This window comes from Pseudonocardia sp. D17 (assembly GCF_036984265.1).
GTDB classification, from domain to species: Bacteria; Actinomycetota; Actinomycetes; order Mycobacteriales; family Pseudonocardiaceae; genus Pseudonocardia; species Pseudonocardia benzenivorans.
Genome location: NZ_BPRG01000217.1, coordinates 376064 through 432863, shown reverse-complemented (window position 1 = coordinate 432863; position 56800 = coordinate 376064). Strand labels below are relative to the sequence as shown.

Annotated in this window: 51 protein-coding genes and 2 tRNA genes (1 of these 53 only partly in view); 35 read left to right on the top strand and 18 right to left on the bottom strand. The window is 73.3% G+C overall.

Going from position 1 to position 56800, the window contains the following annotated elements:
- From PSD17_RS31535 to PSD17_RS31525, 3 genes are all read right to left on the bottom strand, one after another.
- Positions 1 to 507, bottom strand: partial view of an NAD(P)/FAD-dependent oxidoreductase gene (locus PSD17_RS31535; RefSeq protein WP_339125992.1) — the 5' portion only. It extends 438 nt beyond the left edge of the window; only the first 507 of its 945 coding nucleotides appear in the window; its start codon is at positions 505 to 507; the stop codon falls past the left edge of the window.
- A gap of 243 nt (positions 508 to 750) precedes the next feature.
- On the bottom strand, positions 751 to 1698 hold the full coding sequence (locus PSD17_RS31530) for an o-succinylbenzoate synthase (protein WP_267895062.1): 948 nt from the start codon (positions 1696 to 1698) through the stop codon (positions 751 to 753).
- Between the two features lie 23 nt (positions 1699 to 1721).
- Complete coding sequence (locus PSD17_RS31525; RefSeq protein ID WP_339125991.1) at positions 1722 to 3203, bottom strand: flavin-containing monooxygenase; 1482 nt, start codon at positions 3201 to 3203, stop codon at positions 1722 to 1724.
- A gap of 68 nt (positions 3204 to 3271) precedes the next feature.
- Here PSD17_RS31525 and PSD17_RS31520 point away from each other — a divergent pair, with 68 nt between their 5' ends.
- The 4 genes from PSD17_RS31520 (at position 3272) to PSD17_RS31505 (ending at position 6992) form a co-directional block, all read left to right on the top strand.
- Entirely contained in the window at positions 3272 to 3883 is a 612-nt protein-coding gene (locus PSD17_RS31520; protein WP_013677070.1) for a TetR/AcrR family transcriptional regulator, read from the top strand.
- A gap of 23 nt (positions 3884 to 3906) precedes the next feature.
- Entirely contained in the window at positions 3907 to 4653 is a 747-nt protein-coding gene (locus PSD17_RS31515) for a siderophore-interacting protein (RefSeq protein WP_339125990.1), read from the top strand.
- 78 nt (positions 4654 to 4731) lie between these two features.
- Positions 4732 to 5475 carry a response regulator transcription factor gene (locus PSD17_RS31510; protein ID WP_339125989.1) on the top strand — a complete coding sequence of 248 codons (744 nt, stop codon included), beginning with the start codon at positions 4732 to 4734 and terminating at the stop codon, positions 5473 to 5475.
- Entirely contained in the window at positions 5472 to 6992 is a 1521-nt protein-coding gene (locus PSD17_RS31505) for a sensor histidine kinase (protein WP_339125988.1), read from the top strand. The genes PSD17_RS31510 and PSD17_RS31505 overlap by 4 nt, the downstream gene beginning before the upstream one ends.
- Here the strand turns inward: PSD17_RS31505 and PSD17_RS31500 are convergent.
- On the bottom strand, positions 6968 to 7981 hold the full coding sequence (locus tag PSD17_RS31500) for an undecaprenyl-diphosphate phosphatase (RefSeq protein ID WP_339125987.1): 1014 nt from the start codon (positions 7979 to 7981) through the stop codon (positions 6968 to 6970). The genes PSD17_RS31505 and PSD17_RS31500 overlap by 25 nt on opposite strands.
- 47 nt (positions 7982 to 8028) lie before the next feature.
- Positions 8029 to 9453, bottom strand: a complete 1425-nt coding sequence (locus PSD17_RS31495) for an LCP family protein (protein ID WP_233899152.1) — start codon at positions 9451 to 9453, stop codon at positions 8029 to 8031.
- Positions 9454 to 9856: 403 nt separating this feature from the next.
- Here PSD17_RS31495 and PSD17_RS31490 point away from each other — a divergent pair, with 403 nt between their 5' ends.
- From PSD17_RS31490 to PSD17_RS31480, 3 genes are all read left to right on the top strand, one after another.
- Positions 9857 to 10816, top strand: a complete 960-nt coding sequence (locus tag PSD17_RS31490; RefSeq protein ID WP_339125986.1) for a cytochrome c oxidase assembly protein — start codon at positions 9857 to 9859, stop codon at positions 10814 to 10816.
- Positions 10817 to 10990: 174 nt separating this feature from the next.
- On the top strand, positions 10991 to 12253 hold the full coding sequence (locus PSD17_RS31485; RefSeq protein WP_339125985.1) for a bifunctional glycosyltransferase family 2/GtrA family protein: 1263 nt from the start codon (positions 10991 to 10993) through the stop codon (positions 12251 to 12253).
- Entirely contained in the window at positions 12250 to 14373 is a 2124-nt protein-coding gene (locus PSD17_RS31480) for an ArnT family glycosyltransferase (RefSeq protein WP_339125984.1), read from the top strand. The genes PSD17_RS31485 and PSD17_RS31480 overlap by 4 nt, the downstream gene beginning before the upstream one ends.
- 57 nt (positions 14374 to 14430) lie before the next feature.
- Here the strand turns inward: PSD17_RS31480 and PSD17_RS31475 are convergent, their stop codons facing one another.
- The gene (locus PSD17_RS31475) at positions 14431 to 15009 is read right to left on the bottom strand and encodes a TetR/AcrR family transcriptional regulator (RefSeq protein ID WP_013677079.1); all 579 of its coding nucleotides are present in this window, start codon (positions 15007 to 15009) and stop codon (positions 14431 to 14433) included.
- Between the two features lie 39 nt (positions 15010 to 15048).
- Between PSD17_RS31475 and PSD17_RS31470 the strand changes: the two genes are divergently transcribed.
- From PSD17_RS31470 to PSD17_RS31450, 5 genes are all read left to right on the top strand, one after another.
- A complete protein-coding gene (locus PSD17_RS31470; protein WP_103379984.1) occupies positions 15049 to 15495 on the top strand; it encodes an SRPBCC family protein in 447 nt (148 codons plus the stop codon).
- A gap of 73 nt (positions 15496 to 15568) precedes the next feature.
- Positions 15569 to 17188 (top strand): AMP-binding protein, encoded by a 1620-nt coding sequence (locus tag PSD17_RS31465; RefSeq protein ID WP_339125983.1) that lies wholly within the window; start codon positions 15569 to 15571, stop codon positions 17186 to 17188.
- A gap of 219 nt (positions 17189 to 17407) precedes the next feature.
- Positions 17408 to 18571: an acyl-CoA dehydrogenase family protein gene (locus PSD17_RS31460; protein ID WP_339125982.1), complete on the top strand. Its 1164-nt coding sequence runs from the start codon at positions 17408 to 17410 to the stop codon at positions 18569 to 18571.
- 68 nt (positions 18572 to 18639) lie between these two features.
- Positions 18640 to 19149: a PH domain-containing protein gene (locus PSD17_RS31455; protein WP_013677083.1), complete on the top strand. Its 510-nt coding sequence runs from the start codon at positions 18640 to 18642 to the stop codon at positions 19147 to 19149.
- Positions 19146 to 20819: a PH domain-containing protein gene (locus PSD17_RS31450; RefSeq protein ID WP_339125981.1), complete on the top strand. Its 1674-nt coding sequence runs from the start codon at positions 19146 to 19148 to the stop codon at positions 20817 to 20819. The genes PSD17_RS31455 and PSD17_RS31450 overlap by 4 nt, the downstream gene beginning before the upstream one ends.
- On the opposite strand, the gene PSD17_RS31445 is transcribed toward PSD17_RS31450, so the two are convergent.
- Positions 20730 to 22289: a helicase HerA-like domain-containing protein gene (locus PSD17_RS31445; RefSeq protein ID WP_339125980.1), complete on the bottom strand. Its 1560-nt coding sequence runs from the start codon at positions 22287 to 22289 to the stop codon at positions 20730 to 20732. The genes PSD17_RS31450 and PSD17_RS31445 overlap by 90 nt on opposite strands.
- Positions 22290 to 22320: 31 nt before the next feature.
- Here PSD17_RS31445 and orn point away from each other — a divergent pair, with 31 nt between their 5' ends.
- The 3 genes from orn (at position 22321) to PSD17_RS31430 (ending at position 23240) form a co-directional block, all read left to right on the top strand.
- Positions 22321 to 22935 (top strand): oligoribonuclease, encoded by a 615-nt coding sequence (gene orn / locus PSD17_RS31440; RefSeq protein WP_013677086.1) that lies wholly within the window; start codon positions 22321 to 22323, stop codon positions 22933 to 22935.
- Between the two features lie 48 nt (positions 22936 to 22983).
- Positions 22984 to 23056 (top strand) — tRNA-His (locus PSD17_RS31435).
- 108 nt (positions 23057 to 23164) lie between these two features.
- Positions 23165 to 23240, top strand: a tRNA-Lys gene (locus PSD17_RS31430).
- Between the two features lie 223 nt (positions 23241 to 23463).
- On the opposite strand, the gene PSD17_RS31425 is transcribed toward PSD17_RS31430, so the two are convergent.
- Both PSD17_RS31425 and PSD17_RS31420 read right to left on the bottom strand, forming a co-directional pair.
- Positions 23464 to 24033 carry a UbiX family flavin prenyltransferase gene (locus PSD17_RS31425; RefSeq protein ID WP_267895063.1) on the bottom strand — a complete coding sequence of 190 codons (570 nt, stop codon included), beginning with the start codon at positions 24031 to 24033 and terminating at the stop codon, positions 23464 to 23466.
- Positions 24030 to 24731: an isochorismatase family protein gene (locus PSD17_RS31420; RefSeq protein ID WP_013677088.1), complete on the bottom strand. Its 702-nt coding sequence runs from the start codon at positions 24729 to 24731 to the stop codon at positions 24030 to 24032. Before PSD17_RS31420 ends, PSD17_RS31425 begins: the two co-directional genes overlap by 4 nt.
- 270 nt (positions 24732 to 25001) lie before the next feature.
- Between PSD17_RS31420 and PSD17_RS31415 the strand changes: the two genes are divergently transcribed.
- The 18 genes from PSD17_RS31415 (at position 25002) to PSD17_RS31330 (ending at position 43525) form a co-directional block, all read left to right on the top strand.
- Positions 25002 to 25859 (top strand): ABC transporter ATP-binding protein, encoded by an 858-nt coding sequence (locus tag PSD17_RS31415; RefSeq protein ID WP_013677089.1) that lies wholly within the window; start codon positions 25002 to 25004, stop codon positions 25857 to 25859.
- On the top strand, positions 25831 to 26661 hold the full coding sequence (locus PSD17_RS31410; protein ID WP_103383632.1) for an ABC transporter permease: 831 nt from the start codon (positions 25831 to 25833) through the stop codon (positions 26659 to 26661). The genes PSD17_RS31415 and PSD17_RS31410 overlap by 29 nt, the downstream gene beginning before the upstream one ends.
- 48 nt (positions 26662 to 26709) lie before the next feature.
- Entirely contained in the window at positions 26710 to 27732 is a 1023-nt protein-coding gene (locus tag PSD17_RS31405) for an ABC transporter substrate-binding protein (protein ID WP_013677091.1), read from the top strand.
- A 13-nt stretch (positions 27733 to 27745) separates the two neighbouring features.
- Positions 27746 to 29194 carry a UbiD family decarboxylase gene (locus PSD17_RS31400; RefSeq protein WP_103383631.1) on the top strand — a complete coding sequence of 483 codons (1449 nt, stop codon included), beginning with the start codon at positions 27746 to 27748 and terminating at the stop codon, positions 29192 to 29194.
- Positions 29195 to 29217: 23 nt separating this feature from the next.
- Positions 29218 to 29949 (top strand): GntR family transcriptional regulator, encoded by a 732-nt coding sequence (locus PSD17_RS31395; protein ID WP_013677093.1) that lies wholly within the window; start codon positions 29218 to 29220, stop codon positions 29947 to 29949.
- A 7-nt stretch (positions 29950 to 29956) separates the two neighbouring features.
- A complete protein-coding gene (locus PSD17_RS31390; protein WP_013677094.1) occupies positions 29957 to 31108 on the top strand; it encodes an MFS transporter in 1152 nt (383 codons plus the stop codon).
- 16 nt (positions 31109 to 31124) lie between these two features.
- Positions 31125 to 32027 carry a LysR family transcriptional regulator gene (locus PSD17_RS31385; protein ID WP_013677095.1) on the top strand — a complete coding sequence of 301 codons (903 nt, stop codon included), beginning with the start codon at positions 31125 to 31127 and terminating at the stop codon, positions 32025 to 32027.
- A 58-nt stretch (positions 32028 to 32085) separates the two neighbouring features.
- A complete protein-coding gene (locus tag PSD17_RS31380) occupies positions 32086 to 33102 on the top strand; it encodes an amidohydrolase family protein (RefSeq protein ID WP_103383630.1) in 1017 nt (338 codons plus the stop codon).
- Entirely contained in the window at positions 33099 to 33929 is an 831-nt protein-coding gene (locus PSD17_RS31375) for an alpha/beta fold hydrolase (protein WP_339125979.1), read from the top strand. Before PSD17_RS31380 ends, PSD17_RS31375 begins: the two co-directional genes overlap by 4 nt.
- The gene (locus tag PSD17_RS31370; protein WP_103383629.1) at positions 33926 to 34813 is read left to right on the top strand and encodes an FAD binding domain-containing protein; all 888 of its coding nucleotides are present in this window, start codon (positions 33926 to 33928) and stop codon (positions 34811 to 34813) included. The genes PSD17_RS31375 and PSD17_RS31370 overlap by 4 nt, the downstream gene beginning before the upstream one ends.
- Positions 34806 to 35297: a (2Fe-2S)-binding protein gene (locus PSD17_RS31365; protein ID WP_339125978.1), complete on the top strand. Its 492-nt coding sequence runs from the start codon at positions 34806 to 34808 to the stop codon at positions 35295 to 35297. The genes PSD17_RS31370 and PSD17_RS31365 overlap by 8 nt, the downstream gene beginning before the upstream one ends.
- Positions 35284 to 37650, top strand: a complete 2367-nt coding sequence (locus PSD17_RS31360; RefSeq protein ID WP_013677100.1) for a xanthine dehydrogenase family protein molybdopterin-binding subunit — start codon at positions 35284 to 35286, stop codon at positions 37648 to 37650. The genes PSD17_RS31365 and PSD17_RS31360 overlap by 14 nt, the downstream gene beginning before the upstream one ends.
- A complete protein-coding gene (locus PSD17_RS31355; RefSeq protein ID WP_339125977.1) occupies positions 37638 to 38222 on the top strand; it encodes a hypothetical protein in 585 nt (194 codons plus the stop codon). Before PSD17_RS31360 ends, PSD17_RS31355 begins: the two co-directional genes overlap by 13 nt.
- A gap of 433 nt (positions 38223 to 38655) precedes the next feature.
- Positions 38656 to 39657, top strand: coding sequence for an NAD-dependent epimerase/dehydratase family protein (locus tag PSD17_RS31350; RefSeq protein ID WP_339125976.1), 1002 nt, complete (start codon positions 38656 to 38658; stop codon positions 39655 to 39657).
- Positions 39658 to 39760: 103 nt separating this feature from the next.
- Entirely contained in the window at positions 39761 to 40561 is an 801-nt protein-coding gene (locus PSD17_RS31345) for an alpha/beta fold hydrolase (protein ID WP_339125975.1), read from the top strand.
- 30 nt (positions 40562 to 40591) lie between these two features.
- A complete protein-coding gene (locus PSD17_RS31340) occupies positions 40592 to 41746 on the top strand; it encodes an LLM class flavin-dependent oxidoreductase (protein WP_339125974.1) in 1155 nt (384 codons plus the stop codon).
- Between the two features lie 33 nt (positions 41747 to 41779).
- A complete protein-coding gene (locus PSD17_RS31335) occupies positions 41780 to 42634 on the top strand; it encodes an alpha/beta fold hydrolase (protein WP_339125973.1) in 855 nt (284 codons plus the stop codon).
- Positions 42635 to 42802: 168 nt separating this feature from the next.
- On the top strand, positions 42803 to 43525 hold the full coding sequence (locus tag PSD17_RS31330; RefSeq protein WP_103381740.1) for a Crp/Fnr family transcriptional regulator: 723 nt from the start codon (positions 42803 to 42805) through the stop codon (positions 43523 to 43525).
- A 22-nt stretch (positions 43526 to 43547) separates the two neighbouring features.
- Here PSD17_RS31330 and PSD17_RS31325 read toward each other — a convergent pair whose 3' ends face one another.
- The 8 genes from PSD17_RS31325 to PSD17_RS31290 form a co-directional block, all read right to left on the bottom strand.
- Positions 43548 to 44249, bottom strand: a complete 702-nt coding sequence (locus PSD17_RS31325; protein ID WP_339125972.1) for a maleylpyruvate isomerase family mycothiol-dependent enzyme — start codon at positions 44247 to 44249, stop codon at positions 43548 to 43550.
- Positions 44246 to 45931 (bottom strand): (2,3-dihydroxybenzoyl)adenylate synthase, encoded by a 1686-nt coding sequence (locus tag PSD17_RS31320; protein WP_339125971.1) that lies wholly within the window; start codon positions 45929 to 45931, stop codon positions 44246 to 44248. Before PSD17_RS31320 ends, PSD17_RS31325 begins: the two co-directional genes overlap by 4 nt.
- Positions 45912 to 47954 (bottom strand): acetate--CoA ligase family protein, encoded by a 2043-nt coding sequence (locus PSD17_RS31315; RefSeq protein WP_013677109.1) that lies wholly within the window; start codon positions 47952 to 47954, stop codon positions 45912 to 45914. Before PSD17_RS31315 ends, PSD17_RS31320 begins: the two co-directional genes overlap by 20 nt.
- Complete coding sequence (locus PSD17_RS31310; protein WP_339125970.1) at positions 47951 to 49516, bottom strand: FAD-dependent monooxygenase; 1566 nt, start codon at positions 49514 to 49516, stop codon at positions 47951 to 47953. The genes PSD17_RS31315 and PSD17_RS31310 overlap by 4 nt, the downstream gene beginning before the upstream one ends.
- Positions 49516 to 50328: a fumarylacetoacetate hydrolase family protein gene (locus tag PSD17_RS31305; protein WP_339125969.1), complete on the bottom strand. Its 813-nt coding sequence runs from the start codon at positions 50326 to 50328 to the stop codon at positions 49516 to 49518. Before PSD17_RS31305 ends, PSD17_RS31310 begins: the two co-directional genes overlap by 1 nt.
- Positions 50325 to 51410 (bottom strand): cupin domain-containing protein, encoded by a 1086-nt coding sequence (locus PSD17_RS31300; RefSeq protein ID WP_013677112.1) that lies wholly within the window; start codon positions 51408 to 51410, stop codon positions 50325 to 50327. The genes PSD17_RS31305 and PSD17_RS31300 overlap by 4 nt, the downstream gene beginning before the upstream one ends.
- Before the next feature lie 361 nt (positions 51411 to 51771).
- Positions 51772 to 52596, bottom strand: a complete 825-nt coding sequence (locus PSD17_RS31295) for a PaaX family transcriptional regulator (RefSeq protein ID WP_339125968.1) — start codon at positions 52594 to 52596, stop codon at positions 51772 to 51774.
- A gap of 305 nt (positions 52597 to 52901) precedes the next feature.
- On the bottom strand, positions 52902 to 53537 hold the full coding sequence (locus PSD17_RS31290) for a DedA family protein (RefSeq protein WP_013677114.1): 636 nt from the start codon (positions 53535 to 53537) through the stop codon (positions 52902 to 52904).
- Positions 53538 to 53684: 147 nt separating this feature from the next.
- Here PSD17_RS31290 and PSD17_RS31285 point away from each other — a divergent pair, with 147 nt between their 5' ends.
- Together PSD17_RS31285 and PSD17_RS31280 are read left to right on the top strand one after the other, a co-directional pair.
- Positions 53685 to 54833, top strand: coding sequence for a PQQ-dependent sugar dehydrogenase (locus PSD17_RS31285; RefSeq protein WP_339125967.1), 1149 nt, complete (start codon positions 53685 to 53687; stop codon positions 54831 to 54833).
- A gap of 67 nt (positions 54834 to 54900) precedes the next feature.
- The gene (locus PSD17_RS31280) at positions 54901 to 55215 is read left to right on the top strand and encodes a putative quinol monooxygenase (RefSeq protein WP_013677116.1); all 315 of its coding nucleotides are present in this window, start codon (positions 54901 to 54903) and stop codon (positions 55213 to 55215) included.
- Between the two features lie 15 nt (positions 55216 to 55230).
- Here the strand turns inward: PSD17_RS31280 and glpK are convergent, their stop codons facing one another.
- Positions 55231 to 56736, bottom strand: a complete 1506-nt coding sequence (glpK, locus tag PSD17_RS31275) for a glycerol kinase GlpK (RefSeq protein ID WP_013677117.1) — start codon at positions 56734 to 56736, stop codon at positions 55231 to 55233.
- Between the last annotated feature and the right edge of the window lie 64 nt (positions 56737 to 56800).

The following is a 56800-nucleotide window of genomic DNA, read 5'->3' as shown; positions in this document are numbered from 1 at the left end:
CGGCCGTCCGCGGACCGCGGCGTAGGCCTCCGTCGCGTGGTCGAGGATGCGGGCCGCCTGCGGGTCGGGCATCGCGAGGACGACGGTGTCGGCCGGCCGCCCGTCGACCGTCGGGCCCGGTCCGACGTGACGCACGGTGCGGCCCAGCTCCACCGGCACGTCACGGGCGAGGTGTTCGACCAGGCTGCGCAGCCCCCGCGGCGCGGCCCAGCGCACCGGCCCCGGTGAGCGACCGGGCCGGACGCCGCCGAGGACGGTGAGCTCGACGGTCCACGGGCGGGCCAGGCCCGCCGTGCGCCACCGCCCGACGACCTGGGCGAACTCGGGGTCGCGGACCGTGAAGTACGCGGCGCCGGTGTCGACCGCCCGGCCGTCGACGGTGCAGGTGGCCATCCGGCCGCCGACGTGGTCCGCGCGGTCGAGCACGCGCACCGGAACCCCTGCCGCCACCAGCTCGGTGGCGCAGGCGATCCCGGACAGTCCCGCCCCGACGACCACGACGGACATGACCGGCGAGCCTACGACCGCCGGACCGCTCGGGTGAACCCCGAAGCGCGGCGGTTGCCGGCCCCGGCCGAGCACCCGCGCGCAACCTCACCGCTCCCCCGGGCCGCTGCGCGAACGGTGAGGTTGCGGCCGGCTGATTGCGCGACCTCACCGCTCCGTCCAGCGGCCCGGCCGACAGTGAGGTTGCGGCCGGCTGGTTGCGCGCACCGCCATCGCTCCGGTGCGTCGCCGGCGCGTCGACGCTCAGGCCGCGACCAGCGCGGACACGCGGGCGAGCCGGGCCTCCCACCACTGCGTGCGCCGCGCGTCGGCGGCGAGGGCGGTGCGGCGCACCGGCTCCGGGGCCCGGCGCAGCACCGGCAGGTGCCCGTCGACCGGGCGGAGCGGGTCGGCCACGACGTCGTCACGCAGCAACGCGACCGTCCCCAGCCCGCAGGCGAAGTCCAGCTGCGGCAGCGCGGCGGCGAGCGCGATCTCGGCCGCCAGCCCGACGCTCGTCTCCAGCGCCGAGGAGACCACGCACGGCAGGCCGCACGCCTCGGCGACGGCCAGCGCCCGGCGCACCCCACCGAGCGGCGCGACCTTGAGGATCGCGACGTCGGCGGCCGCGGTGACGTCGACGGCCAACGGGTCGTCGGCGCGGCGGATGGCCTCGTCGGCGGCGATGCGCACGTCGACCCGGCGCCGGACCGCGGCGAGGTCCTCGATCGTCGGACACGGCTGTTCGACGTACTGCAGCCCGCCCGCCGCCCGGTCCAGCGCCCGGATCGCGGCCACGGCCTCGTCGACGTCCCAGCGCGCGTTGGCGTCGACCCGCACGGCGCCGCCGGGGCCGAGGGCGTCGCGGACGGCGGCGACGCGCTCGAGGTCGGCGGCGAGCGAGCCGGGCTCGTCGGCGACCTTGACCTTGGCGGTCGCGCAGCCCGAGGCGCGCACCATCTCCTGCGCCCGCTCCGGCCCGACGGCCGGGACGATGCAGTTGACGGGGACGCGCTCGCGCACCGGCTCGGGCCAGCCGTCGTGCGCCGCCTCGTGCGCGGCGGCGAACCAGGCGGCGGCCTCGGCGTCGTCGTACTCGGGGAACGGGCAGAACTCGCCCCAGCCCGCGGGCCCCTCGACGAGCATCCCCTCCCGGACGGTGATGCCGCGGAAGCGCGTCGTCATGGGGATCGCGTAGGTGAAGGCACGCACGCCGTCGACGGTAGTAGCGGCACTCACAGGAGGAGGTGGTCGGCCGGGTCGATGCGGCGGGTGCGGCGGCGGTAGGTGAACGTCGCGCCGGGCCAGAGGGTCCGGTTGCGGCCGTGCTCGTCGAGGTACCAGCTGCCGCAGCCACCCTGGCTCCAGACGGCCTTCTCGAGCTTGGCCTGGATCGCGGCGTTGTACTCGTCCTGCCGCTCACGAACGGTGTCGATCGCCGTGGCGTGGTGCCGGTCGAGGGTGTCCATCGCGTCGAGCACGTAGCGGATCTGCGACTCGATCATCAGCACCATCGAGCTGTGGCCCAGCCCGGTGTTGGGGCCGGTGAGCAGGAACATGTTCGGGAACCCGGCGACGGTCGTGCCGAGCAGGGCCTCCATCCCGCCGCGCCAGGCGTCGCCCAGCTTGGCGCCGTCGCGGCCGGTGACCGTCATGCGGCTCAGGCCGTCGGCCACCCTGAAGCCGGTCCCGAAGATGATCGTGTCGGCGGGGTGCTCGACCCCGTCGGCGGTGACGACGCCGGTCTCGGTGACCCGTTCGATGCCCGCCGTCTCGACGTGGACGTTGTCGCGGCGCAGCGCCGGGTAGTAGTCGTTGGACAGCAGGATCCGCTTGCAGCCGATCGTGAAGTCGGGGGTGACCTTGGCCTTGAGGTCGGGGTCGGCCGCGAAGGAACGGTCCAGGTAGGCGCGCCCGAGCCTGCCGACGACGCCCATCAGCCGCGGGTGGAGGAACCCGGCGACGAGCGCCTCGTGCCGCCAGTAGATGCCGGTGCGGGCGAGCTTCTGCAGGAACGGGAAGCGTCGGTAGCGCGCGCGGGCGGCCTCGTCGATCGGCTTGTCGCCTTTGGGCAGCACCCAGGGAGCCGTGCGCTGGAACAGGGTCAGCGACGCGACGTCGGGAGCGATGGCGGGCACGAACTGGATGGCGCTCGCGCCGGTGCCGATGACGGCGACGCGCTTGCCCCGCAGGTCGTGCGAGTGGTCCCACCGCGCGGAGTGGAAGGCGGTGCCGGCGAAGCGGTCGAGACCCTCGATGTCGGGGATCGCCGGGTCGTGCAGCGCACCGGTGCCGAAGACGACGAAGCGCGCGCGGATCGTCGTCCCGTCGAGCAGGCGCACGTCCCAGCCCTGCCCGTCCCACTCGGCGCCGGTGACGTGCGCGCCGAAGCGGATGCGGTCGCGCAGCCGGTAGTGGTCGGCGACGTCCTCGAGGTAGGCGCGGATCTCGGGCTGGCGCGCGAAGGTGCGGGTCCACTCCGGGTTCTGCCGGAAGCTGAAGGAGTAGAGGTGCGACTCGACGTCGCACGCGCAGCCCGGGTACTCGTTGTCGCGCCAGGTGCCGCCGAGCGTGTCGCCCTTCTCCAGGATCAGGAAGTCGCGACGGCGGGCCGCGTCGAGCTCGACGGCGATGCCCAGCCCGGCGAACCCGCTGCCGACGATGACGGTCTCGACGGTGGCGACCGCGCCCGCGGCCACCGCGCTGCCCTCGCTCATGCACCCTCCCTCGCTGTTACCGCCGGTAACTTACCACCGGTAACTTAGAACCGGTAGGGTCGGCGGCCATGGAGACCCGCACGCCCCGGCGCCGCGTCGCCCGCGCCGAGCGCGAGCGGCAGATCCTCGACGCGGCCGTGTCGGTCTTCTCCCTGCGTGGGTACCAGAACGCCTCGATGGACGCGGTGGCCGAGGTCGTGGGCGTGACCAAACCCGTGTTGTACAGCCATTTCGGCTCCAAGGAGGGGCTGCTGCTCGCGTGTGTCGCGCGGGTGCGCACCGAGCTGCTCGACGTCACCTCCGCCGCCGCGGCGGCGGCCGACGGCCCCGAGGACATGTTGCGCCGCGGCACCCTGGCCTTCTTCGAGTACCTCGACGCCCAGAAGCCCTCGTGGTCGCTGCTGTACTCGGAGGCGTCGGTCTCGCAGGCCGCCGCGGCCGCCCTGGAGGAGATCCGGGCCCAGCAGACCGACTTCATCGCCGGGATGCTCGCCGCCCAGGCCCCGGACGCGGCGCCGCAGCGGCTGGCCGGATGGGCGCACGTCATCGTCGGCGCGTGCGAGCGCCTCGCGCTCTGGCGCGGGTCGGCGGCCGACGGGGGTCCGCGGATGTCGCCGGCCGAGGCGACCGAGTACCTCATGGACCTCGTCTGGACGGGCCTCGCACACCGCCCGTCGTAGACCCCTCGGCAGAATGTCCGGCGATGACGACGACGGCACCCCGGCTGCTGCAGGTGCGGCGCAGCGCACGGATCACCCCGCGGATGATCCGCGTGACACTCGGCGGCGACGAGCTCGCGGGCTTCCCCGGCGACGGCCCCGACCGCCGGATCAAGATGTTCTTCCCCGTCGAGGGCCAGGTCCGCCCGGCCGTGCCGCGGGCGAGCACGGGCGGGCCGGTCTGGCCCCCGGGCGAGCCGCGGCCGACGATCCGCACCTACACGGTGCGCCGCTTCGACCCGGCCGCCGGCGAGCTCGACGTCGACTTCGTCCTGCACGAGGGCCACGGTCCCGCCGCGGCCTGGGCGCGCGCCGCCGAACCCGGCGACTGGGTCGGCGTCTCCGAGCCCGGCGGCCGCTGGGAGCCCGACCCGGCCGCACGGTTCCACCTCGTCATCGGCGACGAGAGCGCACTGCCGGCCGTCGCGACGGTCCTGGAGGAGCTCGCCGGGTTCGCCGGACCGGTCGTCGCCTTCCTGGAGGTCGCCGACGCGGGCGAGGAACAGGCGCTGCCGCCGAACGCGGAGGTCGTCTGGGTCCACCGCGGCGACGCGGCGCCGGGCGAGCCGCTCGTCAGCGCGGTCCGGGCCGCGACCCTGCCCGACGGCGACGGCCAGGCCTGGCTCGCCGGCGAGTCCGGCGCGGTCCGCGACCTGCGCCGGCACCTGCTCGACGACCGTCGTCTCGACCGCCGCCGCGTCTACGCGACGGGCTACTGGCGCGCCCGCTGACGGACCGGGCGACGGTCGCACAGGGAACCCACAGACTTCCCCCAGCAGCGTCACAGTCGCGCGCGCGATCGTGGCCGCATGACCGGGGTGAACGAGCAGGTCGCCGGCCGACTGCAGCGTGCCGACGGCAGTGCCGTGCGGGTGCTCGTCGTCGACGACGAGGCCACGCTGTCCGACCTGCTGGGAATGGCGTTGCGCTACGAGGGCTGGGACGTCCGCACCGAGGCCGACGGGGCCTCGGCCGTGCGTGCGGCCCGCGAGTTCCGCCCCGACGCCGTCGTCCTCGACGTGATGCTCCCCGACCTCGACGGCCTGGAGGTGCTGCGCCGCATGCGCGCCGACACCCCGGACGTCCCCGTGCTCTTCCTCACCGCGAAGGACGCCGTCGAGGACCGGGTCGCGGGCCTGACCGCGGGCGGCGACGACTACGTGACCAAGCCGTTCAGCCTCGAGGAGCTGGTCGCCCGGCTGCGGGGGCTGCTGCGCCGCTCCGGGATGACCGCCGCGCGGCAGGGCTCGGAGCTGGCCGTCGGCGACCTGACGCTCGACGAGGACAGCCACGAGGTCCGCCGTGGCGACGTGGAGGTCGACCTCACGGCCACCGAGTTCGAGCTGCTGCGCTTCCTGATGCGCAACCCGCGCCGCGTGCTCAGCAAGGCGCAGATCCTCGACCGCGTGTGGCACTACGACTTCGGCGGACAGTCCAACGTCGTCGAGCTCTACATCTCCTACCTGCGCAAGAAGATCGACAACGGCCGGGCACCGATGATCCACACCGTCCGTGGCGCGGGCTACGTGCTCAAGCCCTCGTCCGGGGAATGACCCCCCGCGCGGCCCCGCGCTCGCTGCGCGCGCGGCTGGTCGCCACGGTGCTCGTGCTGCTCACCGCCGCCTTCCTCGTCATCGGCCTGGCCACGACGATCGCCGTGCGCCAGTTCATGATCCGCCAGCTCGACGACGACCTGCGCTCGGCGGGCCAGCGCTTCTCCCGGTTCCAGGACCAGGGCCCGCCACCAGGCCCGTCGCCCGACCGCAACGACGTCTTCCTCGGACCCGCGCAGGAGCCGCGGACGCTGGGCGCGCACGTCGTCGCCGGGCGGGTCGTCGAGGCACTCGTGACCGACAAGGGCGGGACGACCCTGCCGGTCGCCACCAAGGACTACGCCGCGCTGGAAGCACTGGTCCCGACGGCGCAGCCGACGAGCGCGTCGCTCTCGATCGGCACCTACCGGCTCTCGGCCTTCCCCAGCCCGGACGGCGGCTTCCTCGTCATCGGACTGCCGCAGGCCCGCGCGGAGTCGGTCGTCGACGGGCTCATCCTCATCGAGGTCATCGTGCTCGGTGTCGCGCTCGCGGGCGCAGGCGTCGTCGGCGCGATCCTGGTCCGCCGCGAGCTGCGGCAGTTGGAACGGGTGGCCGAGACCGCCGAGACGATCAGCGCGCTGCGGCTGGACCGCGGCGAGGTCGAGATCGTCGAGCGCGTGCCGGAGATCGACCCACGGACCGAGGTCGGCAAGATGGGCGCGGCACTGAACCTGATGCTGGACAACGTCGGCGGCGCCCTGGAGGCCCGCCAGGACAGCGAGATGAGGCTGCGCCGGTTCATCGCCGACGCGAGCCACGAGCTGCGCACTCCGCTCGCCGCCATCCGCGGCTACGCCGAGCTGACGATGCGCTCCCCGCTCAGCCCCGACGCCGAGTACTCGCTGGTGCGCATCTCCTCGCAGGCCGAGCGGATGACGACGCTCGTCGAGGACCTGCTGCTGCTCGCCCGGCTCGACGCGGGCCGGCCGCTGGACCGCGCACCCGTCGACCTGACCCGACTCGTCCTCGACGCGGTCAGCGACGCGCACGCCACCGGGCCCGAGCACTCCTGGCGGCTCGCCCTGCCCGACGAGCCCGTCTCGACCGTCGGCGACGCGTCCCGGCTCAGCCAGGTGTTGGCTAACCTGCTGGCCAACGCCCGCACCCACACCCCGCCGGGCACCGAGGTCACCGTCGGGCTCGCGACCGACCCCGGCGACGGCGACGCCGTGCTCACGGTCACCGACTCCGGCCCGGGCATCCCACCCGCGCTGTTGCCGCACATCTTCGAGCGATTCGCCCGCGGTGAGCGGTCCCGCTCGCGGGCGGCGGGCAGCACCGGTTTGGGGCTCGCGATCGTGCACGCGGTCGTCGCCGCCCACAACGGGTCGGTGCACGTGGACAGCGTGCCGGGGCGCACCCGGTTCACCGTGCGGCTGCCGGCCGGCCCGCCTGCGGACCTGCCGCCGGCCGACCCGCCGTGGCACGTCGCGATCGCGCCGCCGGGCGGTCAGCCGGCGAACAGCCCCAGGTAGGCCAGGCTGCCCAGGCCCGCGACGACGCAGTACACCGCGAACGGGCGCAGGGTTCCGGTGTGGAACCAGCGGCTGAGGAACCGGGCCGACAGGTACGCCGCGACGCCCGCGACCAGGCTGCCGACCAGCGCGGGACCGAGGACGGGGCGCTCGGCCGCGGTGAACAGGCTCGGCATCTTGAGCAGGCCCGCCGCGAGGATGACCGGCGTCGCCAACAGGAACGCGAAGCGGGCGGCGTCGTCGTGGCGCAGGCCGCGGCGCAGGGCCGCGACCATCGTGATGCCCGAGCGGCTGATGCCGGGCAGCAGCGCGAGGCTCTGCGCGCCACCGACCACCAGGGCGTCCCGCCAACCCAGCCGCGAGACCCGGGCGTCGGACCGGTCCTCCGCCGACACGGCCGTGGCCACCCCGGCGCGGCCCGGCGCCACCGCGTGCATGGGTAGCGTCGGCTGCGCCGAGAAGTCGACGGTGGCCCCTTGCGGCGCGGCCGCGTCGTCGGACGGTGTCGGGGCGGCGGCCGAGTCGTCGGCGGCCGCGCGGCGGCCGCGTTCGACGAGCCAGAGCACCAGCCCGTTGACCGCCAGGAACAGCGCGGCCGGGATCGGCTTGCCCAGGACGTCGCGCAGCGGGGCCTCCAGGATCAGTCCGGCGATGCCGACGGGGATCGTGCCCAGCACGAGCAGCACCCCGATCCGGGCGATCGGTGAGGTGATCCGCCTGCGGCGCAACGACTCCCAGAGGCCGCCGACGATCCGCACCCAGTCGCGGCGGTAGTGCACGACGAGGGCCAGCGCCGTCGCGACGTGCATCGCGACCAGTACCGCGAGGTACGGCGAACCGGGCCGGGTGACCGACAGGTCGGTGGCCCAACGGCCGCCCACGAGCGCCGGGACCAGGACGCTGTGCCCGAGGCTCGAGACCGGGAACAGCTCGCTGACACCCTGCAGGGCGCCGACGACGACGGCCTCCAGGTACGAGATGGTCGACATCGCTCTCCTCCTGCTGTCGGTGGCGGCACTCTCGCGGCGTCACGCCGTCAGTTCACGCAGGGCACCCCGTCGGCGGTCAGCGGCGGAGCGGGGGGCGCACCGGGCGCCGCGGACGCGGACGCGCCGGCAGCGGCCTGCGCGGCGGCCGCCGCGGTCGGTCCGCGGTAGTCCTGCCCGACGACGACCTCCACGTGCCCGGTGGGCAGCGCGTCGTCGGTGACGTCCGGAACGCCGCCGAGCAGCGTCGCCACCTGGGCGGCCGCGGCGGTGGCTCCCGGGCCGGCCCGCACGACCGTGTGCGTCGTCGCCGCGCTGTTGCCGACCGTTCCCGTCGGCAGGCCCGACGACGCGACCTCACGGGCGACCGAGGCGCCCAGGCCGCTGCGGGAGGTGCCGTTCTCGACGTCGACGGTGGCACCGGCGTCGGCGAGCGCGTTCCCCGTCGACGCCGAGGAGGCGGGCGGGGGCGGCGCGCCCACCCCGGCGACGAACGCCCGCACCGCCGACGGGTCCACCTGCACGGCGTCCCCGTCCGAGGGCGTCCGCAGGTCGACGCTGCCCGTCGGGATCGTGCGGAACTGGATGTCGCCGCCGGTGCGCCCCTGCAGACCGGAGGCGAAGGTCAGCAGGTCCCAGCCGGGGTCGAGCACGATGTACCGGTCGACGGCGTCGATGAGCGACGTCAGCCGGGCCGGGTCGGCGAGCGTGCCGGCCGAGAGCACCTGGTGGGTGAGCGAGGCGAGGAACGCCTGCTGGCGGACGATGCGGTCGAGGTCGCCACGCGGCAGCCCGTGGCGCTGTCGGACGAACGCGAGCGCCTGCGGGCCCGCGATCGTCTGGGGTCCCGCGGGCAGGTCGATGCCGGAGTAGCTGTCGCGCGCGGGTGCGTCGAGACACACCTGCACACCCCCGACGGCCTGCGTCATGTCGGCGAACCCGACGAGGTTGAGCTCCGCGTAGTGGTCGATCGACGCGCCGGTCAGCTGCTCGACGGTCCGGACCAGCTCCTTGCGGCCCGCGTCGGCCTCCTGGACGGCGAGCGCGGCGCCGGTGACCCCCTGGGCCGACAGCCGGCTCTGTGCGCTCGCCATCGCGCGCGCGTAGGCCGAGTTGATCTTGTGGGTGCCGTAGCCCGGGATCTCCACATAGGAGTCGCGCGGGATCGAGATTGCCGTGACCGGCGCGGACGTGCTCGCAGGGATGCGCACGAGGATGAGCGTGTCGGTGTCGTTCGTACCCGTGTCGGGTCCCGCGGTGAGCGCGTTCAGCTCCGCCTGCGGCAGCGGGTTCCCATGGCTGTCGGTGCGGCTGTCGATACCCACCAGCAGGATGTCGGTCGCGCCGTCGGCCGTGCGGTTGCCGCTGAGCACGTCGCTGGTGGCGATGCCGCCGTCGAGCCTGCTGTAGGCCGACCACGCGTAGCCCGTGAGGGTCAGCGTGATCGCCGACACGAGTGCGACGACCACCCGCACCGTCACACCTGCCCGCGACCCTCCGCGCCGAACCCCGGCGCGAGCCCCTCCCGGGAGCCCCATCGACACCTCACCCGATCACCCGGGTCGGACCCGGGAATCGCGATTCTGACACGCGCTCGGGACGTACCCGCAGCACCCGCCGACCGAATACCGTCGCTTTACCTGGAAATTGCCCCGAGCTGGGCACAATTCGTACCGCCGCGACATCCGGACGTCCGGCCGCAAGCCCGCCTTCCAGCAGATTCCCGTCAGACGAGGACGACGGGAAGAGCGGTCGGGGCGCAGATACCATCGGCGGCCGGGCGACGTAAAAGGGAGGGCCGATGTACGCCACGGCCGCGCCGAAATCGTGGCGGAATTCACGTCGGCGCATCGCGGGAATAGCTGCGCGAGGTGTTTCGTGAACGCCCTCGCCGCGGTGCTGCCGCCGCTGACCCTCGGCCGCACGCTGACGTCGTGGCGGGCCGACCCCGGGACGCTGCTCGCCGCGGTGCTGCTGCTCGGCGGCTACCTCAACGCTCGGGCCCGGCATGCCGGGCCGGCATGGCCGCGGTCGCGGACCGTTTGCTTCGTGCTCGGCGCAGCGAGCATCGCGTTCGTCGGCTGCAGCTTCCTCGGCGTGTACGCCGACACCCTGTTCTGGCCACGCGCCGCGCAGAACGTCGTGCTGCTGATGGTCACGCCGCTGCTGCTGGCGATGGGGTCGCCGGTGCGGCTCGTCGCCGACCTCCTGCCTCTCGGCAGCCGCGCACGCTGGTCGCGCGTGCTGCACTCGGCCCCCGCCCGCGCGCTGACGTTCCCGCTGGTCGTGACGGTCGTGCTCGTCGTGCCGATGCTGGTCCTGTACCTCAGCCCGCTCTACCCGCTGACGCTGCGCAGCAGCGTCGCGAGCGGGCTGTCCGGCACGATGCTCGTCGTCGCGGGCTGGCTCTACTTCTGGACCCGGCTGCGCGTCGACCCCACCCCGCGCGCCGACCCCTACCTGGTGACGTTGTGGATCACCGTGGTCGAGGTCGTCGGCGACGCGGTGCTCGGCCTGGTGCTGTGGCTCGGGCCGCTCGTCGGGGCCGACCACTACCTGGCGCTGCACCGCGACTGGGGTCCCGACCTGCGACTGGACCAGGTCCTCGGCGCCGGCGTGCTGTGGGTGGGCGGTGACGTCGTCGGGCTGCCGTTCATCGGGATCGTCGTCGCCCGGATGACGCGCGAGGACGAGCAGCGCGCCGTCGAGATCGACGCGGAGCTCGACGCCCGGGAGGCCGCCGCCGCGGCGCAGCAGGACGACCCCGAGGACACCGCCCCGAGTCGCCTCTGGTGGGAGGACGACCCGCAGCTCGCGGAACGCTTCCGCCGCCGCTGAGGGGCCCGCCGGTCCCCGGCCTCCACGCGCGACCTCACCGTCGTCCACTCGCGCCGCGGGAGCGCTCGGGTTGCGGCCGGCGTCTCGCGCGGAACCGTGGCGTCGTCTCCGCTCACAGCTCGCGCACAGGACGACCACAAGGCCACGACAGGGAACGTCGACATCGTCGTGCCCATGAGCCTCGACACCGCCGATCCGGCTGTGTTCCCCGCGCCCGTGCCGGGTCCGGGCGGGCACGTCGTGCTCGACGTCGTCGTCCCCGTGTACAACGAGGAACGCGATCTCGAGCCGTCGGTCCGCCGGCTGCACGCACACCTGCGCGGGTCGTTCCCCTACCCGTTCCGCATCACGATCGCCGACAACGCGAGCGTCGACGCCACCCCGCGCATCGCGGCGGCGCTCGCCGAGGAGATCCCCGAGGTCGCAGCCGTCCGGCTGGAGCTCAAGGGCCGCGGCCGGGCCCTGCGCAGCGTCTGGGGCGCGTCCGACGCACAGGTGCTGGCCTACTGCGACGTCGACCTCTCGACGGACCTCGCCGCGCTGCTCCCGCTCGTCGCGCCGCTGCTGTCCGGACACTCCGACCTCGCGATCGGCACCCGGCTGGGCCGGGGCTCGCGCGTCGTGCGCGGCGCGAGGCGCGAGTTCATCTCCCGCTGCTACAACCTGCTCCTGCGCGGCACGCTGGCCGCCGGGTTCTCCGACGCGCAGTGCGGGTTCAAGGCGATCCGGCGCGACGTCGCGGCCCGGCTGCTGCCGTTGGTCGAGGACACCGGGTGGTTCTTCGACACCGAGCTGCTCGTGCTCGCCGAGCGGGCCGGGCTGCGCATCCACGAGGTGCCCGTCGACTGGGTCGACGACCCCGACTCCCGCGTCGACATCGTCGCGACGGCCAAGGCCGACCTGCGCGGGATCGTCCGCGTCGGGCGCGCGCTGGCGTCGGGGCGCCTGCCGGTGAGCGAGCTGCGGGCGAGCCTGGGCCGCGCCCCGCTCGAGGTGCCCGGGGTCCCCCTGGGGATGACGGGCCAGCTGGCCCGGTTCGCCGCGATCGGCGTCGCCAGCACGCTGGCGAACCTGCTGCTCTACGTGCTGCTGCGCGGGATGATGGGCGCGATCGCGGCCAACATCCTCGCGCTGCTGCTGACGACGTTCGCCAACACCGCGGCCAACCGTCGGCTGACGTTCGGCGTCCGCGGCCGCGCCGGCGCGGGGCGCCACCAGTTCCAGGGACTCGTGGTGTTCGGTCTCGGCCTCGTCCTGACGACGGGCGCGCTCGCCCTCCTCGGTTCCCCCGCGCCGGGGGCGGGCCGCTCCACCGAGCTCGCCGTCATCGTGCTGGCCAACGCCGTGGCCACCGTGCTGCGGTTCGTCCTGTTCCGCTCCTGGATATTCCGCGCCCGCCGCCCGGCGGCCGACCCCGTACCGGAGATTTCCGCATGACCACCACGCTCGACACCGGGGTCGGGGCCCAGGCCGATCCCGGGCCCGCCCCCGCGGCCCGCCGCCGTCCCCGCTGGGAGCTCCCCGCGCTCGCGGCCGTGCTCGTCGGGACAGCAGTGCTCTACCTCTGGGACATCACGGCGTCCGGCTACGCGAACTCGTTCTACGCCGCGGCCGTGCAGGCCGGCACGCAGAGCTGGAAGGCGTTCTTCTTCGGCTCGCTCGACGCCGGCAACGCGATCACCGTGGACAAGCCGCCCGCGTCGCTGTGGGTGATGGCCCTGTCGGGCCGGATCTTCGGCTTCTCGTCGGCGAGCCTGCTGGTCCCGCAGGCCCTGATGGCCGTCGGGGTCGTCGCGTTGCTGTGGGCGACGGTCCGGCGGATCGCGGGTCCCACCGCGGGCCTGGTCGCGGGTGTGCTGTTCGCGCTCACCCCTGTCGCCGTGCTGATGTTCAGGTTCGACAACCCCGACGCCCTGCTCGTCCTGCTGATGGTCGCGGCGGCCTACGCGACGACCCGGGCGATCGAGAGGGCGGGCCTGCGCTGGCTGGTGCTGGCCGGCGTGCTGATCGGCTTCGCGTTCCTGACGAAGATGCTGCAGGGCTTCCTGGTCGTGCCGGGGATGGCGCTGGCGTACCTGTGGGCGGCGCCGACGACCGTCGGCAAGCGGGTCCTGCACCTGCTCGCCGCGGGACTGGCGATCGTCGTGTCCGCGGGGTGGTGGCTGCTCGCCGTCGCGCTGTGGCCGGCGGCCGACCGGCCCTACATCGGCGGTTCGACGAACAACAGTCCGCTGGAGCTGGCCTTCGGCTACAACGGCCTCGGCCGCATCTTCGGGGGCGAGGGCAACGGCGGCGGGTTCGCGGGCCGCGCCCTGCCCGGTGGGGCCGAGGCGTTCCGCGGTGGTGGGGGCGGTCCCGGCGGCCTGTTCGGCGGTCAGACGGGCCTCGGGCGGCTGTTCGGCACCGAGATCGGCGGGCAGATCAGCTGGCTGCTGCCGGCGGCGCTGGTCCTGCTCGTCACCGGGCTGTGGCTGACCCGCGGTGCCGCGCGGACCGACCGCACCCGGGCGGCACTGCTGCTGTGGGGCGGCTGGACCGTCGTGACGATCCTGGTGTTCTCCTTCATGGAGGGCACGTTCCACCCCTACTACACGGTCGCGCTGGCGCCCGCGATCGCGGCGCTCGTCGCGCTCGGCGGCCGGGAGGCGTGGCGGGCACGCGGCACCTGGACCGGCCGCGCCGTGCTCGCCGCGACGGCGGCCCTCACCGCGGCGTGGGCGTTCGTGCTGCTGGGCCGGTCGCCGGAGTTCGTGCCGTGGCTGCGCTGGGTCGTGCTCGTCGGCGGGATCGGCGCCGCGGTGGTGCTGCTCGTCCCGGCCGGCGGGCGGCGCCGGCTCGCCGTCGTGGCGGGGGCCGCGGTCCTGCTGGGCGTCGCGGGGCCGGGGGCCTACGCCGTCGAGACCGCGGGGACACCGCACACCGGCTCCGTCCCGTCGGCCGGTCCGGCCACCGCAGGCGACCGCGGCGGGTTCGGCAGGTTCGGTTCGGACGTCGGCGACTCCGGCCGCGTCGGGCGGGACGGTCGGGAGGGCGCCGGCGCCGCCCTGGGGAGCGGCGGCGCCGGCGCCGGGGAGGCCGGGCCGGGAGGCCTCCCCGGTGGCTCCGTCGGCTTCGGTGGCTTCCCCGGGTTCGGTGGCTTCGGCAGCGGTCCCGGCGCGGAGACCTCGGATCCCGCGCTCACCGACCTGGTCGGGGGCGCCTCGGGATACCGGTGGGCGGCGGCGACGCTCGGCTCGCAGGGTGCGGCGTCGCTGGAGCTCGCGACGGGCGTGTCGGTCATGGCGATCGGCGGCTTCACCGGCTCGGACCCGTCGCCGACGCCGGAGCAGTTCCAGGAGTGGGTGTCGGCGGGCCAGGTGCACTACTTCGTCGCGGGCGGGGCGGGTGACCACGCGGCCCGCGGCGGCGACACCGCGGGCGTGCCGGCGGGTGGCCCGGGTGGCCCGGGTGAGGGCCGCGGCACGGGCGCACAGATTCAGGAATGGGTCGAGCAGCACTTCACCGCGACGACGGTGGGCGGACGGACGGTCTACGACCTGACCAGGCCCACCGCCTGAGCGGGTGCCCCAGCGGCGCGACGGGGTCCGGTGCCCGCCGCGTCGCTGACCCGCCCGTCAGCGGGTCCCGTCCTCCCACAGCCGCACGAACCGCTCGAAGGCCCGGTCGACGGCGTCCCGCTCGCCGGTGGCGAGCAGGTCGAGCAGCAGTCCCCGCACGACGGCCACCCCCAGCCGGACGTCGGTGCGGGCCTCGTCGAGCGTGGCCCCGAGACGCTCGTGCGCCGCCCGGGCCGACGGCTCGACCCACCGCGCGATGTCGCCGTCGAGCAGTCGCGCGGCCGGCTCCTCCCCGGCGAGCCCGCGGGCGTAGAGGGCGAAGAAGAGGCGGACGTTGGGCGCGAGCGCGGGGTGGGAGACCTGCGCCCACAGCGCCCGCATCTGGTCGGCCGGCGACATCCCGGTGTCGGCGGCGAGCAGCGCGGCGGTCTGCTGCTGCGCGGCCTCGACCGCCTGCACGACGGCCAGCACCAGCCCGTCGCGCGACCCGAAGTGGTAGCTGAGCATCCGGTGGCTGGTCCCGACGGCCTCGGCCACCGCCCGCAGGGACAGGTCGCCCGCGCCGGTCGTCGCGAGATGGTCGAGGACCGCGGCGAGCAGCTCGTCACGACGGGACAGCGGCGGCGCATCGGTCACCCCTGGACCGTACCAAGTGGTACATGTACCATCTGGTACATGCGTACCGGGAGGATCGACGTCCAGGCGACCAGCGACGCTCCGCCGTCGGAGGTGTTCGCCCTGCTGCACGACGTCACGACGTGGCCGGAGTGGGCCGACTTCGCGACCGCCCGGCTGGAACGCCCGGGCGCCCCAGACCCCAACGGCGTCGGCGCGATCCGCGCGTTCACCGGGCACGCGAACACGCGCGAGGAGGTCGTCGCCGTCGAGCAGGACCGGCACCTCGGCTACGTCCTGCTCTCGGGCATCCCGATCCGCGACTACCGCGCCGATGTCCGGCTCACCCCGACCGCCTCCGGAGGCACCGAGATCTCCTGGCGGTCGTCGTTCCGGGCCAAGGTCCCCGGGACGACGGGGCTGATCGAGAAGCGGCTCGGCGCCTTCATCGCCGACACGGCCGCACGCCTGGCCGCCGCCGCGGCCTCCCACCGCACCAGCGCGTGACCCATGCGTGACCCGGCCCCGGGGGCCGCGGGTGGGGTGTGCGGGCCTGGCGGCGGTCCGTGACACTGGCGGGATGATCGACACTCTGCGGGCCGGGATCGGGGCCGCGGGCGGGACCGCGCGGGCGCTCGCGGCACTGACGCGGTCCGGTGTCGTGCGGCCCGTGCGACCCGACCGGTTGGCGGGCATGGCCTGCGGCCTGCTGCGCTACGGGATCGGGCTGGCCGCGGGCTACACCGCCGGCGCAGCGCGGCACCCGCGCCGGGCCGCGATCGTCGACGACGCGGGCGCCGTGTCCTACGCCGAGCTGCACTGGCGCACCGACCGGCTCGCGCGTGCGCTCGCAGCCCGCGGCACCGGGCCGGACGAGCCCGTCGCGCTGTTGTGCCGCAACTCCCGGCATCCCGTCGAGGTGGCCGTCGCGGCGGAGAAGATCGGCGCCGACGTCGTCCTGCTCAACAACGGGATGGCCCCGGCACAGCTCGCCGACGTGCTCGCCGACCTCGGCGTGCACACGGTCGTCGCGGACGCCGACCTGCACGACCGGCTCGCCGCCCTGCCCGAGGACGTCGGCGTCGTCGTCGCGCGGGGACCGGGCGACGGACACCCGACCTGCGAAGACCTGATCGCCGCCGACGTCGCCGGCACGCTGCCGCTGCGACCCGGCCGGAGCCGGACGGTCGTCCTCACCTCCGGCACGAGCGGCCCGCCGAAGGGCGCCCGTCGCCCGCACCCGTCGACGCTCGCGCCGGCCGCGGCGATCCTCTCGGAGATCCCGCTGCGCGCGGGCGTCGGCGTGCACATCGCCGCGCCGCTGTTCCACACCTGGGGCAACGCGGCGCTGCTGCTGGCCGTCCTGCACGGCTCGACCGTCGTGCTGCGGGCCCGGTTCGACCCGGCGGACCTCCTCGACACCGTTGCGGCGCACCGGTGCGACGCCGTGTTCGCGGTGCCGGTGATGGCCCAGCGGGTGCTCGAGGCCGGTGCGCCGGGCTGGCGGGCCGGGCACGCGCCACGGATCGTCGCCGTCAGCGGTTCGGCGCTGCCCGCCGGGCTCGCCACCGCCTTCATGGACCGCTTCGGCGAGGTCCTCTACAACCTCTACGGCTCGACCGAGGTGTCGTGGGTGTCGATCGCCGGGCCGGCCGACCTGCGCGCCGCACCCGGCACCGCGGGCCGCGCGCCCGTCGGCACCAGGCTGCGCATCCTCGACGACGACGGCCGTCCCGTCCCGCCGGGGGTCGAGGGCCGGGTGTTCGTCGGCAACGACCTGCCGTTCGAGGGTTACACGGGCGGCGCGTCCGACGTCGAGCGACGGGAGGGCCTGCTCGGCACGGGCGACGTCGGGAAGCTCGACGAGCACGGCCTGCTGCACCTCACGGGACGTGCCGACGACATGATCGTCTCCGGCGGGGAGAACGTGCACCCCGGGCCGGTGGAGGACGTCATCGCCGCGCGTGAGGAGGTGCGCGAGGTGGCGGTCGTCGGCGTTCCGGACGACGAGTACGGGCAGCGGCTCGCGGCCTACGTCGTCGCGGAGCCGGGGGCGGACGTCGACGCCGACGCGCTGCGCGAGGCGGTCCGGTCCCGGCTGTCGCGGTTCGCGGTCCCGCGCGACGTCGTCGTGGTCGACGCGCTGCCGCGCAACCAGACCGGCAAGATCGTCCGGCGCGACCTCCCGCCGCCGCGCTGACCCTCGACCCGCGCACGTCCCGCCGCGCTGACCACGACCCCGCGCACCTCCCCGCCGCCGCGCCCCCGACCCGTGCGCAACGTCACCGTCGTCCCGCGCGGCTGACCGGACCATGAGGTTGCGCCCCTACGCCGAGCGCAACCCCACCGTCGTCCCGCACGGCCGGCCGGACCGTGAGGTTGCGCTCGGGGGTCGCCGGGGGTGACGTAGCGTCGCTGCGTGCCGACCGTCGAGGAGTTGTTCGCGCCGCCGCCCGAGGTCGCCGCCCACCCGGCCGTCACGGCGATGACCCGGCTGTGCGACGACGTGATCGGCCCGCACGCCCCGGCCGCCGACGATCCCGCCCGCGGTGTCGACCCCGCCCACCTGCGGGCGCTCGCCGCGGCGGGCCTGCTGTCGGTGCGGGTGCCCGTCGCCGAGGGCGGGTTCGGCGCGACGCAGCGCGTCGACATCGAGACCGTCGAGCTGCTCGCCGGGGCGTGCGGGGCGACGTGGTTCGTCGTGACCCAGCACCGCAACCCGCAGGGCGACTCCGCCGGCCCCATCAAGGGCGTCCCGGAGCACGCCTACCGGCGCGGACCCGCCGCGGCCCGGCACCGTCCCGGCCTCGCGGCGGGCACGACGACGGCCGGCATCGCGATCGCGCACATCCGGCGCCCCGGCACCCCCGCGGTACGCGCCGATCCCGCACCCGGCGGCGGCTGGCGCCTCACCGGCACGGCCGACTGGTGCACCGGCTGGGGCCTCACCGACATGACGATGGTCGCGGCCCACACGTCGGCGGGAACGACGGCGTCCGGCCGGTTCGTGTTCGCCCTGGTCCCGACGGCACAGCGGCCGGGACTGCGGGCCGGCCCGCCGCAGCCGCTGGCGGTCATGGGTGGCACCCGGACCGTTGCGCTCCAGCTCGACGACATGGCCGTCGCGCCCGACGAGGTGCTGCTCGACGTCGACGCCCAGGCCTGGCTCGCGGCCGACGCGGTCCGCACCGCCGACACCCGTCCCGCGACGCTCGGCCTGCTGCGCCGGGTGCTCGTGGAGCTGGAACGCCTCGGCGTGCAGCGCGACCGGCCGGAGGCGGTCGACGCGGCCCTGCAGCTCGGTGAACGCGGCGCGGCGCTGCGCGCCGAGGCCCACGCGCTGCTGGTCGACGTCCCGGCCGGCGAACGGCTGCGCGAGCGGGCACAGCTGCGCGGGGAGATCGCCGAGCTGACGGTCCGGTCGGCCAACGCGCTGGTCGCCGCCCGCGCGGGCGGCGCGATGCTGCTGTCCTCGCCGGAGCAGCGGTGGGCCCGGGAGGCATCGTTCCACCTGGTCCAGGGCCAGACGGAGCTCCTGCGCCGCACGCAGCTCGCGGCGTTCGCCCACCCGGGTCAGCACTGACGTCCGTCACCCCGGCCGCGCGACGGATCGACCACCCGTCGCGACGCGGGTTTGGGCACAGTGGAGGCATGCAGCCGACGGCCGCCCTCGCGCTCCCCCTGCGCCCGCCCGCGCACCGGGTCGATCCCCGTGCCGTCCAGTGGTGGCGCCTGCAGGGGCTGGTGGCTCTCGTCGTCCTGGCCGGGCCGCAGCTCGTCGTCTGGCTCGCGCTCGGTGCGTCGGCCCCGTTCTGGCTGCTGCTGACGACGATCCTCACCGCGCTGGCCGCCGCCGTGTACACGCTGGTCGTGCCGCCGATCCGGTACCGCATCCACCGCTGGGAGATCACCGACGAGGCGGTCTACACGCGGTCGGGGCTGGTCGTGCGCGAATGGCGGATCGCGCCGATCTCGCGCGTGCAGACCGTCGACACCGAGCACGGGCCCCTGCAGCAGTGGCTCACGCTCGCGAGCGTCACGGTGACGACGGCGTCGGCCCGCGGCCCGGTCACCATCCACGGCCTCGCCGCCGACGACGCCGCCGAGCTCGCCCGGGTGCTCACCGAGACCACGCAGGCCACGCCGGGGGACGCGACGTGACCGACGTCGGCGCGGAGGTCCCGTGGCGGCGCCTGGACGGGAGGATGCTGGTCGTCGCGCCGATGCAGCACGTCGTGCGGCTGCTCCCGCTGCTGGTGATCCTGCTGTTCACCGGCCGCGGCGACCCCGTGCGGCTGTGGATCACCCTGGGCATCACGGTGGCGCTCGTCGTGCTCGGCCTCGTCCGTTGGAAGACGACGCGGTACCGGATCACGCCCGACCGCGTCGAGCTGCACAGCGGCTGGGTCCGGCGGCAGCGCCGCTCGGTGCCGCGCGACCGGCTGCGCACCGTCGACGTCACCTCGACGCTGCTGCACCGCGTCTTCGGGCTCGGCGTCCTGCACGTGCGCGGCGCCTCGCACGCCTCGGCCGACCACCACGGCCTCAAGCTCGACGCGGTCAGCGTCGCGGAGGCGGGCCGGCTGCGCCGCGAGCTGCTGCAGTCGTCCCCGGCACCGGGAGGCGTCGGCGGCAGGACGCCGGGCCCGGACCAGGCGGCCGACGCCCCGGGCTCCGTGGACTCGCCGGGCGCTCCGGGCGCTCCCGGCGAGGTCCTGAGCGGCGATGGTCGTCGTGGCGACCATCGCCACTCCCGGGTGCTGTCGGTGCTGCGCTGGCCCTGGATCCGGTTCGCGCCGCTCACCACGTCCGCGCTGGCCGGGACGGGCGTGCTGATCGCGGCGGTGTGGAACGTCGTGAGCGAGCTGGGCGTACGGCCACGCGACCTGCCGTTCGCCGCGGACTTCGAGCAGCGCGTCCTCGGCGCGGCGATCTGGCTGACGGTCGGGTTCCTCGCGCTCGCGCTGCTCGTCGTCGCCGTGCTGGGCGCGCTGCTGATGTTCACCGAGCGCTGGTGGGGCTACCGGCTCACCCGTGACGACGAGGGCACCCTGCGCGTCCACCGCGGACTGCTGACCCGGCGCTCGCTGTCGGTGGCCGGCAACCGGCTGCGCGGCGTTCTCGTCAGCGAGCCGCTGCTGCTGCGCGCCGGACGCGGCGCCCAGACCCGGGTCCTCGCGACCGGGCTGGGCCGCGGCAGCCAGGGCGGCGCACTACAGCCCCCGGCGTCCAGGTCCGAGACACACGCACTGGCGGCCCTCGTCGCGGGCGAGCCCGTCGAACGGTCGACGCTGGCGCCGCTGCGCCGCCACCCGCGCCGGGCGTTGTGGCGCAGGCTCACCCGCGCGGTCGGTCCGGCGCTCGTGGTGTGCGCAGCGGGCTGGACGGTCGCGTCGACCGTCGCGGGCTGGAGCTGGCTCGGCCCGCTCACGACGGCACTCGCCGCCCTCGCCGTCCCGCTGGCGCTCGACCGCTACCGCAACCTCGGACACCTGCTCACCGACCGCCATCTCGTCACCCGCTGGGGCGGGCTGCACCGGCGCACCGTCGTGCTGGAACGCAGCGGCGTCATCGGCTGGCGGCTGCGGCAGAGCGTCTTCCAGCGCCGCGTCGGGCTCGTCACGGTCGAGGCGGTCACCGCCGCGGGCGACGGCGGCTACCGCGTGACGGACGTGACCGCCGCCGACGGCGTCGCCCTCGCCGCGGCGGTCACCCCGTCGGTGCTCGCCGACCTCCGCCGGTCAGCGCCGCCGGGTGCCGAAGAGGCCCCGGGTGATCTCGCGGCCCAGTGCGCTGGCCGCGGACCGCAGGAACGACTTGACCACCGGTGAGCCCAGCACCTCGGCGACCATCCCCGGCTCCTCCTTCTCCCGGCGCCGCGGGGCCTGCGGGGGCGGCGGGGCGTCGACGGGCACGGCCTCCGGGGGCGGCGGCGTGGCGATCTTCGCGGTGAGCTTCTCGTAGGCCGACTCGCGGTCGACGGTCTCGCCGTACCTGCCGTACAACGGGGACGCCTTGGCGGCCTCGGTGACGGCCGGCTCGCCGATCGCCGCCATGAGCGAGCGCGGGGCCCGCATCCGGGCCCAGGCGACGGGCGTCGGCGCCCCGCGCTCCGACAGCACGGTCACGATCGCCTCGCCGGTGCCCAGCGAGGTGAGCGCCTCCTCGAGGTCGTAGACCTTCGACGTCGGGTAGGTCTTGACGGTGCGCGCCAGCGCCTTCTGGTCCTCCGGGGTGAAGGCGCGCAGGGCGTGCTGGATCCGGGCACCGAGCTGCGAGAGCACCGCGTTGGGGACGTCGGTGGGCAGCTGGGTGCAGAAGAACACCCCGACGCCCTTGGACCGGATGAGCTTCACGGTCTGCTCGATGCGCTCCAGGAACGCCTTCGACGCGTCGGTGAACAGCAGGTGCGCCTCGTCGAAGAAGAACACGAGCTTGGGCTTGTCGAGGTCGCCCGCCTCGGGGAGCTCCTCGTAGAGCTCGGCGAGCAGCCACATCAGGAACGTCGAGAAGAGCTTGGGGTTGGCGGCCTGGTCGGCGAGCTCGAGCAGCGAGACGACGCCCTTGCCGTCGACCTGACGGATGAGGTCGGCGGGGTCGAACTCGGGCTCGCCGAAGAAGTGGTCCCCGCCCTGCGCCTCGAGGTTGACCAGGGCGCGCAGGATGACCCCGGCCGTCGCGGGCGAGACGCCGCCGATGCCCTTGAGGTCGGCCTTGCCCTCGTCGGAGGTGAGGTGCTGGATGACCGCGCGGAGGTCCTTGGTGTCGAGCAACGGCAGCTGCTGCTGGTCGGCCCAGTGGAAGATCAGGCCGAGCGTCGACTCCTGGGTGTCGTTGAGGTCGAGCACCTTCGACAGCAGGATCGGGCCGAACTGGGTCAGGGTCGCGCGGATCGGCACGGCGGCCGACGGCGCCCCGAGCGAGAGGAACTCGACGGGGTAGGCGGTGGGCGTCCAGTCGTCGCCGGTGTCCTCGGCGCGCGACCGGATCTTCGGCCCGTCCTCGCCGGGCCTCGCCATGCCGGACAGGTCGCCCTTGACGTCGGCGAGCAGCACCGGGACACCCGCGTCGGACAGCTGGCCGGCCAGGCACTGCAACGTCTTCGTCTTGCCGGTGCCGGTGGCGCCCGCGACCAGACCGTGCCGGTTCAGCGTCGCGAACGGGATGCGCACCTTGGCCGACGGGTCGACCGCCCCGTCGACGAGCACCGTGCCGAGCTCGAGCGCGAGCCCGTCGGTGGCGTAGCCGGACGCGATCTGCTGGGCCGCGGTCACCGGATCGGCGTTCGTGTTCTCCCCCACGTCGGCGGACTCTAGCGCCTAGGGTGGCGGGATGAACGACCGTCTGGTGTGGATCGACTGCGAGATGACGGGTCTCGACCTGCAGCGCGACGCACTGATCGAGATCGCCGTGCTCGTGACCGACGGGGACCTCAACGTCCTCGGCGAAGGTGTCGACGTCGTCATCCACGCCGACGAGTCCGCCCTCGCCGCGATGCCCGACGTCGTGCGCGACATGCACGCCCGCTCCGGCCTCACCGAGGAGGTGCGGCGCTCGACGGTGACGCTCCAGGAGGCCGAGCAGGCCGTGCTGGCCTACGTGCGCGAGCACGTCCCCGACCCGGTGTCGGCGCCACTGGCGGGCAACTCGATCGCCACCGACCGCGGCTTCCTCGCCCGCGACATGCCGGAGCTCGACGCGCACCTGCACTACCGGATGGTCGACGTCAGCTCGATCAAGGAGCTGTGCCGGCGCTGGTTCCCGCGGGTGTTCTACGCCAAGCCCGAGAAGGGCCTGGCGCACCGCGCGCTCGCCGACATCCGCGAGTCGATCCGGGAGCTCGCGTACTACCGCGCGACGCTGTTCGTCGCACCCCCCGGTCCGACGTCCGAGCAGGCCCAGGCGGCGGCCGCGGCGGTGTCGGGGTCCGGTGTCGAAGCCCGCTGAGGGGGGCGCTACGATCGTTCACGTCACGGGCTGACGCCCGTGCCGATGGTGGGTGTAGCTCAGCTGGTAGAGCACCTGGTTGTGGTCCAGGAAGTCGCGGGTTCAAGTCCCGTCACTCACCCGGAGCGCGGTGCCCCACCGCGCAGGGGCCGGAAAGCGCTGTGATAGCGTTCCGAAGGCGCCGGGCGGTGGGGCGCAGCAGTTCCGGGAAGCGACAATTCAATACTCTGCGCCGCTAGCTCAATTGGCAGAGCAGCTGGCTCTTAACCAGCGGGTTCGGGGTTCGAGTCCCTGGCGGCGCACCATCTCTGACCTGGAAGGATTCATATCCTTCCAGGTCATTTTTCTGTCTCGCTCAGGCCGATCGGTCACCGACCGGTCACCACTGTTCTTCGGGTGCCTATACGGCGAGAACGGTCGGCCGCATCCCGTCCGATGCCTTCCAGCAGGTGCGGACGGCTGTCTGCGGTATTCGGCACGAAACCGCGCCCCAGGCGCGTGACGACCAGGGCCGAGCCAAGGGCGCGCTCACGGATCGATCCTGCCGTCCCACTCCGGCGGGGCCACGTCGGGGACTCCGACGCGGACCAGCGCCCGGCGGACGGTGTGGTCGACGACGTCGTCGAGGGTCTGCGGCCGTGCGTAGAAGGCGGGCACCGGTGGCATGACGATCGCCCCGGCCTCGGCGGCGGCGGTCATGGTGCGTAGGTGCCCGAGGTGGAGAGGCGTCTCGCGGACCATGAGCAGCAGCGGTCTGCCCTCCTTGAGGCAGACGTCGGCGGAGCGGGCGATCAGGTCGTCGGCGTGACAGTGGGCCACGGCCGAGAGTGTCTTGATCGAGCACGGCACGACGAGCATGGCGTGCACGCCGAACGAGCCGGACGCGATGGGCGCCCCGATCGCCGACGGCCGGTGCACGACGTCGGCGAGCTTCTCCAGGCCACGGACGTCGAGGTCGCACTCGTGGCGCAGCGTGAGCGCGGCGGCGTGGGAGACGACGAGGTGGGTCTCGACGCCGCCGGTGTCGTGCAGCAGCTGCAGGGTGCGGACGCCGTAGACGGCGCCGCTCGCGCCGGTCATGGCGACGACCACCCTCACGACGCGGTCCCCTTCCGGCCGGTCCCCTCCAGGTAGGTGATCGCGGCGTCGCGGTCGATGACGTCGGCGTACTTCTGGTCGAGGTCGAACAGGCTCATCCAGTGGCTGGCCTCGATGCGGTCGAAGCAGCAGTCCTCGACGACACCGACACGGTGTCCGATCACGCAGGCGTCGACGGCGGTGGCACGCACACAGCCCGACGTCGCCTCGCCGCACACGAGGACGGTGTCGACACCCGCCGCGGTCAGCAGCGGGGCGAGCGCGCTGGAGGTGAATCCGCTGGGCGTGACCTTCTCCAGGACGGTGTCGCCGGGCTGCGGGGCGAGCTCGTCGACGATCCTCAGGAAGTTCGGATCACGCCGACGAGAACTCCGTCGCGCCTTGCGGTTCCACGGGTTCGGGTTCGCCGCCAGACCGGTGAGGTAGAAGACCGGCGCCCCGGCGGCGCGGGCGGCGTCGAGGAGCCCGACGGTGCGGTCGACGGCGTCCCAGCCAGCGGGCCCGCAGGCCGAGGGCCAGGCCTCGAGGATCTCCTCCAGCGGGCGGCGTTCACCGAGGGCACCGTAGTAGGCGTCGACGACGACCACCGCGGGCCGCTCGCCGAGCCCGAACGGCTCGCGCTTGGCCCACGACGTGCGGTCGAGCAGGGCGGTGTCCTGCTCGGTCAGGAACCGCGTCCAGCCCTTCGCGTCGGTCATCCGTTTCCTCCGCACAGCGTGTGTCGACACAAGAAGTTCTTCCCGGAGGCCGACGAGGCCTTCCGCGCGGCCGACCATACATCGCCCCAGACCACGTCTCACGTGCGATTTCCGTCGATAAGGAGAACTGATGCGAGGGTTCTCATATTCTGGCGGCCGGGCTCTGGACAGTGCCCTGCACCGCTGATCTACTCCAAGTGTCGACACTTCGCCGACCGTTTCGGGGCGGATGTCGGTATCCGGTCCGGCTCGATCAAGGAGGACGAGCACATGGCGCCACCACGCCCGAAGCTGCGGGTGCGCGACGTCGAGATCGGCCACAGGTCCGGACGCAAGGGCACCTACGCCCTCGCCGTCGACGGCCTGTCCTTCGACGTCGCACCGAACGAGTTCATCGCCGTCGTCGGCCCCAGCGGCTGCGGCAAGACCACCTTCCTCACGGCCGTCGCCGGCCTGATCCCCATCTCCGGCGGCACCCTCGAGCTCGATGACCACCGCATCGACGGCCCCGGCCGCGACCGGTCGCTGGTGTTCCAGCAGGCGTCGCTGTTCCCGTGGCGCAACGTCGTGCAGAACATCGAGTTCGGACTCAAGGCCCACGGCCGCCTCGACGCGGCCGGCCGCGCCCGCGTCGCCGAGCTGGTCGAGCTCGTCGGGCTGGGCGGCAAGGGCGACAAGTACCCGCGCGAGCTGTCGGGCGGCATGAGCCAGCGCGTCAACCTCGCACGGGCGCTCGCCACCGACCCCGAGCTGATCCTGCTCGACGAGCCCTTCGCCGCGCTCGACGCGCAGACCCGCGAGGTCATGCAGGAGGAGCTCACCCGGATCTGGCAGGCCGACGGCGTCAAGGCCGGCAAGACCGCCATGTTCATCACCCACGACGTGCCCGAGGCGGTGTTCCTCGCCGACCGGGTCCTCGTGCTCTCCCGCGGCCCGGCGCACCTGGTCGCCGACATCCACGTGGACCTGCCGCGGCCGCGAACCCCGGCGATGAAGCGCACGCCGGAGTTCCTCGCGATGTCCGACCGGATCGTCGACCTCGTGATGGCGCAGTCCCAGATCGGCAAGCAGGCCCAGCCCGGAAGGAGGGTGACCTCGGATGACCACGCAGGTGTCGCAGCCGGCTAGTCCGATCGCCGGTCCGATCGAACGGGCGATCAACGCGCGCAAGGACAAGAAGCTCACGACGGGGACGCTCGGCCTGATCGGGCTCGTCGTCGTCCTGGGCGCGTGGCAGATCGCCGCCTCCGCGGGCTGGGTCGACGCGTCCTTCGCCAGCTCCCCCGTCGGCGCCGTCAGGGCCCTGGTCCACATGATCGGGACCGGCGAGCTGTGGCCGCCGCTGCTGTCGACGCTCGAGTCCGTCGCCTACGGCATGATCATCACGGTCGTCGTCGGCATCCCGCTCGGTCTGCTGATCGGTCGCTCCAACACCCTCTACGGGTTGACCGAACCGCTGGTCAGCATCATGTACTCGGTGCCCTTCGTGGTGTTCCTGCCGATCATCATCTTCTGGTTCGGCATCGGCGCCGAGGCCCGGCTCGTCATCGTCGTGTGGAGCGCGATCTTCCCGCTGCTGATCAACGTGATCGCGGGCGCCCGCAACGTCGACCGGCACTACCTGCAGGTCGCAACGGTCTTCTGCGCGCCCCGCCTGCTCACGCTGCGCTCGGTCACGTTCCCGGCGACGCTGCCGTTCGTGCTCGCGGGCGTCCGGCAGGCCGTCGGCCGCGCCCTGGTCGGCGCGATCGTCGCCGAGTTGTTCATGGGCAACGCGGGCCTGGGCTACGTCGTCCAGACCGAGACGTCCGGTTTCAAGATGGACGACGCCATGGCTGCGATCGTCGTGATCGCCGTGCTCGCCATCGTGCTCACCCGCAGCGTCGCGTGGATCGAGCGCCGTTTCACCTTCTGGTCCAGCTCGGTCTGACCCACCCCGGCGCCGCTTCCCCGGCGCCGTCCCACGAAAGGCTCTCCGATGCGACTCCGCAAGGTCCTGCCCGCCGCAGTGCTGGCCCTGGCGTGCGCCGCCGCCGTCGCCTGCGGCAAGCCCGCGGCCGCCGGTGGTGGCGGCGACGCCCCCGCGGCCGGCAGCATGTCCCTCACCGTCGGCTACACCGCGATCGGAGCCGCATACTCCGACCTGTACGTGTGCGAGGACCAGGGCGTCTTCAAGAAGAACGGGCTGGACGTCAAGCTGACGCTGCTCAACAGCAGCTCCCAGCTGCTCGCCGCGCTCGCGTCGAACAGCGTGCAGATCGGCGCCGGCGTCGCGGCCACCACCGCGGCCGGTGCGCTCGGCGGCGTCGACCTGCGCTACATAGCGCTGCCGATCTCGAGCTTCTACGTCGAGATGTGGGGCAAGAGCGACATCACCTCGCCCGAGCAGGTCAAGGGCAAGAAGATCGGGCTGAGCTCACCCGGGTCGCTGGGCGACACCGCCGTCGACGCGTGGCTCAAGGACCAGGGCTGGACCGACAAGGACGTCCAGAAGACGTACCTGAAGTCCACCCCGGCCGAGGTGACGGCGCTCCAGTCCGGTGCGGTCGACGTGATCGTCACCCAGCCGCCGACGGGCACCACGACCCGCAACTTCGGCGCCCACAAGGTCATGGACTTCACCAAGTACCCCGCCGCCGCCAACGCCTACACGGCGACGGCGTCGTGGACGCAGGCCAACGGCCCGGCCGTCGACGCGTTCGTCAAGTCGGAGGTGGAGTGCCTGTCGATGCTGCACAAGGACAAGGCCACGGCGGTCGACAGCATCCGCAAGCACAGCGGTACCGACGACCCCGCGCTCGCCGACGTCGCCTACACGTTCTTCGAGCCGCTGTGGGCGAAGGACCCGAAGGTCGACCCGACGCTGCTGAAGGCGGCGTTCGCGCAGGCGGCCACGGAGAAGGGGACCGCGGCGCCGGACGACGTCTCGAAGTACATCGACAACGGGGCGCTGCAGTCGTTGCAGGACAACGGCTACATCGACTCGCTCTACAAGTCCTGACGGGGGCGCGGCAATGGGAACGTCGCTGGAGGACGTCGACGACCTGCGCGGCTGGCTCGCGCTCGTCGACGAGCTGGGCGAGCTGACCGTCCTCGAGGGTGCCGACTGGGACCTCGAGATCGGCGCCGCCTCCGAGGTCAACTACCGGCGCAGCCGCCCCGCGGCGCTGCTGTTCGACCGGGTCACCGGCTACCCGGCGGGTGCCCGGGTGCTCTCGGGCAGCATGTCCAACGCCCGGCGCCTCGGCGTCACGCTGCGGCTGGGCACCGACCTCGACGACCGGAAGCTCGTGCAGGCGTTGCGCAGCAAGCCCAACGAGTGGGTCGCCGCGGCCCCGAGGTTCGCGGCGCGGACCGTCGACACCGGGCCGGTGTGCGAGAACATCGACACCGGCGACGACATCGACCTGCTGAGGTTCCCGGTGCCGCGCTGGCACGAGGGCGACGGCGGCCGCTACATCGGCACGGGCTGCGCCGTCATCACCTGCGACCCGGCGACCGGCGAGATCAACGCCGGCGCCTACCGGATGCAGGTCCAGGACGAGGGCCGGTCCGCGAGCGTCAACATCGAGTCGGGTAAGCACGGCGCGATGCACGTGCGCGACTGGTTCGCGAAGGAGGGCCGCGCGCCCGTCGTCGCGTCGCTCGGCCACGACCCGCTGCTGCTCGTCGTCGCCGGGACCGAGGTGCCGGGCGGGGTGTCCGAGCTCGACTACGCGGGTGCGGTGATCGGGCGGCCCGTCGACGTGGTGCGCGGCGAGGTCACCGGCCTGCCGATCCCGGCGACGGCGGAGATCGTCGTCGAGGGCTGGCTGTACCCGGACCGGACGCGCCCCGAGGGCCCGTTCGGCGAGTGGACCGGCTACTACAGCGGCGGCATCGACCCCGTCCTGACGATGGACATCGAGCGCGTCTACCACCGCGACGACGCGATCCTGCTCGGCGCGCCGCCCGGCAAGCCGCCGCACGACTACTCGTACATGCGCAGCGTCATGAAGTCGGCGATGATCCACGACGCCCTGGTGGCGACGGGTCTGCCCGGCCTGGAGGGCGTCTGGGCGCACGAGGCGGGCGGGGGCAGGCAGCTGCTGGCGGTCTCCATCACGCAGCGCTATGCCGGACACTCGAAGCAGGCCGGAATGCTCACGTCGTCGCTGCCCGCCGCGGCGTACATGAACAAGCTCGTGATCGTCGTCGACGACGACGTCGACCCCCGCAGCCTCGACGAGGTCGTGTGGGCGATGTGCTCGCGCACCGAGCCGGGCCACGACATCGAGGTCGTGCGCCGCACATGGGGCAGCCGGGTCGACCCGCTGCGCGAGCGCGGCGCCCCGGCCTACAACACCCGCGCGGTGATCGACGCGTGTCGACCGTTCGAGCGGCTGGAGGGCTTCCCGGTGGTCGCCGAGGCGAGCCGGGCATTGTGCGACCGCGTGATCGCGAAGTGGCCGGGCCTGGCCTGAGGCTGGTCCGAGGGGGAACGGACATGTCGATCGGAGCGGCCGAGCCCACGGGCCCGGTGCACAGCCTGGGCCGCCGCGAGCTGCTGCGGGTCCTGGACCGGGGGCTCGGCAACACGATCGTCGACGAGATCATCGTCCGCGTCGGCACCGACATCATCGAGGGCAGGCTGTTGCCCGGCGACGACCTCAACTCGGTCGAGCTGGCGCGCAACTTCGGCAGCAGCCGCACCCCGGTGCGCGAGGCGCTGCTGACGCTGGAGCGGGAGGGGTTCGTCGAGATCTCCGCGCACCGGCGGCCGCGGGTGGCGCCGCTGCGGATCGAGGAGGTGCGCGAGCTGTACCGAGTGCGCGCCCACCTGTACGCGCTGGTCAGCCGGGAGCTGGTCGAGGTCGCCTCCGACGACGACCTCGACCGGCTGCAGGCGCTGCAGGACGAGCTCGCCCTGGCGGTCGCCCTCGACGACGTCGACCGCTACTTCTGGACCAATGTGGACTTCCGCAACACCGAGGCCCAGATCACCGGCAACCGCACGCTGTGCCGGGTGCTCGACAACCTGGGCCTGCGGATGCTGCAGCTGCGCCACGTCAGCCTGTCGCTGCCCGGCCGGCTGACGGCGTCGCTCGCCGACCACGACCGGCTGCTGCGCGCCTACCGCGACCGGGACCCCGACCTGGCGGCGGCGCTGACGTCGTCGTTGGTGATCCGGGGGCTCTCGGCGATCGAGCGGTCCGGCTGGACGGGCTCGGGGGGCTGACGCGCCGATGAAGGGCCGTGGGGCGCTGCTGCTCACGCACGCCGTCCTGCTGCAGGCGACGATCTTCCTGGTCCGGCCGACGATCTCCTACCGCGCGTTGGACATCGGCGTCTCGGCGCCGTGGCTGGGCGCGCTCGCGGCGTGCTTCACCATCGCGCCGCTGGCGCTGGCGCTGCCCGCCGGACGGCTGGCCGACCGCCGCGGCGAGCGCCCGGTACTGGTGGCCGGGTCGGTGTTCGCGATCGCGGGCTGCGGACTGATGCTGCTGATCGGGCAGGGCGTCGTCGGGCTGGTCGTGGCGAGCGTGCTGCTCGGCTGCGGGCACCTCTACACGATGCTCGGCGAGCAGAGCCTCGTCGCGGCGCGCGGCGACATGGTGCGCGCCTTCGGCCGGTTCGCGCTGGCCCAGTCGGCGGGGCAGGCGGCGGGACCGCTGGTCGTCGCCGCGCTGGGCGGGTCGGGCACCCACCCCGACACGACGCGGCTGTTCGTCGCCGGGCTCGTGGCCGCCTGCGCGATGGGTGGTGTGACGGTCCTCTTGCGCCCGCCCGCGCGCACCCCGTCCACCGAGGCGGCGAAGGCGGGGCCGGGTGCCCTGCGGACGCTGCTGCGCGTGCCCGACCTGCCGGTCGCCGTGTTGTCGAGCCTGACCGTGATCGCGACGATCGACCTGCTCGTCGTCTACCTGCCGGTACTGGGTGCCGAGCGTGGGCTCGCGGCGTCGACGGTCGGGATGCTGCTGACGATCCGCGCGCTCGCCTCGGTGGTGTCGCGGCTCCTGCTGCCCGGCGGCACCCGCAGGCTCGGCCGTCGCGGGTTGCTGCTCGCGAGCCTCGCCGGCTCGACCGCCGCCGTCGCGCTGCTGCCCGCCGGGCACGCGATCTGGGTGCTCGTCGTCCTCGTGGTGTTCGCCGGGTTCGCGCTCGGCGTCGGCCAGCCGCTGACGATGGCGTGGGTCGCCGAGGTCGCCCCGGCACCGTTGCGCGGCACCGCGTTGTCGCTGCGGCTGTCGGGCAACCGGCTCGGACAGACCGTGCTGCCCGCCGTCGCCGGACTGTGCGCCGCCGGGCTCGGCACCGCCGGCGTGTTCTGGACTCTGGCCGCCTCGCTCGGTACGACAGGGGTCCTCGCCGCGGCAGCGCGCGGCGGCAGAGCCTGATCGTCTGGGAGGTTCCGTGCTCGACACGCGCAGGCTGCGCATCTTCTGCACCGTCGCCGAGGAGGGCTCGTTCACCGCGGCGGCCGCACGGCTGCACTTCACGCAGTCCGCGGTGTCGCAGCAGATGGCGATCCTCGAACGCGAGATCGGCACCCCGCTCGTCGACCGCCGCCCGCGCGGTATCCAGCTCACCGCTGCCGGCACGTTGCTCGCCGAACGGGCACGGTCGCTGCTCAACGAGCTCGCCGGCCTCGAACAGGAGGTCTGCCGCATCGGCAGCCGTCCCACGGCCGTGCACCTCGGCGTCTTCACGACGGCCGGTGCGCACCTCGTCCCGCTCGTCGTGCGCGAGTACCGCCGGCGCCACCCCGACACCCAGCTCGTCCTGCATCCCTCACAGCCCGGGGAGCTGCCCGCCCAGCTCGCCGACGGCCTGATCACCGTCGGCCTGAGCTGGGACTACGACTTCGCGCCGCGCCCCGACGAGGGACTGCTGCACCACCACCTGCGCGACGACCCGATGTGTGTGCTGCTCCCGGAGAACCACCCGGTCGCAGGCAGTGCCTCGGTGCGGCTGCGCGACCTGTCCGACGAGCCGTGGATCGCCCGCGACCATCGCGCGCCCTACGCCGACGCGCTCGAGGTGATGTGCCGCATCGCAGGCTTCGAGCCCGACGTCGTGTTCCGCACCGAGGACTACTCCGCGCTGCAGGGGCTCGTCGCCGCCGGGGTGGGGGTGGCGGTCGCGCCGCGGCTGGCGCTCGTCGCGCAGCGGCCCGACATCGTCGCGGTGCCGTTCGAGGACCCGGCGTTCACCCGCCGGATCGACGCCGTGACGCTGCTGGAGTCGGCGCGCGACCCGCTCGTCACCGCGCTCGTCGACCTGCTGCGCGAGGTGGCCCGACCCCAGGTCTCCTAATCCCTGGGGTAAGGCATTCGCGCTGGTCAGGGCGGAAATGCCGACCTAGCGTCGAGATGTGGATCCGACGACGCAACCCGTGCTCGACGCGCACGCGCACGCCGTCCCCGAACCCCTGCTGACGGCACTGGCCGCCCGCGGCGGGATCGACGGCGTCACCGCCCACGACACCGGGAGCGGATGGAGCGTCGAGCTGCCCGGCGCCGGCCCGAAGCCCGTCCGGCCGCCGATGTACCGCGCCGACCGGCGCGCCGAGTACCGCTCCGCGACAGGCATCGACGGGCAGCTCCTCTCCCCCTGGCTCGATCTGCAGCCCACCGCCGCGATGCCCGCCGACGCCGCCCGCAGCTGGGCGGCGCGGGTCAACGACGCGCTGCTCACCGACAACGCCGCCACCGGTGGACCGGGCGTCCTCGCCACCGTCGCGCTCGACGACGTCGAGGCCGCGGCCAAGGACCTGGAGGCCGCCGTCCGCGACGGCTGCGCGGGACTCGTGCTCTCGACCGATCCCGTGCACTGCACGTCGCTGGCCGACCGACGGCTCGATCCCCTGTGGACGGTCGCGGCCGGGCTCGGCGTGCCCGTGCAGCTGCACCCCGCCTCGACCGGCCCGGCGCGGACGCTGCCCGACAGTGCCGAGTTCGGCAACGCGTACTGCCGCCTCGTCGACACCACGTTCGGCGTCGCCCGGCTGCTGCTGGCCGGGGTACTCGACCGCTTCCCCGGGCTGCGGCTGATCACCGTCCACGGTGGAGGGTTCCTGCCCTACCAGGCCGCCCGCCTCGACGGCGCCCACCGCGCCGACGCCCTCTCCGCCCACCCCATCGGCCGCGACCGCCCCTCGGACTACCTGCGCGACCTGTACTACGACACCGTCGCGCTCACCCCCGAGGCGATCCGCTTCCTCACCGACGCCGTCGGCCACGACCGCGTCCTGCTCGGTTCCGACAGTCCCTTCCCGCTCGGCGACCCGCAGCCGGCGACGACGGTGCGCGCGGCCGGCCTCGGCCCCGTCGCCACCGACGCCGTCCTCGGCGGCAACCTCGGCGGCCTGCTCACCGGGAGTCCCTCATGACCTCCACCGTCCGCCGCGCGGGCCGCGGCGAACCCGTGGTCCTGTTGCACCCCTTGGCCTTGTCCGGCGCCGTGTGGGGCGAGTTCGCCACCCGGCTCGTCGCCGCCGGGTTCGACGTCGTCGCCCCCGACGCCCGCGGCCACGGCGCCGAACCCGCCCCCTGGGACGGCGCCCCGTTCAGCATCGCCGACCTCGCCGACGACGTCGCCACCCTGCTCGACGACCTCGGCGTCGACCGCGCGCACGTCGTCGGCATGTCGATGGGCGGCAGCATCGCCGTCGAGCTGGCCGCACGTCATCCCGGGCGCGTCGACCGGCTGGTCCTCGCCGACACCACCGCCTGGTACGGCCCCAACGCCCCCGCCGCCTGGACCGAACGCGCCGCCCGCGCGGTCGGGGTGCCCCGTCGTCGGCAGATCCCGTTCCAGACCGACCGCTGGTTCACCGACGAGTTCGTCCGCACCGCCCACGACGAGGTGCGCCGAGTCGCCGCCGTGTTCACCGCGACCGACTCGCTCGCCCATGCCGCCGCCTGCCGCGCCCTCGGTGCCCTCGACGCCCGGGAGCGGCTCGCCTCGATCACCGCGCCGACGCTCGTGCTCACCGGCGAGGAGGACCTCGCGACGCCGCCGTCGATGGGCCGTGCGCTCGCCGACGGCATCCCCGGCAGCCGGTTCGAGCTGCTCCCGGCCCTGCGGCACATGTCGCTCGTCGAACGCCCCGCGCTCGCCGCCGTCGTCGCCGCGCACCTGCGCGGGGCCGCGGCACCGAAGCTGTCCGATGTGGACTGCGGCTGCGCCGCGCACGCCGAGGAGGTGGTCGTGTGAAACCCGGCCGGTTCACCTACCACGCCCCCCGCAGCGTCGACGAGGCCCTCGCGGTACTCGGGCAGCACGCCGGTGATGCGAAGGTCCTCGCCGGCGGGCAGAGCCTCATGCCGCTGCTGAACTTCCGGGTCGCCGAACCCGGGCACCTCGTCGACGTCAACCGGCTCCCCGGCCTGTCCGAGCCCGTGCGCACCGCGACCGGCTGGCACGTCCCCGCCCTCGTGCGGCAGCGCGCCGTCGAACGCTCGGCGGCGCTGACCGGCGCGTTCCCGCTGCTCGGCAGGGCCCTGCACGAGGTCGCGCACCCCCAGATCCGCAACCGCGGCACCCTCTGCGGCAGCCTCGCCCACGCCGACGCCGCCGCCGAGCTGCCCGCCGTCGTCACCGCGCTCGACGGGCGGCTGCGCATCGCGTCGCCCCGCGGCGAGCGGACCGTCGCCGCCGCGGACTTCTTCGTCTTCCACCTCACCACCGCGCTGGAGGACGACGAGTTGCTGCTCGGCGTCGACCTCGACGACCTGCCCGCCGGCACCACCACGTCGTTCCACGAGTTCGCGGGTCGCCGCGGCGACTTCGCGCTCGCCGCGGTCGCCGGACAGGCCACCCGCGACACCCGCGGCGTCGTCACCCGGTGCCGGCTGGTCGCCGCCGGGGTCGCCGGCACGCCGCTGCGGCTGCGCGCTGCCGAGGACGTGCTGCTCGGCGCCCGCCTCGACGACTCCGCGCTCGCCGCCGCCACCCGCGCCGCCGCCCACGAGGCCCGGCCCACCGGCGACGTCCACGCCTCCGCCGGCTACCGCCGCGACCTGGTCGGGACACTCACCCGCCGGGTCCTCGCCGACATCGCCGCCGCCGTCCCCACCGAGGAGCTGACCCATGCCTGACCAGGACGAACCCGTCTGGGTCGACACCACCGTCAACGGTGTCCGGCACGAGGAGGTCGTCGACGCGCGCACCACGCTCGCCGACTTCCTGCGCGGCCGGCTGCGGCTCACCGGCACCCACGTCGGCTGCGAGCACGGCGTCTGCGGTGCCTGCACCGTCATCGTCGACGGCGCCGCCGTCCGCTCCTGCCTCATGCTCGCCGTCCAGGCCGACGGCGCCGTCGTCGAGACCGTCGAGGGCCTCACCGACGACCCGGGTGACCTCACCCCGCTGCAGGACGCCTTCTCCCGCCACCACGCCGTCCAATGTGGATTCTGCACGAGCGGGTTCATGATGAGCACCACCGCGGCGCTGCGCGAAGGCCCCGTCACCGACGAGGCACAGGCCCGGGACGTGTTGTCCGGCAACATCTGCCGCTGCACCGGCTACACCGGCATGGTCGCGGCGCTGCTCGAGGTCGGAGGCACTCGTGACGACCACTGAACCCCGCACGCAGAAGATGATCGGCGCGTCCGTCCTGCGCCGCGAGGACCGGCGGCTGCTCACCGGCGCCGCCACCTACCTCGACGACCTGGAGCTGCCGGGCTGCTACGAGGCCGCGTTCGTGCGCAGCCCGCACGCCGCCGCCCGGATCGTCTCCATCGACACCTCCGCCGCCGCCGCGATGCCCGGCGTCCTCGGGGTGTGGACCGGCGCCGACCTGCCCGAGATCGCCAAGGGCATCCCGCCCAAGGTCGTGCACCCCCAGCTGCGCGACGTCCCCCGGGTGCCGCTGCCCGCCGACTTCGTCAAGTTCGTCGGGGAACCCGTGGCGGTCGTCGTCGCCACCTCGCGCTACGTCGCCGAGGACGCCCTCGACCTCGTCGAGGTCGAGTACGACGTGCTGCCGGCGGTCTCGTCGACGGGCGCGGCGCTCGCCGCCTCCGCGCCGCTCGTGCACGAAGGCGCAGAGAACAACATCGCGATCCACGTCGTCCAGACCGCGGGCGATCCCGCTGCCGCCATGGACGCGGCGCCGCACCGGCTGCGCGAGCGGTTCACCGTCGCCCGCGGCGGCGGCCACTCCATGGAGACGCGCGGCGTCGCCGCCCGCTTCGACCCCACCACCGAGCAGCTCGTCGTCTGGGACACCACCCAGTCGCCGCACTACGTCCGCAACACCCTCGCATACCTCTACGACATGCCCGAGGACGGCATCCGCGTCGTCGCCCCGCCCGACGTGGGCGGCGGCTTCGGGCCGAAGGCGCAGTTCTACGGCGAGGAGGCGGTCATCCCGTGGGTCGCGCGGCTGCTGCGCAACCCGGTCAAGTGGGTCGAGGACCGTCGCGAGAACTTCGTCGCGACCATGATGGAGCGGACGCAGGTCCACGACGTCGAGATCGGGTTCGACGACGACGGCCACATCCTCGCGATCCGCAACGTCTTCGAGCACGACCAGGGCGCCTACTGCGCGGGCCTGCAGGTCCCGATGATCACCCTGTCGACGCTGCCCGGCCAGTACCGCATCCCGAACATCCACACCGAGCTGATCGCCTGCTACACCAACATGGTCCCCACCAGCTCCGTGCGCGGGGCGGGCCGGCCGCAGGCGGTCGTCGCGATGGAACGGATGGTCGACCGCGCGGCCGAGCACCTGGGCATGGACCCGGTGGAGTTCCGGCGTCGCAACCTGGTGCAGGCCGACGAGTTCCCCTACCGCGTGGGCCTGACGTTCCGCGACGGCAGCCCGCTCACCTACGACAGCGGCAACTTCCCGCTGCTGCTGGAGAAGACGCTCTCCGCCTTCCGCTACGAGGAGCAGCGCTCGCTCCAGGCCGCCGCCCGTGCCGAGGGACGACTCGTCGGCATCGGGATCGCCGCCTACGTCGAGGGCTGCGGGCTCGGCCCCTACGAGGGCTCCCGCTACCGACTGCTCAACGACGGCACCGTCCTCGTGACGCTCGCCGCCGCGCCGCAGGGCCAGGGCTACGAGACGGTCTACGCCCAGATCGCCGCCGACGCGCTCGGCATGGACATGGACCTCATCCGCGTCACGACGGGTGACACCAGCCGGATCCCGTTCGGGCAGGGCACCTTCGCCTCACGCAACACCGCCACCGCCGGGCCCGCGACGTTGCAGGCCGGGCAGGAGATGCGCGGCAAGCTGCTGCAGGTCGCCGAGGCCATGCTCAAGACGAGCGCCGCGTCGCTGACCATCCGCGGCAACCGCGTCGAGGTCACCGACGACCCCACCCGCAGCGTCAGCCTGCGCGACATCGCCGGGGCGGCCAACGTCGGCAAGCACGGCATCACCCTCGCCCCCGGAATCCTCCCGGGGCTGGAGACGACCGTCTACTTCGCACCCGAACGCGCCGCCTACGCCAGCGGCACCCACGCCGTCGCCGTCGAGATCGACCCGGAGACCGGCGCCATCGACGTCCTGCGCTACGTCATCGGGCACGACTGCGGCAACGTCATGAACCCGATGCTCGTCGACGGGCAGGTGCTCGGCGGGTTCGCCCACGGTGTCGGCAACGCCATGTACGAGGAGCCGTTCTACGACGAGACCGGCCAGCCGCAGAGCACGAGCTACCTCGACTACAGCCTGCCGTCGTCGATGGAGGTACCGCCCGTCGAGCTGGTGCACATCCACACCCCCAGCCCCCTCAACCCGTTGGGTGCCAAGGGTGCCGGCGAGGGCGGCACCATCCCGGTGCCGGCCGCGATCGCCAATGCCGTCGAGGACGCCCTGCGCCCCTTCGGCGCCCGCATCACCTCGCTGCCGATCACCCCACCCAAGATCGTCGACGCGCTGAGCACCGACGACCTCGACGGGACCGGCCCGTGGCACGGCTGATCGACACCCTCGAGGTCGAGGCACCCGTCGACACCTGCTTCGCGCGGCTCACCGCGCCACCCGCCCCGCCCCGCCCGCTCGTGCTGGGGCTGGGCGGACAGCGAGTCGAGTACCGGGACGCGACGCTGCGGGTCGTGAGCAGCGACCCCGCGCGCCGTCGTGTCGTCCTGCGTGCCGGGGACAGCGACGGCCGGGTGAGCGCGACGATCGCCGCGGCGCTCCGCCCGGGCACCGCGGGGACGACGATCGACGTCGTCACCGACCTCGTCGTCACCGGCGAGGGCGCGGACGTCGCCCGGGCGCTGCTGCCCTCCTTGGCGCGCCGGGTCCTCTCCGACCTGACGTCCTCCGCAGCGACCCCGCCCCCGCCCGCCGCAGCCCCGTCCACCGCAACCCCGTCCACCGCAACCCCGTCCACTGCAGCCCCGTCCGCCGCAGCCATCCCGGCTTTGCAGGCCCCCACCGCGCCCGCAGCCGCGCCGCGGACCCGACGCCGCCCGGCGCTCCTCGTCGCGGCCGCAGTCGCACTGGCAGCAGCGGCCGCCGCAGCGGTGGCAACCCGGCCGCGATGAGCCGATCCGGTGCGCACGGCGACGAATCCGTCGCCCTGCGCGCCGGATCGCCGTCTGCGGTGCCACGCCGGCGTCCGCTGTTCCTTGCCGACTCGGTCACGTAGTCACAGCTCCGCGACGTCCCGTCGTAGTGGGCACCGTGGCCGGTGTCGACGGCCGGAGTGCTCTCGATCGTCATGTCGACGGCCACGGCTCAGTCCCGTTCTCTCCCCGGTTCCTCCCGTTCGTCGTGGTCGCCGGCTGTCGGGCCGATGTCGGCCCCGGCCCCTTCGCCCGACGGTGACCAGCCGCTGTGACTGACGTTCCGCAGTCGTCCACCTGGTGTGACTTGAGTCGCGAGCACCGTTGACCGAAGTGGTGCCTGCCGGTCTCATCGCTCACGACGCAACCCGGCGCGGTGAGCATCGCCGGGCATGACGAGGAGGTCATTCGTTTGCGAGTACTCGTGACGGGCGGGCTGGGCGTGAACGGCTCATGGGTCGTTCGCGCGCTCGTCGAGCAGGAGCACGAGGTCGTGGTCCTCGAGAATCGCGAGGACACGTCGTTGATCCCCGACGTGGCCGACGAGATCCAGGTTGCCGTTGCCGACGTCGCCGATGTCGGCCAGGTCCACCCCGTCTTCGAGCAGCACCGGCCGGACGTGGTCGTCCACATGGCCGCGGTCATCCGCGCCGACCAGGACCCGGTCGCCGCGGTGCGGGTCAACATCGGGGGCACGGCGGCAGTCTGCGAGGCCGCCGCGGCGACCGGAGTCGGCCGCATCGTGTACACGAGCTCCCGCGCGGTCTACGGGGCACTGTCCGGCAGGCACGGACATCCGGAATACGTGCCGGTCACCGAGGAACATCCCCGTGACCCCGTGGCACTCTACGACGTCACGAAGGTGTCGTGCGAGGAGCTGGGCCGGTGGTACGCCCGCAACCGCGGCATCGAGTTCGTCTCGCTCCGGTTCGCGACGATCTTCGGTCCGGGCAAGCTGCAGCGCCACGGTGGCTTCTCCACCTACAGCTCCATGATCGAGCTACCCGCGGTGGGTGAGTCGGTCCACCTCGCCCAGGGCGGTGACCAACGAGATGACGCGATCTACGTCGTCGACATCGCCGAGGCGGTGGTGGCTGCGGTCCTCGCCCCGGGGCCACTGCCGCACGACGCCTACAACATCGGCACCGGTCGCACGGCCTCGTTGCACGATCTCGCCGAGGCCGTCCGTGACGCCGTTCCAGGCGCTGTCATCGAAATCGGTCCGGGACTGGATCCGATGGGCATGGGCGTGAGCTACTACGGCGCGCTGGACAGCACACGTGCGCGCATCGAACTCGGCTGGACGCCACGGTTCACCATCGGTGCCGCCGTCGAGCACTACCTCAGCACCCTCGATCGGCTGGACCTGCTGCTCTCCCGATCTTCTTCCTCGATCAGCCAGGAGTCCCGATGAGCTTCGTCGTCGGCCGACGCCGCCGCCGTGGAGCACCGCAGCTTCTGGGGATACGCCCTCCTCCACACACCGGCGACCACACCCGTTACATGGAAGGAACCCGATGCTGAGCCTTGTCGACTCCGGGAGCGGAACCGTCGTCGGGAGCGTCCGGGGCGAGAATGTCCTCCTCGACGTGTACCGCACAGGGTCCGGACCCACCCTCTTGCTCCTGCACGGTGCCGAGGGCCGCGAAGCCGACGAGGCCTTCACGGACGCGCTCGCCGAGCGGTTCACGGTCGTCGCCCCCAGCCATCCCGGGTTCGGGCTGTCCCCACGCCCCGACTGGTGCGATTCGGTCGACGACCTCGCCTACCTGTATCTCGAATGGCTGGAACAGCAGGACCTGCACGACGTCGTCGTCGTCGGACTCCAGTTCGGCGGCTGGGTCGCCGCGGAGATGGCCGTACGCGAGTGCTCCCGGATCGGGAGGCTCGTCCTCGTCGACCCGGTCGGGATCAAGGTCGGAGGCCGCGAAGACCGCGACATCACCGACGTGTTCGCCATCTCTCGTGCCGAGCTCGACTCCCGCAACTACGCCGATCCGGCGGCGGGCCCGGGCGACCTGGCACTGGCCCCGCACGAGGACGTCCTGCACATCGCCCGGAACGAGGAGGCGCTGGCGCTCTACGGGTGGGAGCCATACCTGCACAACCCCCGCCTACGGCGCTGGCTCGGCCGCGTGCATGTCCCGGCCCTCGTGATCTGGGGTGCCCAGGACGGCATCGTGAGCCCGGAGTACGGGCGCGCCTACGCGGACTCGATCCCCGGCGCCCGCTTCGAGCTCGTCGAGGGCGCCGGCCACCGCGCTCAGATCGAGCAGCCCGACACCCTCGCCGAGCTCGTCGTCGAGCACGCAGCCTGACGGGCTCAGGCGCACCCCGAGGAGAACCTGATGCAGTACTGGCACTTCAGCGAGACCGCCTACCCGTACCTGCCTCCGGAGGAGACGATCAACTCCGTCCGGGTCACGCTGCCGAACGGCGTGATCGACCCGGCTCGGGCGGCGGACCTCTGGGACCGATACCTGGCCGAGTGGCAGGTCGCCGACGAGTGCGGTCTCAACGTGATGATCAACGAGCACCATGCGACGGCCACGTGCATGGACCCGGCGGCACCGGTCATCGCGGGGATCCTCGGTCGGATCACGAAGGATGCGCGAATCCTCATCCTCGGCAACCCGGTGGCGAACCGGAAGGACCCGGTCCGGGTCGCCGAGGAGATGGCACTGGTCGACCTGCTCAGCCACGGGCGGCTCGAGGTGGGCTTCGTAAGGGGCGTCCCGTACGAGGTGTCCGCGGTGAACAGCAAGCCGGTCATGATGAGCGAGCGCATGTGGGAGGCGATCGAGCTGATCCAGAAGGCCTGGACGACGCACGACGGCCCCTTCAGCTGGGAGGGCAGGTTCTTCCAGCAGCGTCACGTCAACATCTGGCCCCGGCCCTTGCAGCAGCCCGCCCCGCCGGTCTGGGTTACCGCGATGACCCCCGGCAGTGCCGCCCGGATCGCGGACGACAACTACGTCATCGCCTCTTTCCTCACCGGCTACGAGGGCACCCGGAAAGTATTCGAGGCCTACCGGGACCGGGTGGCCGAGACCGGTCGCCCCACCCCCGCCGACGACCGCTTCGCCTACGCCGCCCTCACGTACACCGGTGATACCGACGAGGAAGGCCTTGAAGGCGCCCGGAAGCTGATGTGGTACGTCAAGGCCAACAAAGTGCCCTTCGAGTTCGTGCAGCCGCCGGGCTACACCCCGTACTTCGCCCGTGCCGCCGGACTTCGTGGTGAGCGGTCTGCCTACGACTTCAAGTCCCTGACCCTCGAGGACCTCATCGAGGAGGGCATCGTCTTCGCGGGGAGCCCGTCGACGGTCCGCGGTCAGATCGAGAAGTTCTACGAGAAGGTCGGTGGCTTCGGGCACCTCTTGCTGATGGGCCAGGCCGGCTTCCTGGAGCACGACGAGACGGTCAGGGGCATCCGCACGTTCGCCGAGCACGTCAGGCCCAGGCTCGACGACATCTTCACCGCCCATCCCGTGGCCGTCTGAGCGGGCGACGTGCGCTCCGGGGAAAGGCCGACGATGACCGGATCCGGCAGCCGCTTCCTCGTCGTGGACGGCATCCGCACCCACGTCCTGGAGGAAGGCTTCGGGCCGCCGGTCATCCTCCTCCACTCGGGAGAGTACGGCGCCTGCGCGGAGAGCTCATGGTCCTCCCTGATGCCGGCGCTGGCCGAAGTGGGCTACCACGCCGTCGCCCCGGACTGGCTCGGATTCGGGCGTACCGACAAGATGGTCGACTTCGCGGACCCGACAGGGCGGCGGATGCGCCACATGGCTGCCACGATCGAGGCGCTGGACCTCGGACCTGCTGCCGTCGTCGGCAACTCCATGGGCGGCACGTACCTGGCCGAGGACCTCGCGCGCGACGAGCCCGGGTTCCGGGCCGCCGCGGCGGTCCTCGTCAGCGGTGGCGGCTTCGTGCCCGACAACGAGGCCCGCCGCGCGATCCTCGACTACGACCTGACCGAGGAGGGGATGGCGCGCATCCTGCGCACCCTGATGTTCTCGCCGGCCCTGGCCGAGGACCCCGAGTACGTGCGCTGGCGCCACCGGCTCAGTCTCGAGCCCGGTGCCTGGCAGTGCGCGGCATCGGCCCGCCTGCGTCCCCCGGGCAGCGAGGGCGGCGGTGAGTTCGGGAAGGTCGACACCACCCCGTACGAGAACATCACCGTGCCGACGTTGCTGGTCGCGGGGGCCGACGACCCACTCCGGCTGCCCGGATACGCCGACGAGGTCGCGGCCCGAATACCTGACGTCGAGTTGGTGGTCTATCCGGACTGCGGGCACCTCCCGCACATCGAACATCCCGAGCGGTTCCGCGACGACCTGCTGTCGTTCCTCGACCGCCGTTTCCGGGAGGAGGTGTCGTCATGACGGCAGTGACCGGCGTTCACCTACCGTGCCGCATCCGGTCGGCGGGCGACGGGCGTCGCCGTGGCGACCGGAGCGGTCACCGGTCGACGGCCGTCGACGACGACCCACAGGTGTCGGCGCCTGGCCGATAGCCTGGCAGGAGGTCTGCATGGAAGGAGACGGCCGGCCATGGCATCGGTGCGCAGCGGGCTGCATGCGGGCACGTTGACGGCGTGGGAAAGCAGCTACTTCGCGCAGCTCTCCCCCGAGATCCGCAATGCGATGCTCCGCGATGCCTTTGTCGTGACGGTGCCCGCGGGACACGCCATCTACGAGGCATTCGGGCCGCCCAGACTGGCGCTCCTCCACCACGGCCAAGCACGGGTCAAGGTCGTGTCGAAGGAGGGCCGCGTCGCGACAGTGCGGTACGCAGGCCCTGGTCAGGTCATCGGCCTCCCATCGGCGATCGCACAGAGCTCCCCGGTCGGGGCCGACTCGATCACCGACTGCGAGCTGTCGATGCTCAATGTCAACACGCTCCGCCGCCTCGCCGGGAGCGACGCGACGCTGTCCTGGCTCCTCGCTCAGCAGGCGTGCCAAATCGTGTTCGAGACGGTGGAGTTCCTCGGGGACAACCTGTTCGGAACGGTTCAGCAACGGGTCAGCAGACACCTGCTCGACCTGGCCTCGAACTCCCCCGAGGGCTTGATCGTCGAGGTCGAGCAGCAGGAGCTCGCCGACGCGATCGGCTCGGTGCGCGAGGTGGTGGCACGTGCGCTTCGGAAGCTCCGCGGAGCGGGCGTCGTCGAACGCCACGCGAAAGGGATCCGGATCGCGGACCCGAGTGGGCTGCACCGCCTGGCGGCCGGCCAGGAAGCACGCAAGGACTCCCCGGGAGGCGCCTCGCCCTGAGCGAGCTCGACAGCGGTAACGGTCAGAGCCAGCGGGGCAAGGCCGGGGCTCCGGCGAGCGCAGTGCGACCGGTGAGCCATCCTGCGATGTCGGCGGCGGGGGCCACGATCTCCGCCTCGACCGCTTCCCCGGCCAGCCGCCACTGCCGGGTGCGGTCGGTGGGACGCAGGCTGCACGCCGGGCACCCCTCCTTGGCCGAGAGCACCGCCGTCACGTCGTCGAGCAGGAGGTCGAGGAGTTCGGCGGGCAGATCGGCTGTGGTGACGCCGGTGCCGAGATCGACGGCGTGCAGCCACACCTCGCGGCTACGCATCCACGGCACCTCGGCGGCGGGGATCGCTCGGCCCTGGGCACTGCGGACCTCCGACCGCCAGGCCTCCGGGGTGAGGTGAGTGAGAGCGTCATCCAGCGCCGCAGCGGTCGCCAGCAGTTCGCGCCGCAGCCGGTCCGGGGGATACCCCGCCGACTCCTCGATCTCCGCAGCGCGCTGCGCGCGGTTGGCGTACATCAGGTTCTCGACACCGGTCCGTGCCCAGGTCGCCAGCCGAACGAGCGCCTCGGCGTTGCGTGCGAGATGTCCCACGACGTGCGCCCGCGTCCAGCCGGGCAGGCAGCTCGGGCGGACGAAGGAGCCGTCGTCGAGCGCGTCCACCGTGGTCGACAACAGGTCGGTGCCCTGCCGCAGCCAGAGCAGCGTGGTCGCCGTGTCGTGGCGGTCCGTCATGGAGTCGCTCCGGTGGACTCGTGCGCGAGGCGCTCGGCGACGTCGGCCCGCAGCGCTTTCTTGTCGATCTTGCCGACCTTCGTCGACATCAGCGCATCGACGATCTCCAGGCGCTCCGGCCACTTGAACTTCGCCACCCCGAGCGCGGCCATGGCTGCGCGCACCTCGTCGAGGGTGAGCGTCGCGCCCGGCCGGGGCACGACGTACAGGCACACGCGCTCGCCGAGCTCCCGGTCCGGCATCGCGACCGCGGCGACCTGGCCCACCGCGGGCATCTGGTAGACGAGGTTCTCGATCTCCTCGGCGGAGATCTTCTCTCCACCACGGTTGATCATGTCCTTGTCCCTGCCCTCCACGATCAGGTTGCCCTCGGGCGTACGGCGGCAGATGTCACCGGAGCGGAACCAACCGTCCGCTGTGAATGCCCGCGCGTTCTGCTCGGGGGCGCGGTAGTACCCGCGCGGCGTGTAGGGGCCGCGCGTGAGCAGCGAGCCGGGCGTGCCCTCGGCGACGTCGACGTCCAGCTCGTCGACGAGGCGCACCTCGTCGTCCGGGCACATCGGACGGCCCTGCGTGGTGCAGATGACGTCGATCGGGTCGTCCAGGCGGGTGAAGTTCAGGAGGCCCTCGGCCATCCCGAACACCTGCTGCAGTCGCGCCCCGAGCACCGGCTCGACGCGATGAGCGAGCTCGTCGGCCAGGCGTGCCCCACCGACCTGCAGCACCCGCAGCGACGGCGGGGCACCGTGCTCGCCCGCGTGCTCCAGCCAGCGGCCGGCAACCGCCGGGACGACAGCGGTGTGCGTGACCCCCTCCGCCGCGATCGTGGCGAACGCCCGCGTCGGCTCCGGCGACGGCAGCATGACGACGGTCCCACCGGCGAGCAGCACCCCGAGCATGCCCGGGCAGGCGAGCGGAAAGTTGTGCCCCGCCGGCAGGCTGACCAGGTACACCGAGTCCGCGTCGACCCCAGCCATGTCCGCGCTGGCCCGAGCGTTGTAGGCGTAGTCGTCGTGGGTGCGGGCAATCAGTTTGGGAAGACCGGTGGTCCCGCCGGAGAGCAGGAACACGGCCACGTCCCGGCTCTCGGGACAGGCCGCCTCCAACCGGGCGCGCTCCTCCCCCGTCCCGGGCCCGCAGAGCGCGCGCAGATCGACACTCGCGTCGTCGACGTGGTCGCCGTCGACCAGCACGAGCCAGTCCGCACCCGTGATCTCCTGCACGCCCGGGCCCAGATCGTGGGCGAGCGCCTGGTGGTCGAAGTCCCGCATCCGGTCGGGGACCGCGATCGCCACGGCCTCGGCGTGCGCGGCGAGGTGGCTCAGCTCCGTCCGTCGGTGCGCGGGCAGCGCCATCACCGGTACGACCCCGGCGCGGAGGCAGGCCAGGGTGAGGATCACGAACTCTCCGCCGTTCCCGAGCTGCACCAGAATCCGATCGCCGCGTGCGAGGCCCAGGTCCAGGAGGCGGACCGCGGTGGCGTCCGCCCGGTCCGCGAGCTCGCGATGGGTCAGCCGCAGCCCCGTCGCCGCGTCGACGAGCGCGGGCGCATCGGGCGTGCGGTCGGCGACCTCACGGAGCAGGTGCCCGAGCGGGACCCCCTGCCAGTAGCCCGCGGCGACATACCGCTCGACCTCCGTGGCAGGCCAGGGGACGGTGTGCTCACTGACGGGGCCGGGCATCGGCAGCCTTCCGGTGCAGGACGACGGCATCGAGGGCGACCAGGCCGTCGTCGGTGAGTCGGAGCGGATTGACCTCGATCTCGGCAAGGTCGGGCGCGGCGGCGAGGACACCGCCCAGCCGGGCGACGACCTCACCGAGCGCAGCGGGATCGAGACTCGGACCATTCCGCCAGCCCTCGAGCAGCGCACGGCCGGCCAGCTCGGCCGGCATGAGAGCCGCCTCGCCGGCGGTCAGCGGGGCGAGTCGTACGGACACGTCGGCGACTGCCTCCGCCGTGGTCCCACCCAGGCCCACCAGCACGATCGGACCGAACACGGCGTCGCGCCGGGCGCCGACGACCAGGTCGACACCGCCCGGCGCCATTCGCTCCACGAGGAACCGGCAGGCGCCCGCGGTCTCCAGGGCGTCCAGGGCGGACTCGAGTTCCGCGGAGTCCCGGATGCCGAGCGCGACCCCTCCGATCTCGGTCTTGTGCAGGACCGTCGCGTCGAGCAGCTTGACCGCGACCGGTCCCCCCAGCTCGGCGAGCGCAGCCCGGGCCTCGGCCCGGTCCGCGCAGGCGCGCCGGGGCATGGTGGCGATGCCGAGGGTGTCCAGCAGATCCTTCGCCTGGCTCTCGTCGAGCGGACCCGCCACGCTGACCTCGACGGGATCGGGTGTGCCGCCGATCCGGGCGCGGTGACGGGCGTCGGCGAGGACCGCCCCGCTGGCAACGGCGACCCCGTGGGGGCTCGTGGCCACGGCGACGCCGACGGAGATCAGGTCGGCACGGCACCTCAGCACGTCCGTCCCGGTACCACCGACGCCGAGCACCACCGGCACGTTGGTCCGGCGACCTTCCTCGACGACTGCGGCAAGATCGACGGCGTCGGGCTCGTACAGGGCGAACCCGGCGATGACGTCCACCCTCGGGTCTTCGGACACCGCCGACAACACTGCGCCGAACTCCGGGCCGGGGCGCCCGGTGTCGACCGGGTTGCGCTGGAAGGTCAGGGGCGGCAGCAGCGTCGCGAGGGTGGCCTGGGTGGCCTCGGTGAGTGCGGGGACGCGGGCGCACCGGCCCCGCAGCTCGTCGAGCAGCAGCAGACCGGGGCCCGCCTGCGCGGTCACGACGCCCACGCCTGGATCGACCGCCGGAGCAGCGCGGGTCACCGACAAGGCACCAACCGCGTCGACCAGCTCGCGCTCGTCGTCGACGAGCACCGCGCCGGCCTGCGCGAGCGCGGCGCGGGTGATGCGCCAGGAGGTGGCGAGCGCCCCGGTGTGGGACGCGGCGAACTCCGCGACGTCGTTGCGTCCCACGACCAGCGCGACAACAGCCTTGTGCGGCACGAGCGTCGCGACGGCCTCCACCAGTGCCGGGCCGTCGGCGACCGATTCGACGTGCAGGGCCACCGCCCCGGTCGAGGCGTCGGTGGCGAGGTGGGCCAGGACGTCCGGCGCGGTGACGTCCACGCCGTTGCCCAGGCCGACGGCGAGGCTGATCCCGTGTCCGGCCTCCGCCAGGAGGAACGCCAGCGCGTGGTTGACTCCGCCGCTGGCGGCGACCACGGCCACCCGCCCGGCCTGCACCGACGCGGCCCCGGGGACGAAGCTCGCCGTCAGCGCCCGGGGCGGGACGAGGAAGCCGCTGGTGTTGGGTCCGAGCAGGCGGATCCCGCTGTCCCGCACCACCGCCGCGAGCTCGTCCTGGTACCCGACGCCCGGTCCACCGGCCTCGGCGAATCCGCCGGCGCAGATCACCGCGGCGCCGACACCCACGGCGACGGCCTCGGCCAGCACGCCAGGGCACGCGGGCGCGGGGACACAGATCATCGCGAGATCGACCGGACCGTCCGCGGCCGCCGCAGCGAGTGACGGGTACATGGTGCCGTCCCGGCCGTTGACCAGAGCGAGCCGGCCGCCGGCCGCCGCGAAGCCGTCGAGTGACCGGGCCAGCGCGGCACCGAGCTTGCCGGGCGTCCGGGAGGCCCCGACGACGGCGACCGAGCGCGGCGCGAACAACGGTGTGAGAGCGCTCACCGGTCCCACCCCGGCGACATCCCCACGAGATCGGTCCGCCCGGAGAGGACCGCGGTCAGAGCCTTGTCCCGGTCCAGGTCCGGGTCGACGAGCAGCGTGGGCATGCCCTCGGCGAGCCGGGCCTGCTCCGTGAGGAGCGTGCGGGTCAGTGGAGTGCCACCGTGGACCGCGACGATCGCGGGCCCACGCCGGACCAGTGACGCGAGGGTGGTCAGGGTCTCCGGCAGCCCGGATTCGGCGTCCGGAGCCGCCAACACCCCGCCCCAGGGGCCTTCGACGGGCTCACCGAGCGGCAGCCCGGCAGCACTCACCGGGATTCCGTGGGAGAGCTCGACCTCGACGGCCCGACCGGGCGCCGACCACCCCCCGTTCTCGAACGGGGTCTCCAGAGGCTCGGCACCGTGCGAGGCCACCCAACTCCGGTGACAGGCGTCGACGAAGTCCGGCGCCCGGCGGGCGAGCCGAGAGTGGGTGATGCTGCGGGACAGGAAGTGGTAGGCGAACTGCCAGGGCTCGAACGCCTCGTGGTAGCGGCCGAAATGCTCCCACCAGGCCAGGCTCGGCCGAGCCGAGTCCTGGATCCGGCGCACGGACGGCTGCGCAGCCTCCTCGTAGGCGACCAGGGCCGCCTCGAGACGTCCGGGCTGCGCGGTGAGCGCAGCGGACAGCGCGACCGCGTCCTCCATCGCCATCTTCGTCCCCGAACCGACCGAGAAGTGGGCGGTGTGCACGGCGTCGCCGAGGAACGCGACGGGACGCGGCGCGAGGGTGTGCCACCGTCTGGTGCGCCGGGTGCGGAAGTTGCCCCACCGCGAGTTGTTGACCAGCAGCCGTTTCCCGTCGATCTGGTCGGCGAACAGCTTCTCCAGGTACTCCTTGGAGATCAGGTCGCTCTCCCCGGGCGGGCGTGTCAGGTCGAACTCGTCCAACCCCGCGCGACGCCAGGACTCCTCGTCGGTCTCCACGATGAAGGTGGAAACCTCGTCCGAGATCGGGTATCCGTGCACGGCGAAGACGCCATCCGGGCTGCGCTCGTGCACGAAGGTCAGGCCGTCGAACAGGTAGTCCGTGCCGAACCAGATGAACTTCGCCGTCGCGGTCTCGACCTTCACGCCGAGGTCCGCGTCGAGCTGCTCGCGGATCCTCGAGCCGGCGCCGTCGGCGGCCACGACGAGGTCGTAGTCGGCGAGGTCGTCGAGGGTGACCTCCGTGGCGAAACGCAGCCCGGCCCCGACGTCGCGGGCCCGGGCCTGCATGAGCGCCAGCAGTGTGCGGCGCACGATCGCCGCCATGCCGTTCCCGCCGCAGCGGATCCGCTCGCCCTTCAGCCGGACCTCGATGTCGTCCCAGTGCCGACCGTGCTCGGTCAGCGCCTCGCGCAGCACCGGATCGGCGTCGTGGATCCCGGCCAGCGTGCGGTCGGAGAACACCACGCCGAAGCCGAACGTGTCGTCGGCCCGGTTCCGCTCGAACACCGTCACCTCGACCGACGGGTCGGCCCGCTTGATCAGTGTGGCGAAGAACAGCCCGCCTGGACCGCCTCCGGCGACGGCGATGCGCATCAGTTCGCCGTCACCATGACGTTCCTCAGCTCGCCCACTCCCTCGACGCGAGTGACGACGACGGAGCCCTCCCTGAGGTAGCGCGGAGGCCTGCGGGCGTGCCCGACCCCACCCGGCGTACCGGTGGCGATGAGGTCGCCGGGCACCAGGGTGATGATCCGCGAGATGTAGGCGACCAGCTCGGCCGGACCGAAGACCAGGTCGGAGGTGTCGGCCTTCTGCACCACGTCGCCGTCGACCTCGCAGGAGATGTCGCCTGGCTCCACATCTGTGACCAGCCACGGCCCGACCGGGGTACTGCGCTCGAACGTCTTGCCCTGCAACCACTCCACGGACCGGTACTGGAAGTCTCGGGCGGTCACGTCATTGACCACGGTGTAGCCGGCGATCGCCGCGGCGGCCTGCACCGGAGTTGCGTGGCGGACCTCCGTGCCGATGACCACGCCCAGCTCGGCCTCCCAGTCCACCTGCTCCGACCCCGCCGGCAGCTCGACCGGGTCGTGGGCACCGACCAGCGCCCGGCTGAACTTCGCGAACAACGCCGGGTACTCCGGCAGCTCCCGGCCCATCTCCAGGATGTGTGTGCGGTAGTTCAGACCGACGCACAGCACCTTCTCCGGCTTCGGTACCAGCGGCGCGTAGTCCAGCCCTGCGAGTTCGTGGCGCGCGCCGGTCGCGGTCTCGGCGGCGCTGCGCCAGTCCGGCCGGGCCAGCAGCACGCCGAGGTCCTCGGCGTCGAGCTCGACCGCTGCATCGTCATCGATCCGGACAGCCGCGGTGCCCGTGGCGGTGCGGACGGTCGCGAGCTTCACGAACGGTCCTCGTGCGCGGTGCGGGCAAGACCGAGGGCCTCGACGACGGGGTCGTCGGAGAAGCGGAAGGCGTCGAGCCCGGCGTCGGTGTCGAAGGCCAGACCCGCCCACGAGGGCACGCAGAAGAGGTCGCCCGTGCCGACCTCGTACCGCGCGTCGCCCACGGTGACGACTCCGGCACCCTCGAAGATCTGCCACACCGACGAGCCGGCGGTCCGGGTCAGCGCGGTGGACGTGCCTGCACGCAGCCGGTGCATCTCGCAACGCATGGTCGTCAGACAGTCACCTGCGGTGGCCGGGTTGGTGAACCGGACCACCGCGTGCCCTGGCTCGACGACACCGGGCCGGCCCTCGCGCTCGAGCTCCAACTGCGCGCCGAGCGCGGCGTCGGTGTGCTCCCAGCGGTACGCCATCAGCGGAGACGCCTTCGGAGTGGGCGCGCCGACCGGGGTCAGTCCGGGGTGCCCCCACAGCCGCTCGTTGCGGGACACCTCCGGCGTCTCCTTCGTGGCCAGCTCGTCCGGGCCGAACTCGAAGAACCCGGCGTCGATCGTGCGGACGAGCGGGATGTCCAGGCCATCGATCCAGGCCATCGCGTGATCGGTGGTGTTGTGGTGCTCATGGAAGTGCATTCCGGGGGTGAGCAGCAGATCTCCGCGTTGCATAGCCACCGGGTCGCCCTCCACGTTCGTCCAGACGCCCTCCCCTTCGACCACGAACCGGAATGCACTCTGGGTGTGGCGGTGTGCCGGTGCCTCCTCGCGCGGGCCCAGGTACTGGATCGCCGCCCACAGCGTCGGCGTGGCGTAGGGCGCGCCGGACAGCCCCGGGTTCACGAGCGCGATCGCGCGCCGCTCCCCACCCCGGCCGACCGGGACGAGCTCCCCCGCACGTTCGGCCAGCGGCAGCAGACTGGACCAGCGCCACAGCATCGGTACGGAGTCGGGCTGCGGAGTGGTCGGCATCAGGCCGCCGATCTCGGTCCAGAGCGGCTTCATGTGCGCGGCGTCGAAGGCCGCGTACAGCTCCTCGAGCTGCGCCTGTTCCGTGCAGGTGATCTCCGGCAGCTGGCTGGAGGCCATGCGAACGTCTCCTTCGTCGTTCCGGCGACCGTCGCCCCCAGGGTGTCGTCAGGGCGGGCCACACGAGCGGGGGCGGCACGCAGAGACGAGGTCGGGTCGGCCGCCTGCGCGCCGGTCGCCCCGGCAGTCCGTCGAGGCTGCACCCGGAGCCGACGCCGAAGGCGATGACTCGGGCGCCGGCCGCACGAGGCACGAGACGACCACCGGGGGCCCGGATCGGAAACGCGTCGGGCTTGTCACCGCCGGCACGACCGCCACGCTCCTCGTCGTGTGCGTGCACCGCCCCCGTGGCGAGCACGACCCGAACCTACAACATATGCAGGACGATCGTCCATCGTGTGTAACGTCGGCGGGGGTGGATCTACCCCGCCTCCTCCGCAGGCAGTGCGACGGCGCCCGTCAACGCGTCGACGCAGGCCTCGGCCGGGCCCCGCAGCAACCCGTGGGCTTCGAGGAACACCTCGTGGGCGAGCCGGCCGCTCCACCCCTCCGGCAGGAGCTCGGGCGGCAGATCGGGGTCGCGGAACGGGAAGCGTCGGTAGTCGTGGACCAGGTTCATCCGCTCGACCAGCGCGTCCGTGCCCTGCAGCGCGCCCGACCGATAGGCCGCGAGCCGGGGCCGATAGGTCTCCAGGAGCTCGGCGTAGGCGCGGTCGAGGCCCTCGAGGTCCCAGGACCGGGCGGCGATGTCCCGATCCGAGGCAACGCCGGCCGACCGCGACCGGAAGACGTCGAGCTGCACGGCGGGCTCATCGGCAAAAGCGGCGCGAACCAGCCCGGTGCGGTCGTGCGGGCTCACCCAGACCGCCGACGAGAGCGGGCCGAAACCGAACCAGGCAAGCTTCTTGCGCAGTTGCTCGCGTAGGCCGCGCTCGGCCTCCGGGACGGAGTAGATGACCATGTGCCACAGCCCGTCCCACGGGCCCTGCGCGCGGTGGAAGATGCGCTCACGACCCTCGTCGAGCAGCCCCCAGGCTGCGTCGGTGAGGAGGTAGACCGTCTCGCGGCCGTCGCGGCGGCTCGCCAACCAGCCCTCTTTACGCAGTCTCGTCACCACGACGCGGACCGTGGGCTCAGGGACGTCGAAGCAGTGCATCAGCGACACGAGGCTCCGCAACCGGGCCTCGCCCCCCCGGTAGCGAAGGTAGTCGCCGAACAGGTCGAAGATCAGCGAGCGCGCCTTCACGAACACACCTCCCCACGCGCGGACACCGCACGCCGCCTGCAGCGGCCCATTCACGTCGTCCGCGACGATCCGCCGACCGTCTGGAGCGCCGAAATCGTCCCGACCGGCAGCCAATTGAAACACCAAGAGGACGTCGCTCACGGTAGACACTCGCTCCGCGAGGATCGCCGGAACGTGGCTGCGCGGCGCACCGCCGGCGTTCGCGCTGGTCACCGCGCTGGCCGGGTTGCGGGTGCGGGCCGCGCGGCGCAACGCCTACGGCCCCGACCCGCCCGTGCTCGACACGGGCCTGCTGCGGGGCCGCGTCAGTCGTCGGACTCGGCGGCGTAGCTCTCGGCGAGCCTGCGCGTCCGGGCGCGGATCACGAGGCTCACCCCGAGTCCCACCAGCACCGCCACGACCAGGCCGATCCACGAGAACCGCGAGAGCCATCTCTCGGCCACGACGCCCAGCGAGTAGACGAGCAGCGTCGTCCCGGTCGCCCACGCGATCCCGCCGAGCGCGTTGGCCACGAGGAACCGCGGGTAGTGCATGCCGAGCGCGCCGGCGAGCGGCCCCGCGAAGATTCGCAGCAGCGCGATGAACCGGCCGAAGAACACCGCCCACATGCCCCAGCGGGTGAAGACCCGTTCGGCGACCCGGACGTGGTCGGGACCGAAGTGCCGCGGGAAGCGCCTGCCGAGCCGGCCGAACAACGCCATGCCGTAGCGGCGTCCGACGAGGTAGCCGATCGAGTCGCCGATGATCGCGCCCGCGCTGCCGGCCACCGCGATCCACGCCGGGGACACCGCGAGCTCGTGGCGCGACGACAGCAACGCCGCGCTGACCAGCACGATCTCGCCGGGCAACGGGATGCCGAGGCTCTCGATCCCCACGACGAACCCGACGAGCAGGTACACCGTCAGCGGCGGGATCGTCTGCAGCAGGTGATCGACCGACATCAGTCCCCCATCATCGGCACCCGCGACCGCGGGGTGCGCCCCGAGTCTGCCGCCGCCACCCGGCCGGCCGCCGCGCGACCCCGTGCGGCGCACCCGATCGGTGGGTCCCGACGGCCTCGTCCCTCACGGGTGGTTAGCGTGGTTTCCGTGCGCATCGCAGCCCGCGGCACCAGCGGCGTCGTCGGCGGGGTCGTCAGGGTCGTCGGCGTCGTGGTCGTCGCCCTGCTCACCCTCGCCGCGTGCGCCGGCGCCGCACCCGACCCCGACGCCACCGCCCGGGTCCCGGTGCCGGCTCCTCCGTCGGACCTCGAGCCGCAGCGCACGCCCGCCGGTCCGCGTGTCCTGCTGACCGGGCTCGAGGTGCCCTGGGGCGTCGCGTTCCTCCCGGACGGCGACGCGCTGGTCACCGAGCGGATGTCCGGGGCGATCATGCGGGTGACCCCGCAGGGGGCGGCGACGCCGGTCGGAACGGTCGCGGGGGTCGTGGCCCGCGGTGAGGGCGGCCTGCTCGGGATCGCGGTGTCGCCGCGGTTCGCGGCGGACCGCACGGTCTTCGTGTACTACACCTCGGCCGGGGACAACCGGGTCGTGCGGCTGCAGGTCGCGCCGGACGGGACGGTCGACGGCACCGCGCAGACGGTGGTCGTGTCCGGCATCCCGGCCGGGTCGATCCACAACGGCGGCGGCCTCACGTTCGGCCCCGACGGATTCCTCTACGTGGCGACGGGCGAGGCCGGCCGCCGCGGCCCCGCCCAGGACCTGAACGACCTCGGGGGCAAGGTCCTGCGCCTCACCCCCGACGGGGCCCCCGCCCCGGGCAACCCCTTCGGCACCGGCGTCTTCACCTATGGCCACCGCAACGTGCAGGGCCTGGCCTTCGGCCCCGGCGACCGGCTCTACGCGACCGAGTTCGGCCAGAACACCTACGACGAGATCAACCTCCTGACGGCGGGCGCGAACTACGGCTGGCCGACCGTCGAGGGGATCGCCGGGCGGCCGGGCCTGGCCGATCCCCTCCTCACGTGGTCGACCGCCGACGCCTCCCCGAGCGGGATGGCCTACGCGGGCGGCTCGCTGTGGGTCGGTGCGCTGCGCGGGGAACGGCTGTGGCGGGTGCCGCTGACCCCCGACGGCCGCGTCGGGACCCCCGAGGCGCTCTACACCGGACAGTTCGGCAGGTTGCGCACCGTCGTCGCCAGCCCCGACCGGTCCTCGCTCTGGGTGACCACGAGCAACCGCGACGGCCGCGGCTCCCCCGCCGCCGACGACGACCGCATCCTGGTGGTCCCCCTGTGAGTGGCGATGGTCGCCACTCACAGGGTGCTTCGGCCGGGTCGTCGACAGGGCCGTACCGTCGGGACCCATGAGCGGCGGCAGGGTGGGTCGGTACGTGCGGATGGTCGCCGTCGAGGGGCAGGGCCGTGCGCTGGCCGAGGGGCTGCTGCGCGTCGCCGAAGGGATGCGCGACGCCCCCGGCTGCGAGCTCTACGTCGTCAACCGGACGCCCGACGAGGACGACGCGGTGTGGATCACCGAGGTCTGGAGCGACGAGGCGGCGTCGGACGCGGCGCTCAACCGCGACCTCGGCGAGGCCGGGCTCGGCTCGGTGCTGGGACTGCTCGCGGGGCCGCCCGAGTTCATCGAGCTCTCGCCGATGGGCGGTCCCGGCCTCTCCTGACCGTCCCGCCGGCGCTCAGGACGGGATGACCCAGTCGTAGCTGCGGTCGACCGCGCGCTCCCAGTTCGCGTGCTCGCGGCGCCGCAGCTCCGGGTCCATCGCCGGTTCCCACGCGGCGGCCCGGTGCCAGTTGGCGCGCAACGTCTCCAGGTTCGACCAGTGGCCGACGGCCAGCCCCGCCGCGTACGCCGCACCCAGCGACACCGCCTCCGACCCGAGCGGCCGCTCGACCGGCACGTCGAGCACGTCGGCGAGGAACTGCATGAGCAGGTGGTTGGCCGTCATGCCGCCGTCGACCTTGAGGCGGGTGACGGGCAGCCCGGAGTCGGCGTTCATCGCGTCGACGACCTCGCGGGTCTGCCACGCCGTCGCCTCCAGCACCGCCCGGGCCAGGTGCCCCTTGTCGATGTAGGACGTCAGGCCGACCATGACGCCGCGCGCGTCCGGGTGCCAGCGCGGCGCGTAGAGCCCGGAGAACGCCGGGACGATGTAGCAGCCGCCGTTGTCGGGCACCGTCATCGCGAGAGTCTCGATCTGGGGCGCGGTCTCGATCAGCCCGAGCGAGTCGCGGAACCACTGCACCAGCGAGCCCGTCATCGCGATCGAGCCCTCGAGCGCGTACACGGGCACGTTCTCGCCGAGCACGTAGCCGACCGTCGGGATCAGTCCGTGGGTCGACTCCGCCATCCGCGGCCCGGTGTTCATCAGCATGAACGCGCCCGTGCCGTAGGTGCACTTCGCCTCGCCGGGCGCGAAGCAGGTCTGGCCCACGAGCGCGGCGTGCTGGTCGCCCAGCGCGCCGGCGACCGGGACGCCGGGCAGCACGGTCGAGCAGACGCCGTAGACCTCGGAGTTCGACCGGATGCGCGGCAGCATCCGCTCCGGGACGTCGAGTGCCGCCAGCAGCTTCGGTGACCACTGCAGCGTGCGGATGTCCATCAGCATCGTGCGGCTGGCGTTGGTGACGTCGGTGACGTGCACGCCGCCGGCGGGCCCGCCGGTGAGCCGCCAGATCAGCCAGGTCTCCATCGTGCCGAACAGGACGTCGCCGCGCTCGGCGCCCTCCCGCGCACCGGGAACGTTGTCGAGCAGCCAGCGCAGCCGCGGACCGGCGAAATAGGTCGCCGGGGCGAGCCCGCACACGGACGAGAACAGCGGCCCGTGCCCCTCGGCCGTCAGCCTGGCGACGATGCCGTCGGTGCGCGTGTCCTGCCAGGTGATCGCGCGGGCCAGCGGGAGCCCGGTGTGCCGGTTCCAGATGACGGTGGTCTCGCGCTGGTTGGCGATCCCGAGCGCGGCGATGTTCTCCGGGCCCAGCCCCGCGCGGCGTAGTGCCGCCGGGACGATCGACACGAGGTTGCGCCAGATCTCCTCGACGTCGTGCTCGACCCGGCCGGGGCGCGGGTAGTGCTGGCGGTGCTCGCGCTGGGCGACCGCGATCATCCGGCCGGCGCGGTTGAACAGCAGGCAGCGTGTCGACGTCGTGCCCTGGTCGATCGCCGCGACCACTCGCTCACTCATCGGGTGCTTCCCTGTGCGCCGCCGTCCGGCTGCAGGAACGGCACTTTCCCGCAGCCCGGTTGCG

Excerpts from the sequence above, each read along its gene's own strand:
- PSD17_RS31525 (WP_339125991.1), bottom strand. The coding sequence starts at position 3,203 with ATGAGCGAGGGCAGCGCGGTGGCCGCGGGCGCGGTCGCCACCGTCGAG.
- PSD17_RS31520 (WP_013677070.1), top strand. The coding sequence starts at position 3,272 with ATGGAGACCCGCACGCCCCGGCGCCGCGTCGCCCGCGCCGAGCGCGAG.
- PSD17_RS31515 (WP_339125990.1), top strand. The coding sequence starts at position 3,907 with ATGACGACGACGGCACCCCGGCTGCTGCAGGTGCGGCGCAGCGCACGG.
- PSD17_RS31510 (WP_339125989.1), top strand. The coding sequence starts at position 4,732 with ATGACCGGGGTGAACGAGCAGGTCGCCGGCCGACTGCAGCGTGCCGAC.
- PSD17_RS31505 (WP_339125988.1), top strand. The coding sequence starts at position 5,472 with ATGACCCCCCGCGCGGCCCCGCGCTCGCTGCGCGCGCGGCTGGTCGCC.
- PSD17_RS31500 (WP_339125987.1), bottom strand. The coding sequence starts at position 7,981 with ATGTCGACCATCTCGTACCTGGAGGCCGTCGTCGTCGGCGCCCTGCAG.
- PSD17_RS31485 (WP_339125985.1), top strand. The coding sequence starts at position 10,991 with ATGAGCCTCGACACCGCCGATCCGGCTGTGTTCCCCGCGCCCGTGCCG.
- PSD17_RS31480 (WP_339125984.1), top strand. The coding sequence starts at position 12,250 with ATGACCACCACGCTCGACACCGGGGTCGGGGCCCAGGCCGATCCCGGG.
- PSD17_RS31470 (WP_103379984.1), top strand. The coding sequence starts at position 15,049 with ATGCGTACCGGGAGGATCGACGTCCAGGCGACCAGCGACGCTCCGCCG.
- PSD17_RS31465 (WP_339125983.1), top strand. The coding sequence starts at position 15,569 with ATGATCGACACTCTGCGGGCCGGGATCGGGGCCGCGGGCGGGACCGCG.
- PSD17_RS31455 (WP_013677083.1), top strand. The coding sequence starts at position 18,640 with ATGCAGCCGACGGCCGCCCTCGCGCTCCCCCTGCGCCCGCCCGCGCAC.
- orn (WP_013677086.1), top strand. The coding sequence starts at position 22,321 with ATGAACGACCGTCTGGTGTGGATCGACTGCGAGATGACGGGTCTCGAC.
- PSD17_RS31420 (WP_013677088.1), bottom strand. The coding sequence starts at position 24,731 with ATGACCGACGCGAAGGGCTGGACGCGGTTCCTGACCGAGCAGGACACC.
- PSD17_RS31415 (WP_013677089.1), top strand. The coding sequence starts at position 25,002 with ATGGCGCCACCACGCCCGAAGCTGCGGGTGCGCGACGTCGAGATCGGC.
- PSD17_RS31410 (WP_103383632.1), top strand. The coding sequence starts at position 25,831 with ATGACCACGCAGGTGTCGCAGCCGGCTAGTCCGATCGCCGGTCCGATC.
- PSD17_RS31405 (WP_013677091.1), top strand. The coding sequence starts at position 26,710 with ATGCGACTCCGCAAGGTCCTGCCCGCCGCAGTGCTGGCCCTGGCGTGC.
- PSD17_RS31400 (WP_103383631.1), top strand. The coding sequence starts at position 27,746 with ATGGGAACGTCGCTGGAGGACGTCGACGACCTGCGCGGCTGGCTCGCG.
- PSD17_RS31395 (WP_013677093.1), top strand. The coding sequence starts at position 29,218 with ATGTCGATCGGAGCGGCCGAGCCCACGGGCCCGGTGCACAGCCTGGGC.
- PSD17_RS31390 (WP_013677094.1), top strand. The coding sequence starts at position 29,957 with ATGAAGGGCCGTGGGGCGCTGCTGCTCACGCACGCCGTCCTGCTGCAG.
- PSD17_RS31375 (WP_339125979.1), top strand. The coding sequence starts at position 33,099 with ATGACCTCCACCGTCCGCCGCGCGGGCCGCGGCGAACCCGTGGTCCTG.
- PSD17_RS31365 (WP_339125978.1), top strand. The coding sequence starts at position 34,806 with ATGCCTGACCAGGACGAACCCGTCTGGGTCGACACCACCGTCAACGGT.
- PSD17_RS31345 (WP_339125975.1), top strand. The coding sequence starts at position 39,761 with ATGCTGAGCCTTGTCGACTCCGGGAGCGGAACCGTCGTCGGGAGCGTC.
- PSD17_RS31340 (WP_339125974.1), top strand. The coding sequence starts at position 40,592 with ATGCAGTACTGGCACTTCAGCGAGACCGCCTACCCGTACCTGCCTCCG.
- PSD17_RS31335 (WP_339125973.1), top strand. The coding sequence starts at position 41,780 with ATGACCGGATCCGGCAGCCGCTTCCTCGTCGTGGACGGCATCCGCACC.
- PSD17_RS31330 (WP_103381740.1), top strand. The coding sequence starts at position 42,803 with ATGGCATCGGTGCGCAGCGGGCTGCATGCGGGCACGTTGACGGCGTGG.
- PSD17_RS31325 (WP_339125972.1), bottom strand. The coding sequence starts at position 44,249 with ATGACGGACCGCCACGACACGGCGACCACGCTGCTCTGGCTGCGGCAG.
- PSD17_RS31320 (WP_339125971.1), bottom strand. The coding sequence starts at position 45,931 with ATGCCCGGCCCCGTCAGTGAGCACACCGTCCCCTGGCCTGCCACGGAG.
- PSD17_RS31310 (WP_339125970.1), bottom strand. The coding sequence starts at position 49,516 with ATGCGCATCGCCGTCGCCGGAGGCGGTCCAGGCGGGCTGTTCTTCGCC.
- PSD17_RS31300 (WP_013677112.1), bottom strand. The coding sequence starts at position 51,410 with ATGGCCTCCAGCCAGCTGCCGGAGATCACCTGCACGGAACAGGCGCAG.
- PSD17_RS31290 (WP_013677114.1), bottom strand. The coding sequence starts at position 53,537 with ATGTCGGTCGATCACCTGCTGCAGACGATCCCGCCGCTGACGGTGTAC.
- PSD17_RS31280 (WP_013677116.1), top strand. The coding sequence starts at position 54,901 with ATGAGCGGCGGCAGGGTGGGTCGGTACGTGCGGATGGTCGCCGTCGAG.
- glpK (WP_013677117.1), bottom strand. The coding sequence starts at position 56,736 with ATGAGTGAGCGAGTGGTCGCGGCGATCGACCAGGGCACGACGTCGACA.